We start from the raw sequence: 57,105 nt of genomic DNA, 5'->3' as shown, positions 1-57,105 counted from the left end.
TCCAACCTGGACGCCAAGCTCCGCGTCTCCATGCGGGCCTCCCTCAACACCCTGCACGAGCGCCTGGGCGTGACGACCGTCTACGTCACCCACGACCAGGTCGAGGCCATGACCCTCGGCGACCGCGTCTGCGTGCTGCGCGACGGCCTGCTCCAGCAGGTCGACACCCCGCAGAACCTCTTCGACAAGCCGGTCAACCTGTTCGTCGCGGGCTTCATGGGCTCCCCGTCGATGAACTTCGTCAACGCCGAGCTGGTGCGCGGCGAGGGCGGCGCGGCCGTCGCCTTCGCGGGCTTCAAGCTGCCGGTGCCGACCGAGACCTTCACCGAGAAGAGCGGCCTGGACCAGTACATCGGCAAGAAGATCATCCTGGGCATCCGCCCCTCCGACTTCGACGACTCGATCGCCGCCAACGGCTCGTCCTCCGGCTGGGTCCGCCTGCCGGTGCGCGCCGAGGTCACCGAGGAGCTGGGCTCCGAGATCAACGTGCTGTTCCTGATCGACGCCCCGCCGGTCCAGCACCAGGACACCGTGGCCGCCGCCGCCGACGACGGCGAGGAGGACGCGACGCTGCCGCTGGTGGGCGACAAGTCACTGTGGACCGCCCGCGTCAACTCCCGCAGCCACGTCCGTCCCGGTCAGAACATCGAGCTGATCGTCGACACCCACAACCTGCACTTCTTCGACCCGGTCTCGGGCCTGGCGATCGGCCACGAGGCCAACACCCGCGTCTGATCCGCCGGGCGGGCCGCGAGGCCCGTCCTCGACCACCACCGCAGGCCGGAAGGGCCCGCGCCACGACCCCCTCCCGTGGCGCGGGCCCTTTCCGTCGTCTCCGGCCCTCTTCCGGCCGCCTCCCTCGGGTGGCCTCCCGCCGCTTTTCCCCGGCTGTTTTCCGCCCCCGCGTTTTCGTGTTCTCCCCGCCGGGTTTCCGCCGGAGGCTTCCCCTCAGCGGCGGGCGAGGCGTCGCGAGAATTGGCCGATGAAGCGCAGGGGGAGCAGCCTGCCGACCCTGACGATGACCTTGTAGCGCAGGTCGGGAATGCTCACCCGCACGCCTCGGACCAGATCGCGCATGGCCTCGCGGACGACGTTGTCGGCCGACAGCCAGAAGAACTCGGGAATTCCCGACTTGTCCATTGCGGCGCGCTCGTGGAACTCGGTGTGCACGAACCCCGGGCACAGGGCCATGACCCGCACCCGGCTCCCGGCCATCTCCATGGCCGTGGACTCGCTGAAGCTGACCACCCACGCCTTGGACGCGCTGTAGGAGCCCCGGGTGAAGAACGCCGCCACCGACGCCACGTTGATCACCGCGCCCCGGTCGCGGTCCCTCATCCCCGGCAGCGCGGCCAGCGTCAGCCGCAGCACCGCCTCGCAGTGCAGTTTGAGCATCCGCAGCTCCTCCTCGGCGGGCACGTCGAGGAAGTGGCCCCGGTGGCCGAAACCCGCGTTGTTGACCAGCAGGTCGACTCCCTCGCGGAGCCGCCGCTCCACCGCCTCCAAGCCCTCGTCGGTCACCAGGTCGGCGGCGAGCACCTCGCTGCTCGCCCCGTAGCGCAGGCGTAGCTCCTCGGCGACGGAGACGAGACGCTTCTCGTCGCGGGCGACCAGGACGAGTGAGAATCCGTCGGCGGCCAGGCGGCGGGCGAAGGCGGCACCGATGCCGGCCGTCGCCCCCGTGATCAGTGCGGTTGGCATGCCTGCAGTCTAGGGACGACACGGCCGGGCCGGGGTCGGCGGGCGGGCCCGCGGCCGGCGACGAACGCTCCGACGACGATGACGTCGCGGCCGGCATCGGTGCCCCCGATTCCGAAACCGTCAAGCGCGGCACGGTTCGCGACCATGTCCCTGGCCGGCTCGTGCGGGTCGCATCCGAGGCGCTTCACTGATCGTCGAAGAAGAGCTCTTCGATCCTCAGGTCGAACAGCCTGGCGAGACGGAAGGCGACCGGAAGGCTCGGGTCGAACTTCCCCGTTTCGATCGCGTTGATCGCCTGCCTCGACACGCCGACACGTTGAGCCAGGTCGGCCTGTGTCCAGGCGCATTCGGCCCGAAGGTCCTTGATGCGGTTCCTCATCGGTACCTGAGCTTGCCGACGAGGATGGTGATCATGTAGACGACCCCCAGGAGCACGGGGAAGACCGCGATGTCGACGTCGTAGGCGACGAGGCCGGCGGCGTCCGCGACGACGTAGGCGAACGCGCTAACCCATCCCACGCCGAGGGCGACCGCCAGCGCATCCTGAATGATCTTCCGTTGAAACTCGTCCTGTCCTCGGAGAAAGCGCGCGAAGGCGACGATCCATCCGACGCCGACGGCAAAGTTGACGGCGACCGCGACCCAGCTCGCCGCCGGTTGCCGTGAATCCCACAGGAGTCCGGGACCGAATTTGGCCAGGGCGAGGGTCGCCGCCCAGGCGAGTGTCCAGAGTACGAGTCGAACGGCCGTCTTGATCGAGACCCGATAGGCCCCGGTCTCGTCGTGTGCTTGCACGAGTCACCCTTTCCGTGGCGAGAAGTCAAGTACACCTGACACGGTAAGAGGTACCCGCCGTGATGTCAAGTACACCTGACATCGGCCGGGCCGCCCCCGGTCCGGGCGGCACGGGACTGCCGTTGGCTCCACCTGACACCGTGCGCCCGCAACACCTCGGGCCGAAGGCTTTTTCGCGTCGTGCCCCCGCAGGCTCAGCTCTCCTGGAGTGAGGACTCGACGCTCCTGCTGGATGTCAGTACCGGCTCGCGGGCCGACACCGCACCAGATCCCGCAGGCGGATGGACGGTGCACCAGCACGGGCCGATCAAGCTGTGGGACGAAGTCGAAGATGCCATCTTGACCTGGCAGGGCGCCGGACGCCCACACCAGTCCGGGTTCGGGCTTACCGTCACGAAGGAGCGCCAGCACGTTTGGCTCGGTGACCCCGTTGGGCCGAGCTGGGACCTCCCGGCGTAGGCGATCGCGCGACGTAAAGCCTCCAGCTCCGGCTGGGGGCTTTCGCCGTCTCAAGTCATCGTGAACGTGGACGGCATCCACAAGCACCGTGATCTCGCCGGCCAGGCTCGCCACCCGGCGGACAAGCCGGGGGAGGAGACCGGAGAGAATGGGCGTACGCGGCAGGGGGCGTGCGGGAATCGCCCGGCGCGGCCGGAACCTTCGCGGCGGCGGGCGCGTACACATGATCATCCAAGCAGGCGACGAACATCTAAGCAGGCGACGAACACAGGAGGCTGAGAACCGTGCCGATCTCCCGCCGGACAGGATTGGGCCTGGCCCTGCTGAGCGCGGCGCTGGTCGCCTGCTCCTCCACCGAGACCCCCGGGTCCGCCGACTCCGGACCCGGCCCTTCCGCTCCCGCCGCCACGGCCTCGCCGGCGGAACCCACGGGAAAGGCGGGCGCGGACGCCGCCCCGAGGGTCCGCTTCACCGAGTTCGCCCAGCTCGACATGCCGGTGGCGATGGCCCTGCGCAAGGACGATCCGACGCTCTACATCGCCGAGCAGACGGGACGGCTGCGCGCCGTGACGGGCGGGAAGGTCGCCGAGGCGCCCGTCGTCGACCTCTCCCAGGAGATCAGCAGGGGCAACGAGCAGGGACTGCTCGGGGTGGCCTTCCACCCGGACGGGAACTTCCTCTATCTCAACTGGACCGACCGCGAAGGGCACACCCACGTCACCGAATGGGCCTTCTCCGGCGGCAGGGCGACCGGCCGCAGGGACGTGCTGACCCAGCGGCAGCCGTACGCCAACCACAACGGCGGGCAGCTCGCCTTCGGGCCCGACGGCCATCTCTACATCGCCCTCGGCGATGGAGGCAGCGGGGGAGACCCGCAGGGCAACGGCCAGAACCTGGGCACCTGGCTCGGCAAGATCCTCAGGATCGACCCGCGCGGCACCCCGTACAAGGTCCCCCGCGACAACCCGTTCGTCGGCAGGCAGGGCGCCAGGCCGGAGATCTGGTCGTACGGCCTGCGCAACCCCTGGCGGTTCACCTTCGACGCGAAGACCGGCGACATGTGGATCGGAGACGTCGGCCAGAACGCCTGGGAGGAGGTCGACTTCGAGCCGAAGGGCGAGGGGGGCCGCAACTACGGCTGGAACCTGAGGGAGGGGAGCCACCCCTTCAAGGGCGACGGCGGCGACGGCGGCGACGGCGGCGACACGGTGGACCCGATCATCGAGTATCCCCTGGGCGAGGGCGGCAACTGCTCGGTCATCGCCGGATACGTCTACCGGGGCAAGCGGATCCCCGGCCTGGAGGGACGGTTCGTCTACGGCGACTTCTGCGCGGGCTGGGTCAAGGCCGCGCCTCCCGGCGGGGCGGGGCGGGGCGACGACCTCGGCACGGTGGAGCAGTTGTCGTCCTTCGGTCAGGACCATGACGGTGAGTTGTACGCGCTCAGCCTGTCGGGGCCCGTCTACCGGGTCGAGGCCGCGCCGTGACCCCTTTCCTCCACGTTGGCGCAGCCGGTCGAGTCCCAATATCTGGAGAATGATTGACGATCGTTCGGTAAGGGAGGGAACGGCCTGCGGGTTATTGCGAGACGGGCGAATATAACAGGCTCTGGGGACATGTCGCTTCTGTTTCAGCGTCTTGTTCTGTGGCCTGAACCATCGCTATGGGAGCCCTAAATGGCTAGAAAATACATGATGTGTTTCCTACTCGCGGTAATGACCGGGAGCGGCCCGGTACTCGGTCTCGCGGGGGCGGCGACTGCGGAGAGCGGTCTTCCGCCGCTGAAGGCCGTCCAGGGCGCGCCCTACCCGCCGTACATCATTCTCCTCAACGCGGCGGAGGACATCGCCGACGAGGCCGACGCGATCGCCAGGCGGGCGGACGACCTCGCCGGGCAGGCGGCGGATGTCGCCGAGTTTTGCGCGGAGGCTCGGGGGGAGACCTGCATTGAGATCAACAACAGGAACGACAACCGCAACGAGCTGAGGAACATCGACAGGGACAGGATAGGCGGGGTCGTCATCGAGCCCACCTCCACCGCTCTGCGGGTCAACCCGGCCGCCGCGAGGCTTGCCCATGGTGCCGTGGCGAGCGGAGCCGTCTCCGGGAGTACCGACACGGCCGGACTCATCACCGCCGAGGCCAGGCGCATCGTCGCCGAGGCCAGGCGCATCGCCCCGGAGGCCGGGCGCATCGCCGGTGAGGCGGAGGGCATCGTCGGCCTCGCCGCGGGAGTCAACCCCAAGGCCGAGCAGGTGGCCTCCGGAGCCGTGGGGAGGGCGGAGACCGCGAAGAAGAAGGCCTCCGACGCGGGGAGGATCGCCCTCCAGGTCGCCCGGACGCCCCTCGGGAAGAATGCCCGGATGCCCCTCGGGGAGAATGCCCGGATGCCCCTTGGGGAGAATGTCGTCGAGGACGACGACTGCAGGGGCGGTGACTGCGGGAACGAGTCCGTCGGCCACGACTGCGGTGACGGGGGACGTCCGTGCGAGGCCGGCGGGGAGAGTCTCCCGTTCACGGGAGTGCCCGCGACGGCGTCCGCCGGGCTGGGAGCCGGCCTGCTGGTCGCGGGAGCCGGTGTGCTGTGGCTGGTGCGGCGCCGCCGATCCACCGGTGCGAAATAGGCGATGGGGAGGGAGAACCCGCCGTGACGCCGGGCCGTCCCTTCCGCCGGTGCGAAACGGACCATCCGGATGGAGGGCCCGCCGGATCGTCCTGTCGGCTTCGGCCGCCCTGGTGATCGCCGGAGCCTGGGAAGCCCACCTGGGCCTGCGAGTGCGTGACCATCTGGTGGCGGCCGGAGGCGCGCTGACGCGGCTGGGCTCGCTGGTGAGCGCAGGGACCCCCGCCCAGGTGGCGGAGGCGCTCGCGGACGCCCGGTCGCACGCGGTCGAGGCGCGGCGGCTAACTGAGGGACCCGGCTGGTGGGTGATCTCCCACCTCCCGTTCGCGGGCGATGCCGCGACGACCGTGCGTGGCCTCGCCTGGACCGCCGACGAGCTGACCGGCGTGCTCACCGACGTGCAGGGGGCGGCCACGCCGTTCATGATGGCCGCCTCCCCCTCCCGAGGCGCCGTGAGGGGGCGACTGGCCGCCCTTGACGCCGCGGCACCGGTCTTGGCGAGCGCGGTCACCCGCCTCGCGCGGGCGGACTCACTTCTGCGTGCCACCCCGGCCGACAGCGGGCTGGACACGCTCGACGAGGCGAGGGACACCGCGCTGGGCGAGATGACCCGGCTGCGCGACCTGCTGGGCACCGCCGCCGACGCCGCCGCGCTCCTGCCCCCGATGTTCGGCGGCGACGGTCCCCGCCGCTACTTCCTGGCCTTCCAGAACAACGCCGAGGCGAGAGGCACCGGGGGCCTCGTGGGCGCCTTCGGCATCCTGAAGGCCGACCGGGGCCGAATCGCCGTCGAGCGGCTGTCCGCCGACACTGGTCTGTTCACGAGCCCCGTCCCCGTCGCCGACCACGGCCGGGACTTCCTCAGGCGCTACGGGCCGGGGGCGACCAGAATGCTGTCCGTCTCCAACCTCTCCCCGCACTTTCCGTACGCCGCCGCCACCTGGACCCGGTTGTGGGAGAGGCGGGCCGGCACGCGGCTCGACGGCGCCGTGGCCACCGACCCGGCCGGGCTGGCCCACCTGTTGCGGCTGATCGGCCCGGTCACCCTTCCCGGCGGGGAGAAGGTGACCTCGGCGAACATCGTCGATCTCACCGAGCGGGCGGCCTACGCCCGTTACCGCGATCCGGTGGCGCGCAAGCGGTTCCTCATCGAGGTCGCCGGCGCCGTCGGGGAGGCGCTGCCCGGGTCCTTCGCCGACCCCGCCAGGCTGCTGCCCGTACTGGGCCGCATGGTCGGCGAGCGGCGGATCCAGGTCTGGAGCCGTCACGAGGCCGAGCAGCGGCTCCTGACCCGCGCCCCGATCGGCGGCGTGCTGCCCTCGCGGCCGGGACCGTTCGCGGGGCTGGTGGTCAACAACTCGGCCGGAGGCAAGCTCGACTACTACCTGGAGCGTTCCCTGGCCTACGAGCTGGGCGCCTGCCGGGATGGCCTGCGCCCCTCGACCGTGCGGATCCGGCTCGTCAACGACGTCCCGGCGGAGGCCCTGCCCTCCTACGTCACCGGCCGGCTCGACCTGCCCCGACGGTGGCACGTTCCCGGGTCCAACCTGCTGTGGGTGTCGCTGTACGGCGGGCTCGGCGGGCGGATGACCGCGGCCAGGCTGGACGGGGAGCGGGCGGCCGTCGTCAGGGGGACGGAGCGCTCCCACCCCGTCTACTCGGTCATGCTGGAACTCGCTCCCGGGCAGTCGAGGTCCCTGGAGTTCGACTTCGTCGAACCCGCCTCGGACGCGGCGCCGCTGGTCCCCGTGCAGCCACTTGTCCGGCCCCAGCGGACCCACGTCACCGAGGACCCGCGCGGTTGCGCCCCCTGATGGGAACAGATGTCTTCCGCCGCACGATCTATCGTGTGCGTCGGTATGAAAGGGCAAAGAGCGGTGTGCCGCGGGCGATGGCGTACAGGAGCCGATCTACCCTCTCGGGATGAGAGCCTCACCGGAGAACGCCGGGATCGCGCGGAGCTCCACAACCGGAGGAGACTCCGGTGTCACCGGGGACGGGGAGATCGCCCCGGCCGGGCACGAGGGCTGCGGGCGGCGCTGCTGGCGGGATGTCCAGGAGGCGTGGGAGCCGGCCGGTGCCCGCTTTCGCATCCTCTTCGTGTGCACCGGCAACGTCTGCCGCTCCCCGCTGGCCGAGCGGCTGACCCGCTCGGCCCTCGGGCCGTGCCCGGCGGTCCAGGTGGTCAGCGCGGGCACACACGCCCAGCCCGGGCTGGAGATGACCGGGCACGCCCGGCGGACGCTGGTCCGGCTTGGCGGAGACCCCACGGACTTCGGCTCCCGCCTCCTCGTCCCCGAGCTGGTGGCCGACGCGGATCTCGTGCTCACGGCCACCCGCGGGCACCGCGCGGAATCGGTGGCCATGCACCTCGCGGCGGTCACGCGGACCTTCACCATCGCCGAGTTCGGCACGCTGGTGCGGGCCGTGCCGCCGGAGGAGATCACCCGTCACCGGGATCCCGTGCGGCGGGCCCGCGCGCTGGTCGACGAGGCGCGGGCGCTGCGCGGGCTGGTCCGGGTCGACCGGTTCGACATCGCCGATCCGTACGGGCGCTCCCTGCTGGCCTACCGGGCGGCGGGACGGGGCATCGCGAGGTCGCTCGCCGTCCCGCTCCGGCTGCTCACACACTCACCGGCTTCTTGACCTCGGACTCGTAGCCGTACCCGTTGTTGTAGCCGTAGTACGTGCCGCTACCGGCCGGGACGAAGTTCAGGACGGTTCCCACCACGCGGGCGTTGATCGACGCCAGCAGTTCCGAGGCGCGGGCCATGTGCTCCCGGCGGGTCTTGCCGTACCGGGCGACGAGCAGCGCGCCGTCGCAGAGCGCGGTGACCGTCGCCGCGTCGGTGACGGGCAGCAGCGGCGGCGCGTCGATGATCACCATGTCGTACGTCCCGGTGAGCTGGGCGAGAACCTGACGCATCCCGTTCGAGCCGAGCAGCTCACTCGGGTTCGGCGGGATCTGGCCGCTCGGCAGGACGGACAGGCCGGCATCGCCCCAGACCTGGATGACCTCGTTCAGGCGCGCCCTGTCGATCAGCGCGTCCGTCAGGCCCGTCCCCCCCTCGATGCCGAGGTAGCGGGGAATGCTGGGGCGGCGCAGGTCGCCGTCCACCAGGATGACCCGCCAGCCCGCCTGGGCCAGCGTGATCGCGAGGTTGGCGGAGGTCGAGGACTTGCCCTCGCCCGGCAGGCAGCTGGTGACCACGAGCGACTTCGGCTGCCGGTCGACGCCGATGAACTGCAGGTTGGTCCGGAGCGCGCGGAACGCCTCGGATCGGGACGACCGGCCACGATTGCGCAGGATCAGGGGGTAGTGCCGCGCGTCCCGCTCGTAGCCGATGACCCCGAGGACCGAGCTGCCCGACGCCTCCCGCAGCGCCTCGGAGGAGGTGAGGGTCGTGTCCAGACGGTCACGGAGGATGATCACGGCCATGGCGGCGAGCAGCGCGATCAGCACGGCGATCACCAGGTTGACCACTGGCCTGGGGCTGACCGGTTCCCGGGGGACGTCCGCCTCGTCCACTATCGTGATCTTGACGGTGGGGCGGCTGCCCGGAGTGGGCCGCTCGATCTGGTCGATCAGCTTCGAGAAGCGGTCTCCCAGGGCGTTGGCCAGCATGGAGGCCCGCGCGGGGTCGGTGTCGGTGACCGTGGCACGCAGGAGCACGGTGCTGGGGACGGCCTCGGCGCTGATGTTCCCCTGGAGACGCGGGATGTCCTCGCCCTCGACGATCTGGCCGACCACCCGGCGGCTGGACAGCAGGTTGGCGTAGGACTGCACCCGCTGGGCCGACAGCATGCCCGCCTGGTAGGCGGTGGAGAGGCTGCCCTCCCTGTCGTGGCCCGATACCAGCATGGAGATCGTCGAGACGTATTTCGGCGGCGTGTTCGCCGTGACGGCGAGCGCCGCACCCACCGCCAGGATCAATGAGAGGAGGATGATCAGCCAGTTCCTGCGCGCCAGCCGTGCGTAGTAGAGCAGATCCACGGGATCAACGCCGCCTTTCGTGAGTTTTCTGAGGGATCTGGGGGGGCTGGGCCGGCTGGTGGGCGTTCGCGTCCCGCAGCAGGCTGACAAAAGCGACGGCGATCGCGCCCGCCACGACCATCGCGACGAGTGGTGACAGCAGGCCCAGGACCGTCGCCAGGCAGAGGGCGCCGGTGATCGCCGTGATCGCGCCCAGCGTCGTGGCGACCGTACGGGTTCCCATGCCCATACGGCGCAGCCGGTGCGACACGTGGTCGGTACCGCCCTGCAACGGTGGGCGGTTCGCCAGCATGCGGGAGAGGAGGACCACGCAGGTGTCGACGGTCGCCATGAACATCGGCAGGAACAGTCCGGCGATCGTCGCGTCCGGGGGCCGTCCCATGACCAGGACGGTCGCCGAGCAGGCCATCGTGAATCCAAGGAACAGCGACCCGGAGTCCCCCATGAACATTCTCGCGGGCGCCCAGTTGTGCGGCAGGAAGCCCAGGCACGCGCAGGTGAGCGCGCACAGGAGCACCGCGAGCGAGATGTGGCCCTGGAGCAGGGCCGTGGCCGCGAGGAGACCGGCGGCCACGGCGGTGACGGTTCCCAGCGCGCCGTCCATGTTGTCCAGCAGGTTGAAGGAGTTCGTCATCACGATGATCCACACCACGGTGAGGGTGCCGTCCAGCCACGTCCCGGTCACGGTCGCCTGGACGCCGGAGAGCACCACCCCGATCGCCACAGCGGTCTCCACGATCAACCTGGTGGCCGCCGGCAGGGGGGCGATGTCGTCGATCAGGCCGAGGACGGACACCGTGGTGGCGGCGAGGAGGATCGCGATGATCTGCAGATCGGCGAGGCCGAGCGCGACCACGGTGGGCACGACCGTGCCCACCGTGATCGCGATACCTCCGAGGTACGGGGTCGGGCGGACGTGGGCCTTATGCCCGCCGGGGCGGTCGGTGAGATCCCATCGCAGCGCCAGGCGCCTCAGCGGCACGGCGGCCGTCACGCTGAGCAGGCAGGCCGTTCCCGCGGTGAGGGCGATCGTCCCGCTCACCGGGGGAACGCCGCCGGATCGCCGGAGGCCTCCCTGATGATCTCGGTGAGGATGTTGTCGAGAGAGCGCCGCGGAGCCCAGCCGGTGAGCGCGCGGAGCTTCGCGGTGTCCGGAACCCTGCGGGTCATGTCCTCGAACCCCTGCTCGTAGGCCTGGGAGTAGGGGATGAGGTCGACCCCGGAGGTGGACCCGGTGAACTCGATGATGAGTTTCGCCAGTTCCATGATGCTCACCTCGTCGGTGGAGCCGATGTTGAAGGTCTCACCGACGGCCGCGTCCTCGTCGAGTAACCGGAGCAGCGCGTCGACGATGTCCGCGACGTGTGCGAAGCAGCGGGTCTGGGTCCCGTCGCCGAAGACCGTCAGGGGCGTGGCCGACAGGGCCTGCCGGACGAGGCTCGGGATGACCATGCCGTAGGTCGGGCTCTGCCGCGGGCCCACGGTGTTGAAGAGCCGGACGACGATCGTCGGCAGGTCGCGCTCCTTGTGGTAGGCGTTGGCGAGGATCTCGTCGACGGCCTTGGACGTGCTGTAGGCCCAGCGGACCACGGCGGGGCTGCCGAGGATGCGGTCGGCGTCCTCGCGCAGCGCGCCGGAGGAGTTCTTGCCGTAGATCTCGCTGGTGCTGGTGACCAGGATCTTCTTCCGGTACCGGTGCGCCGCCTCGATGACGATCTCCGAACCCCGGATGTTGGTCGTCAGGGACCGCAACGGCTGCTCGACGATCAGCTTGACGCCGACCGCGGCCGCCATGTGGACGACGACGTCGCACCGGTGGACCAACTCGTCGACCATGAGTTCGTCCAGGACCGAACCGTGCACGAAACGCAGGCCCGGGTGGGGGCGCAGGTTCTCCAGCCGTCCCGTCGAAAGGTTGTCCAGGGCGATGACGGAGTCACCGCGCGCGAGCAGCGCGTCGGCCAGATGCGATCCGATGAATCCGCTACCGCCCGTTATTAGATATTTAGTGCTAGATGTTGTGCTCACGGGGTTTCCTCATCACGTGCTTGAAGACAGATCTCTGGCGGGACGAAGCGGTGGATCACGTGTAGCTGCCGGCCTTCGCCTCGACGCCCGGGACCTGCGTTCTCTCGAACCAGGCCACCGTCGCGCGGAGCCCGTCCTCGAGCGGAACGGGACACACGCCGGGGAACAGTTCGCGCAGCAGATGGGGAGAGGCCTGGGATTGCCGGATGTCGCCCTGTCGTGGCGGCAGGCAGGTCTCCTCGACGGGGCGGCCGATGATCTCGGCGAGGACGCCCATCAGGTGCCGGAGGGAGACGAGGGTCCCGAACGCCAGGTTCACCGGCTTCGTGCTGGTCATCCGGCGCGCGGCCGCGTCGGCGAGGACCTGGGTCACCGAGTCCACGTAGGTGAAGTCCCGCGACTGGAGGCCGTCGCCGTGCAGCGGAACCGGCTCGCCCCGCAGCGCCGCGGAGACGAACGCCGGGATCACGGCCGCGTACGCGTGCCCGGCGCTCTGCAGAGGGCCGTAGACGTTGAAGAAGCGGAACGGCAGGACCGGCAGGCCGTAACTGTGCGCGTAGGCCAGCGCGTACGCCTCCGCGGCGAGCTTGCCGGCCCCGTACGGACTGAGCGGCCTGGTGGGCAGGTCCTCGTGCTTGTGGGGTTCGGGACGGTCGCCGTACACCGACGAGGAGGAGGCGAGGATCACGTGCGGCCGGCTCGCGCGGCACGCCTCCAGCACGTTCAGGGTGCCGGTCGCGTTGGCGGCGTGCGAGGCCAGCGGGTCGGCCAGGGAGCGGGGCACCGACGGCCGGGCGGCGAGGTGGATCACATGCGTGACACCGGCCACCAGGTCCGTCAGCAGGTCTCGGTCCAGAATGCTGCCCATCACCACCGTCGCCTCGACGCCGTCGAGGTTGGCGAGGTCCCCGCTGCTCAGGTCGTCCAGCACCGTGATGTTCCCGACGTCGGGCCTGGCCGCCAGCGTCCGGCAGGTGTGCGCGCCGATGAAGCCGGCGCCGCCTGTCACCAGCACTCTCATCGGCCGTTCCCCCGCGCGAGCAGGTGCCGGCCGCGCGTCTCGCACAGCGACCGGTAGAGGTCCTCGGTGTCCGAGACGAGACGGTCCAGGTTGAACGCGTACGTCGTCCAGTCGCGGGCCGCGCCGCCCATCCGGCGGGCGAGGCCGGGATCGGACAGCAGGCGGACGGTGTGCGCCGCCAGCTCGTCCGGGTCGGTGCCCGACAGCAGGCCGGTGTGCCCGTCCCTGACGACCTCGGAGACGCTTCCCACCAGGGTGGAGACCACCGGGGTGCCCGCCATGCCCGCCTCGACGAGCGTGAGCGGGGTGCCCTCGTTGTCCGAGGTGAGCAGGACCACGTCGGCGGCGGCGTAGACCGTCTCCACGTCCCCGCGCCAGCCGAGCAGGTGGAAGGAGTCGCGGACGGTCTCGGCGTCCCGTTCGACCTGGCGCCCGAGCTCGCCGCCGCCGCACATGACGAAGTGGCAGCCGGGGATGCGGCCGAGCACGGCGTGGGCCACGGCGACGAACCGGTCGGGCCTCTTCACCTGGGTGAGGCGACCCACGTACGCCACCACTGGCGCGTCCTGCGGCAGGCCCAGCGCCGCGCGGGCCGCGCCGCGATCGGGGACGGGTCCCGCCCGGACCCCGGGCGGGATGACGACGTACTGCTCGGGACGGCCGATCCCCGCCTGGAGTAACTCGTCCCGCACCTGAGAGCCCACCGTCACCAGCCGGTCGGACACGTGGGCGAGCAGCCGTTCGGTCCTGACGTAGAGGTGGCGTTTGGCCGGGGAGAAGTATCCGTACAGGAGGTGGCCGTGGAACACGTGTATCCGGGCCGAGCCGACGCCCGACAGGCAGGCGGCCACGCGTCCGAGCGCGCCCGCCTTGGCGGTCCTGGTGTGGACGATGTGCGGGCGGAACCCGCGCATCGCCCTGGTCAGCCCGGACAGGGCGCGGTAGTCGTCGGCCGGCTTGACCGAACGGCCGAGCCCCGGAATCCGGTGGACCTCCACCGCGGAGTTCCGGAGATGGAGATGGTCGCCCTCGCCGCCCTCGACATGGCCCGTGTAGAGGCGGTGGTCGAACTCCTCGTGGTTCAGCCTCTCGCACAGTCCCATGACCTGGGTGGCCGGTCCGCCGACATTCATGCGTGCGATGATCTCCATGACACGAATCCGACCGTCCGGCTTCATTACGGGCTCCTCGGTGATGGGCCTGTTCACTTCGGAGAAACTAACCCCCTTTTGATTGCGTTCATCGGCACCGTCACGTCGACGGCGGGATATTTTCCCTTCCCCCTACCTGAACATGATCTAAGCCGTTCGCAGCTGTGTCCCCTCCTCCTTCGGGTCTCGCGGCGAAAGCGATCATTACCGGGCGTGCGGGTCCGTCCCGCGGGCCCGCGTCGCCGGAGTCGGAGTCGGGCGGCTCGCGTCGAAGAGCGCCGACACCACGGAACGCAGGTCGGAGAGCCGTGGCAGCAACTCCCGCGCCTCGGTCGAGGTCCTCCTGGCGAACCACGCGATCTCGGCCGCGGCCATGGCCGTGTAGGCGGTGCTCGCGGCGAGGGCGGCACCGGTGGCCCCCCAGCGGGGGATGAGCAGGGCGTTCAGGGCTAGGTTCGCGGCGAGGGCGCCGGAGGCGACGGCGGTCATGGTCATCGGGCGGCCCAGCCGTACCAGGTACTGCTCGACCGGCCGGAGCAGCGACAGGGCGACGATGCCGGGGGCCAGGAGGAGTATCGGCGTCACGCTGCCGGCGAACGCGGGGCCGTAGAGCAGGGGGACGAGCACGGGTGAGGCGGCCGACAGCGCGCACACGAAGACGGACGACAGCAGCAGGTTGAGCCGCAGGACGCGGACGCTGACGGCCCTGGCGTCGCGCTCGTCCTCGACCGCCTGGCGGGGGAGCGCGACCTGCGTCACCGCGTCGGCGGGGATCCGCGAGAAGGTCAGGAACGCCGTCCCGACGGTGTACAGGCCCACCTCGGCGGGGGAGACGAGGGCGCCCAGCAGGAAGATGTCGGCGGTCAGCAGGAGATGGAACGCCGCCAGCCCGACGTGGTACCGGCACGACAGGGTGAGCTGGCGGCGGGCGAGCGCCGGCTCCACGCGCATGGAGCGCAGGCCGAGCGACTGCAGGAGCAGCCAGAAGGGCACGCTCACGGCGGCCGTCCAGCATACGATCACCGCGGTGACGGTGAGGTGCCCCGTCGCCGCGAGTGCCAGGATCGGCAGGTTCAGCACGAGCGCGGACGCGACGACCCCCCGGTTGACCAGGTCGTTGCGAGACCGCAGCTGCGCGATCCCGTTCAGGTTCACCGCCGCGACGCCGAACGGCACCGCGAGCAGGGCGATGAGGAGCAGGCCGGGCTCGGGAAGGGGGACGAACGACGGCACGACCGCCAGGGTGACCAGGGTGGACACGAGCCCGAGACCCAGCCCGAGCAGCAGGCCGTTGCCCACCAGGGCGCGGTGCCGCGCGGGGTCTCGCCACAGCGCGATCTGCGACCTCCCGATCGACAGGCTGCCCATGATGACCGCGACCCCGCCGGTGGTCGCGATCATCGCGTAGATCCCCCGCCCCTCGGGCTGGAGGGTGCGCGCTATGAGGACGCCCGTGATCGCCGCCAGCGTCAGCCGCAGCACGTGGCTGGCCATCGTCTGGACGGTCCTGGTCAGGGCCGCGCTCGCGTTCAGGGCCCTGGGCATCCGATCTCCGCCATGACGGAGGAGCCGCCGGGGACCGCGTGCGCCCGGTGCCAGAGCTCGAACTGCAGCAGCGCCCACAGCCGGTCGCCGTGGTCGGCTCCCTCGTGGTGCCGCCGGAGCAGGTCCCGCACCACCGACACCTGGAACAGGTCCCGCTCCCGGGCGGTGCCGTCGGTGAGCACGTCGTGGGCGAGGTCTCGCAGCTCCCCCCGGAGCCAGGAGGCGAGCGGCACGCCGAACCCCCGCTTGGGAAGGTGCCGCAGCCGTTCGGGCAGCCAGGGGGCGACCGCCCGCCTGAGCAGGACCTTGGTCCGCCGGTCGCGGACCTTGAGCGGGTCGGGGAGCCCCGCGGCCCACTCCATCAGCCGGTGGTCCAGGAACGGCGAGCGGGCCTCCACGGAGTTGGCCATCGTCGTGATGTCGGCCTTGACCAGCAGGTCGTACGGTAGGTAGGTGACGGTGTCGACGTCCAGGACACGGCCGAGGGTCGTCGTCGCCGAGGAGTCACCGAAGCTCTCGTCGAACAGCCCGTGACTGTCCACTCCCGCCAGCCGTTCGCGGAACGCGGGGCTGTAGAGCTCGGACTTCTGCTCGGGGGTGAAGCAGGACATCAGATCGGCGTAGCGCCGTGACGGCCGCTCCGCGGCGAAGCGCATCAGGCGGCCGACCCGGCGGGTCCGCGACCCGTACCCGCTCCGCTCGGTGAGCAGGGTGCCGGTGCGGGCGAACACCGACGCGAGGGCGCCCGGCATGGCCGGGATCCCGTCGGCCCGGTTCATCAGGGTGTAGCGCTGGTAGCCGCCGAAACACTCGTCCCCGCCGTCGCCGTTGAGCACGACGGTGACGTGCCGCCGGCTCAGCCGCGCGACGTAGAAGGCGGGGATGGCCGAGGAGTCGGCGAACGGCTCGTCGAAGTGCCAGGCGAGGCGGGGCAGGACGTCGAGGACGCCGGTCCCCACGACGAGCTCGTGGTGGTCGGTGGAGTAGCGCTCGGCGACCTGCCGCGCCTCGGAACGCTCGTCGTAGCGACCGTTGTCGAAACCGATGCAGAACGTCTTGACCCGGTCGGGGCTCTGCATCGCCATCGCCGCCACCACGGCGGACGAGTCGATCCCCCCGGAGAGGAACGCGCCGACGGGCCGCTCGCTCACCATGCGCACGCGGGTCGCCTCCAGGATCAGCTCGCGCAGGCGTTCCTCCTCCTGCCGCTCGTCCGTCACGACCCGTGGGGTGCGGTCCAGCCGCCAGTAGCGGTGCACGGTGATCCGTCCCCGCTCCCAGACCAGCACGTGGCCGGGGGGCAGCTTGTGCACGCCCTGGTAGATCGATCCCGGCGCGGGGACGTAACGGTAGGTGAGGTAGTGGTGCAGCGCCACGGGGTCGAGGTCGCGGCGCATGCCGGGATCCTGGGCGAGGGACTTCAGCTCCGAGCCGAACCGGATCGAGGTGTGGTCGGACCACCAGTACAGGGGCTTCTTCCCGACCCGGTCGCGGGCCAGGACCAGCCGTTTCCGGTCGCGGTCCCAGACGGCGAAGGCGAACATCCCCCGCAGCCGCGGGGCCAGATCGGCGCCGTACTCCTCGTAGAGGTGGACGAGACACTCCGAGTCGCCCGTGGACCGCAGGCGATGGCCCCGGCGCGCCAGGTCCTCCCGCAGCGCGGGGAAGTTGTAGATCTCACCGTTGAAGACCGCCGTGACCCGCCCGTTCTCACTGTAGACGGGCTGGTCACCGGTCGCCACATCGATGATCGCCAGCCTGCGCGCGCCGAGCGACGCGTGTTCGTCGTCGTGGAAACCGGCGCCGTCCGGCCCCCGGTGCGCGATCACGTCGCACATGCGGCGGACGAGTTCGGGGTCGGGGTGCGATGTCGACGCCATTCCGGCTATCCCGCACATCGGGTCCTCCACTGCTCGGTGACGCCGGTCGAGGTGTTCCCGGGCCTTTCGAGCCTCGGGCCCTCGCGGAGGGTCCGGCGTCCGGCTCCCCGCCGTTACTGTGATCTTGCTGAGAGTAACCGAAACGGGCCGTCCACGCCCAGACGGCGCGGAGGGTGTGTCGCGGGAAGTTCCAACCACGGGTAAGGATCACGAAGATCGTTGCTCGCCGGGCAGGTGCCGGGCGTCTTTGGCGGGCCCCGGCGTGCGAGCTTGTGAACGGACGTGGCGGCCGGCGCGACCGCGTGCTCGTCGCGGGCGGCGCCCGACGGGCGTGCCGCCCGACCGGTGGCGGGCGCGGGGATCCGGGCCGCGGCGTCGCGACCCTTCCATCCCTCTCGCTGAACGGGTAGTCGGATGACCTTTGCGGAAGACATGACGGCGGACACCGGCGCCGGGATCTCCGGGCACCCACCGCTGTGCTGCATCCGGTGCCGCGGTGAGCTCCACGACGAGGCGGAACCGCGGTGCGCCGGGTGCGGGGCGAGCTATCCCGTCGACGACGGGATCCCGCGCTTCGTTCCCCGGGACAACTACGCGGAGGGGTTCGGCTTCCAGTGGAACAGGCACCGGCTGACGCAGCTCGACTCCCATACCGGCATGCCGATCTCCCGTGAACGGCTGATGACCGGGAGCGGCTGGTCCGGCGAGGAGCTGCGGGGCAGGACCGTGCTCGAATGCGGCAGCGGAGCGGGGCGGTTCACCGAGGTGCTGTGCGAGACGGGCGCCCTGGTGACCTCGTTCGACATCTCGGACGCGGTCCACGCCAACGCGGCCTCCAACGGGAGTTTTCCCAACCTGAGACTCATCCAGGCCAACGTCTACGATCTGCCGTTGCCCGAGGAGTCCTTCGACTTCGTGCTCTGCCTCGGGGTCATCCAGCACACCCCCGACGTGGAGCGGACGTTCACCTCGCTGCTGCGCCACCTGAGACCGGAGGGCCGGTTCTGCGTCGACGTCTACGCCGCGATGGTCGCCTATCCCCATCTGCGGCAGCTGATCCGCCCGTTCACCAGGCGGATGCCTCCCGCCAGGCTCTACTCGTTCCTGGAGAGGGCGGTGCCGCGGATGCTGCCGCTGTCCATGGCGCTCAGCGCCGTACCGGGTGTCGGGCAGGGGCTCGCGCGGCTGGTGCCGGTGGCCAACCACCGGCACCTGGGCCTGCGGGACAGGCAGACGATGCTGAGCTGGTCGGTGCTAGACACCTTCGACTGGCTGTCACCCCGATACGAGAAACCCCAGTCCCGGCGGCAGATCAGGCGCTGGACGGAGAACCTGGCCCTGCGCGAGGTCTCGATCCGGCGGCGGCGCGGGATGTACGTGATCCGCGGCGTCAAGTGACCGGCCGGGCCATTGTCTAAGGTGATTTGATTGACGGAGTACTTCCTCGTCGCCTTCATGGCGGCCCTTCTCGTCCCCCTCGCCTACGCGGGGCTGGGAGCGGGGCAGGGGCACCGGGCGCTTCCGGTGCTGCTCGCCGCCTTCGCCGCCCGCCTGGCCGTGCACCTTCTGGTGATGCGGCCCGGCCTCATCGAGTACGGCGGTGACAACCGCCAATATCTGGCCAACGCCGTGCAGGTCGCCGAGTACTGGAGGCAGGGGGGCTTCCGGTTCGTCACCTCCGACCAGATCGCCGCCGTCTACTCCATGGAGGTGCCGTGCAACCTCTTCGGAGTCGTCGTCTACCTGTGCGGCGGACCGGCCGCGCTCGCCTGCACGGCGGTGCTGGCGACCCTGGCCTGCGGGCTCGCCGTCATCATGTACAGGTTCGCGCGGCTCGTCGGGGCCGGTGAGCGGGCCGCCTTCCGGCTGCTCGTCGTGGTCGCCTTCCTCCCGGCCCTGCTGCTTCACACCTCCGACACGTTCAAGGACGGCATCAACGCCTTCCTGGTCGTCACCTGTCTGTGGCTGGCGGTCTCGAACGTCCGGCGTTTCGACGTGCGCAAGCTGGTCCTGGTGGCCCCGCTGCTGTGGGCGCTCTGGCACGTGCGGCCGTACATGGTGGTCATGTGCGCGCTGCCGCTGCTGTTCGGGCTCTCCCCGGTGAAGCGGAAGCTTTCCATCCACTCCATGGTGGTCTCGACGCTGATGCTCGCCCCCCTCCTGGTGTTCCTCGCGCAGTTGGACGGCGGTGCGGCCTTCACGGTTCTCCAGGAGCAGATGGAACAGGGCCAGTCCCAGCTGGTGCGCAAGTCCAACGCCGAGGGCGGCTCCGGCGTGATGTTCGAGGACGGCGGCGAGGTGTGGGGCGCGTTCGCGCCGAAGCTGCTCTACACACTCCTGGCGCCGTTTCCCTGGATGGGGGGCAGCCTGGCGCTGCAGCTCGGGAAGCTGGACACGCTCCTGTGGTACCTCCTGCTCTACAGCGCGCTGCGCGGGGCCCGCGTCATGTGGGGCCGGGATCGGACGATGCTATTCGTCCTGGTGCTGTTCATCGTGCCGGGCACGATCGCCTACGCGACGACCATGGCGAACATCGGCCTGATCTTCCGCCAGCGAATGCCGATCATGCTGATCGTGAGCCTGCTGTCCGCGGTCGCGTGGACCAAGACCGAACGTCGCAGCAGACCCCGGCGCCCCGTACGGGGCCGAGCGCCGGAGCTCACCGCCGTCCCGGGAACCGCACGGTGAACGGCGGTCCCGGCCAGGCAGGAAGGATGCGATGAGGGATATTCGCGTGTGCGAGGTCGTCAAGACCCTCGACGTCGGAGGAGCCGAGGTGCTTCTCGTCGAGAGGCTGCGACGCGCTCCCCGGCTGAACAAGGAGTACACGGTCGTGTGCCTGCAGGCCTCGACCGGCGAGCTCGTGGAACGGCTGCGGGCCTCGGGGATCGAGGTCGTCGACCTCGGCCCGCGCCCGCGTCCGCTGGCCTACGCCCACCTGGTCGGGACGATCCGCCGGCTCGCCCCCGACGTGCTCAACGCGCACTCGCCGACACCGGCCGCCGTGCTCTGGCTGTCGGCCGGGCTCGCCTTCCGCAGGCCGGCCCTCGTCTCGACGGTCCACTACTGCCGCCGTCCGACCACCGCCAGGTTCCGCCGACTGACGGAGACGATCAGTATGCTCGTCGACCGCGTCACCCGCGGACTCGACGACCGGACGGTCGCGGTCTCCTCGCAGGTGGCCAGGTCGCCCTCCGTGCGGGGGGCGCGTCACCTGCTGACCCGGGCGCACGGCGTGGACGTCACCGAGCAGCGCTCCTGGGCGATGCGCGCCGGGGCCGTCAGACACAGGTTCGACGTGCCGGAGGAGGCGTTCCTGGTGGTCTGCGTCGCCAACTTCCGGCCGGAGAAGAACCACGCGCTACTGGTCCGGGCCGCCGACGAGGTCCTGCGGGCGCGCGAGGACGCGCTCTTCCTGCTGGCCGGGGACGGGCCGCTGCGGGAGGAGGTCGTCCGCGAGGTGCGGCGGCGCGGCCTGCTGGAGCGGGTGCGGGTGCTGGGACGGGTGAAGCAGGCGAGCAGGCTGGTGGCGGCGGCCGACCTGTTGGTCCTGAGCTCACACTACGAAGGGCTTCCCGTGGTCGTCATGGAGGCGCTCGCGGCCGGGGTGCCGGTGGTCTCCACCGAGGTGGGAGGGGTGCCGGAGCTGATCTCCTCGGGATGGAACGGGATCCTGACCGAGCCGGGGTCACCTGACGCCCTGGCCGCGGGCATCCTCAAGGCGATGGAACCGGCGATGCACCGCCGGCTGCGGTCGGGAGCCGCCTCCAGCGCGGAGGGCGTGGAGATGGCGGGTACGGCCGAATGGTTCGAACACCTCTACGAGGAACTGGCGGCGGAACGACGTACGTGACGGACCCGCGGGACGTCCCCGGACGCACGGCGGGAGCGGAGGCAGCGGGGCCGCGGGGACGGGACCAGGGGTGGGACCGGGACGGGGAGGCCCGGGGAAGGCCCGGGGACGGGGAGGCGGGGAGCGGGACCGGCCACGGCCACGGGGAGGCGGATGAGGAGGGCGTACCCGCCCCGGCTCCGGTCACGGGGATCCGCCGCCGTCCCCGGCTGTCAGACGCGGTATCCGAGGTCGGCGAGGTGGCGGGCGAGAGAACGGTCGAGCAACGCGACCTGCCCGGGGGTGAGATCCCGCCGGAAGGCCTCGGAGCGGGCGGAGGAGAACGTGCGGCGCGCGAAGCTCCGCTCGAACCCGGTGGTCCACGCAAGCCCCAGGAACTCAAGGATCGTGTCCGTCTGCTTGCGCGGGTCGGCGAGCAGGTCCTCGTAGCGCACCTGCAGCCACAGCTCCGGCGGAAGTGCCGCGCGCGCCACCTCGGTGGCGTCCATGAGCCGTTTCCAGCCGATCCCCGCGAGATGGACCTGCGAGCGGCCCGCCTCGTCCCACTCCTCGGCGTACGGCTCGGGCAGCGGGCCGAAGTGCCACCCCGGCGCCCCGAGGTGCCCGCGCCACCACGGCATCTGCAGCCACGAGTTGGCCACCGCGCGCCCGTCGCGCACGATGTGCACGAAGCGCGCCTCGGGGAACACCTCGTGCAGGAACGCCGTGCGAGGCCATCCGGTGAACTTGTGCAGGTAGTGCCCGGCCCGCTGGGTGGCGGCCCGGGTCTCGAAGAAGGTCCTCAGCCGCCGCGTCAGCCAGGGGGTGACGTCGGCGGCCGAGAGGTCCTGGAAGGAGTCGACGATCAGTGGCGAGACCTCGCGCCTCAGGGCGCGGTGGGCCTCGCAGGGCCGCAACCGCTTCCCCGGGAAACCGGCCGGCGTGCGCCGATAGATATGTCCGCTGACGCGTTTCGCCGAATCCGGGGTCCGGGGGAACCTGTCATCCAGATTGGTGACGAATCCCACCTCGGGGTGCTGGGTCAGCACCTCGTAGAGAAGCGTGGAACCGCATCGACCGCTGCCGACGATGAAACCGAGCATATGGATTCCCCGTTCCGGGTGGTCTGGAAATAAGGATCCGGTCCATTGGAGCATGGCCGGATATTCGACGGTAACGCATCTGCCTGAGTTGTTGATGGATGTCGTCTTCGCAGGTCAGATGTCGTCACGGCGGAGCCGTTTGCCTCGGCGGGAATAAACGACCGGCAAAATATTGCCGGGCGCGGGCGCACCGCTCAGGCTGGATCGCTCATGTCGTCAGACTTACCCGTATGACCAAGCATGCGCCCAATCGTGATTCCACCCTGAGTTCATTCGGAAACATCACGGACGACGAGACGGTGGAATTCACATATCAAACGGGTCATCTCTCTCAAAGTCCGAAATCATTGCTTTCCGTGTGCGGAGGTGGGCGCCCGCGGCGTTCGCGGCCGCCGTCGTCGTGGCCGCGCTCATCGCGCTCGGGATCGCCACCGCCTGCCTTTTTTTCGCGCAGTTCGTCCTGTTCGGCGGCGCGAGGCAGGCGACGACCGTCGACCCCCTCTCGCTCATGCGCAGAACCTGGGGGAGCTGACCGGCCTGGGGGAGCGCACCGAGCCGTCGCCCCCGGCTCGCACAAAAGATCGGCAAGAATCGATGGGGGCACGGTGTCTCGATCCTTCCGGTGAGTTCCAGCCGACAGGCTTGCGCTCATGAGCACAACGTCGCCCTTTCGGGGAAACAGGACGAACCCGCCCGCATCTGAGAGAGCCGTTCGATCGGACGGCCCCACGAGCGGCGGGGGAAACCTCGGCCTGGGCCGGGGACGGCCGAGCCTGTCGTTGTCGAGATGGCTTCCCGCGGCCTCCGCGGGGGTTTTCACGATCGCCGTGCTGGGTTCCCACGGTGTTTCGGGTTTGGACATGACGCTGTTCGGGGTTTACATCACGCTCGGTGTCACTCTTCCCGGGCTGCTGCTGCTCCGGTCCCTGTACCGGGACGCGTGCACGCCGGCGGAGGAGATCGCCCTCGCGACCGCGCTGGGCCTCGCCGTCGAGGTTTTCGCCTATATCGGCGCCCGTGCAGTGGGCGTGCCGCTGCTCGTGCTGGTGTGGCCGATCGGCACCTACCTGCTCTTCCTGGCCGTCCCCCGGCTGCGCCGGCACTGGAGGGCCTCGCCCCGCCGGGAGCGTGCGCCGCTGTGGTGGTCGTGGTCCGTCGCGGCGATCTTCGCGTTGCTGGTCGCCTGGAGTGCTCTGGCGTTCTTCCGAACCCAGGCCCTCGCCTGGCCGGCGCTGGCCGAGTCGAGGGTGGACATGCCGTTTCATCTGGCCCTGATCGGCGAGCTGAGGCATCACATGCCTCCCACGGTGCCCATGGTCGCCGGCGAACCGCTCTTCTACCACTGGTTCGTCTACGCGCACCTGGCCGCGGTGAGCTGGGTGACCGGGGTGGAGCCGCTGGTCCTGCTGCTCCGCCTGAGCGCGCTGCCCATGCTGGCCGCCTTCGTCGTCCTGGTGGGAATGACCGGCCGGCGCGTGACGGGCTCGTGGGCGGGCGCCCTGCTGTCCATCGGCGGTACGGTCTTCGTCGCGGCGCCGAGCCTCTACCTCGGTTCGAACGGGGCGTTTACCTGGGGAGGCATACAGGACACCGCGTGGCCGAGCCCCACCCAAACGTTCGGGGCCCTGCTGTTCGCTCCCGTCGTCCTCCTCCTCGTCGATCTTCTGGAGCGCCGTCGGCGCGATGTCGGCCGATGGCTCCTGCTGGGGATCTTTCTCATCGCCGTCATGGGGGCGAAGGCGACCTACCTGCCCATGCTTATCGCCGGGCTCGCGGCGGTGGCTGCGGTCCAGGCGGTCAGGAGACGCCAGTCGATCCGGACCACGCTGATCGCCCTGGTGATGGCCACGGCCTGCCTGCTCTATGCCCAGTTCGTACTGTTCGGCAAGGTGCGGCAGGGAACGATCGTCGACGTTCTCGGGTTCATGCGGGTGACGTGGGCGGAGCTGACCTCACGGGGAGGAGCGGAGGATCTCGCACCGGCCTCCGTGCTCGGCTTCACCGCGCTGTACCTGTTGTGCTGGGCCATCGCCTGGTGCGGAGCCCTCGGCCTGCTCTGCCGGTGGCGGTTGCTCTTGCGTCCCGCGGTGGTCCTCATGCTGGGCATAGGCGCGGCGGGCCTTGGCGCGGCACTCCTGCTCGGACACCCCGCCCTGAGCCAGCTCTACTTCCTGCGAGGGTCCTACCCCTACCCGGTGATCGTCGCGGTCCACGGGCTCCTCGTCATCCGGAGGCGGGCCCGGCTCTCGCTCAGGGCGGCCGCGTGCGCGGCCGGTGTCGGGGCGGTCGCCGCGTACCTCATCCCTCTCGCCTGCGGCGTCACGGTCCCCCTCGGCCCGGATCAAGCAGAGATCGCCCTCTACGGGCCGTACGCCGCTCTCTTGCTCATCGTGCTCCTGGTCTCCGCCGGGCTGCTCCTGGCGGGCTGGCGCAGGCTCCGCGTCCTCGCCCTGGTGACATTCATGCTGGCGGCCGTCGGCCTGCCCGCGGCGGCGCACGCGCGGGTGCTCGCGTTCCTGCACAGCGGTTCGTTCGCCTATGGTGCGGCGAAGGGCAGCCCACACCGTGCGGTGGCCGAGGTGATCCCCGAGGGAGCACTGGCCGCGGCGCGCTGGTTGCGCGCCCACTCCGGACCGGACGACCTGGTCGCCACGAATGTGCACTGCCTCTGGGGGCAGGAGAACCCGTGTGACAGCCGCCAGTTCTGGGTGTCCGCGCTAACCGAACGCCGCGTTCTTGTCGAGGGGTGGATGTACACTGCGAAGAACCTGGCCCGCTGGCGTCCGGGTGCCCCGGAACACCTCGGATTTTGGGATGAGGAGCGGCTCCAGCGGAACGACACGGCCTTCCGGGCGCCCTCCGCGGAGGTGATGCGGCTCCTGCGGGAGCGATACGGTGTGCGCTGGCTCTTCGTCGACGAGCGTCGGACGGGCCCCGGCTCCAGGATCGGCGACTTCGCGACGTTCCGGTTCCGTTCCGGTGACTACGCCCTCTATCAGGTGCCCGGCGCCTCGGCGTGATGTGCCGTCGTCGTGACGGCGAGCGTCCGCCTCGGCAAGCGACTCGCCCTCGGACGCAATGCGACGGGCTCCCTTCCCGGTCGCCGGAGGTCAGGGACGGTGTGTCCGTGCGACGAGGGAGACCCCGGGCAGGGACCTGATGGGCAGATACCTCTCGGCCACGATCACGGCGGTCAGGGCCGTGTTCACCAGGCGCGACGTCTCGGTGACGTCCGAGCCGGAGATGCGCCTCCTGCGCAGGGCGACGACCGGCCGCAGCAGGACGTTCCAGCTCCACAGGCGGTCGACGACCAGGCCCGCGCCGGTCAGCAGACCCTCCAGCCCCTCCCGCGTGTACCGGCGGACGTGACCGGAGGCCACGTCGTGCGCCGACCACAACGCCATGTCGCAGGGGACCGTGATCAGCGCCGTTCCCCCGGGCCGGAGCACGCGTACCAGCTCGCCGGCCGCCCTGTCGTCCTCCTCGATGTGCTCCAGCACGTCGAACGCCGTGACGAGGTCGAACTCCCCGTCCGGCAGGGGCAGCTCCCGCGCGTCGGCGTGGATCGCCCGCAGGCCGCGCTCCCTGGCGAGCTCCACCGCGGTCTGCGAGTAGTCCGCGACCAGGGAGTCCCATCCGTGCCCGACGAGCACGCGCGTATTGCCGCCCCCGGCCGCGCCGACGTCGAGAGCCCTGCCGGGCGGGCCGAGCCGGCGCAGCTCGCGGAGCTCGCGGGCGAGGAGGGCACGCCGCTCGCGATACCACCAGTGGCGGTCCTCCACTTCGACGGTGCGGTGAATCTCCGTGGCCTCCATGCGTCCTCCCAGACGTGTGCCTCGATGTCCGAGCGTCCTACCCCGCGAACGGGACCGTTTCCGTGGTCGGTCGGCGGGTCGTCCCGTCCGTGCGCGTCCTCGCGCGGAAGGGACGCCTCCCGTGGTCAGGGCGCGGGCCGCGCCGCCGCCCGCCACCAGCTCTCGTGGTCGCGGTACCAGCGCACGACGCGCTCCAGCCCGTCGTCGAAGCCCACCCGGGGCTCGTACCCGATCGCCCGGATCTTGCGGCTGTCCACCGAGTAGCGCCGGTCGTGCCCCAGCCTGTCCGGGACGGTCTCCACCATCTCCCAGCCCACGCCGAAGGCCGCCAGCAGCCGCTCGGTGAGTTCCCGGTTGGTCAGCTCGGTCCCGCCGCCGATGTTGTAGACCTCGCCGGGTCGGCCCTTGTCCAGCACGAGCTGGATGCCCCCGCAGTGGTCGTCGACGTGCAGCCATTCGCGGACGTGCCCGCCGTCCCCGTACAGGGGGACGCGGCGCCCGTCGATCAGGTTGGTGACGAAGAGCGGGATGATCTTCTCGGGGTGCTGGTACGGGCCGTAGTTGTTGGTGCAGCGGGTGATCCGCACGTCGAGCCCGTAGGTCTGGTGGTAGGCCCGGCACAGCAGGTCGGCCCCGGCCTTGGCCGCCGAGTAGGGCGAGTTGGGCAGCAGCGGCCACGACTCGTCCCACGAGCCCGCCGCGATGGACCCGTACACCTCGTCCGTCGACACCTGCACGACCGTGCGCACCCCGGCCTCGAGCGCCGCCTGGAGCATGCACTGCGTGCCGTGCACGTTGGTGACGACGAAGTCCCCCGGGCCGGTGATCGAGCGGTCGACGTGCGTCTCGGCGGCGAAGTTCACGACGACGTCCTGGCCGGGCATCAGGTCGGCGAGGAGCCGGGCGTCGGTGATGTCGCCCCTGACGAAGGCGTGCCGGGGATGATCGGCGACCGGGCCGAGGTTCGCGGTGTTGCCCGCGTAGGTGAGCTTGTCCAGCACCGTCACGCGGGCGTCCTCGTATCCGGGGTAGAGTCCGGACAGCAGCGACCGCACGTAGTGGGAGCCGATGAACCCGGCGCCGCCGGCGACCAGGATCCTCATGCGCGCACCTGCACCCTGCTGTGGTCGCCGATCATGAGCTGATGCGTGTTGGGCAGTCCCACGGCCCTCGTCACCTCCACGTTCCGGCCGATCAGAGAGTATGTGAGCCCCGAGACGCCCCTGATGGTGGAGTCCCCGAGGACGATGCTGTACTCCACTCCGGCCTCCTCCAGCACGCATCCCTCGCCGATCGAGGTGTAGGGGCCGATGTAGGAGCCGTCGATCCTGGTGCCGGCGCCGATGATGGCCGGGCCCCGGATCACCGACCGCTCGACGGTCGTGCCCGGCCCGATGTCGACGCGCCCGGTGATCTCGGAGTGCGTGTCCACCGTCCCCCTGACGTCCGGTTCGAGCGCCTCCAGGACCATGCGGTTGCACTCCAGCATGTCCTGCAGCCGCCCGGTGTCCCGCCAGTAGCCGGTGACGAGGTGCGAGTGCACCCGGTGGCCGTTGCCGATGAGCCAGGTGATCGCGTCGGTGATCTCCAGCTCGCCACGGGCGGAGGGCATGATCGACCGGACCGCCTCGTGGATGGCGGGGGAGAAGGTGTAGACGCCGACGATCGCGAGGTCGCTGCGCGGGTTTCGCGGCTTCTCCTCAAGCCCGGTGATCTCCCCGTCGGGTCCCAGCTCGGCGACCCCGTAGAACTGGGGCTCGGCGACCTTCGTGAGCAGGATCTGCGCGTCGTGATCGGCCTCGCGGAAGGCGTTCACCAGGTCGGCGATGCCGCCCAGCAGGAAGTTGTCGCCCAGGTACATCACGAACGGCTCGTCGGCCAGGAACTCGCGGGCGATCAGCACGCAGTGGGCCAGGCCGAGCGGGGCCTCCTGCCGTATGTAGGTGACGTCGAGACCGAATCTCGAACCGTCGCCGACGGCCGCCCGGACCTCGGGGCCCGTGTCGCCGATGACGACGCCGACACTCGTGATCCCCGCGTCCCTGATCGCCTCCAGTCCGTAGTAGAGCACCGGTTTGTTGGCGACGGGGACGAGCTGTTTCGCGGACGTGTGGGTGAGCGGGCGCAGCCTCGTCCCCTTTCCGCCCGCCAGAACAAGTGCCTTCATCGCTCTTGGATCCCTCCACGAGGAACGCGTGGCCACGGCGGCCGGTCATCCGTTGAAAGCTATGGGGATATCCGGCCGGAGGCCGTTCGCCGTCATCGCTTTTGCGGAGAAAGAGGGAAGGCGTTACCGGGCCTGGACGTTCGCGCGTTCCCGGAACGTCCAGGCCCGGTGTATCGCGTAGCTGACCGTCGGGCTGACGACCAGCAGGAGCGCCTGGGCCGCCATAACGGGGAGGTGGAACAGCTCCACCAGCACCGGGAGCCCGACGAGCGAGGTCGCGAGGAATCCGAGCCCGACCGCGTAGAAGCGCAGGTATCCGGCGAGCCACGACCAGCCGTGCGCCCGGAAGACCACCAGCCTGTACCAGGGATAGACGATCACCACGGTCGTCAGATGGGCCGCCATGGCGAGGAGAAGGTACGGGACCGCATCGTTGGCGGCGAGCAATCCCAGCCCCAGGAGAGAGCAATAGAGCAGGGCCGTCGTGGCGCTCGCTATCAGGTATGTGATGCGCTGTCCCCCAAGAGCGGGGATAAAACCTCGCCGCCGGTCATGTGGATGCTTTCCATGATTAGTCCGATTTTTAACGTGCGCCATGTCCGGCCTTTTGTGGAATGTGTCGCGCGATGATCAGCTGGATTTTATCCTGCTGCGAGAAATAACCGGAGGATCGATGTCCGTGTCGGTGGTTGTTCCGTGTTACCGCTCCGCGCGGACCCTTCCGGTGCTGGTGACCAGGCTCATGGCGGTCCTCCGCGAGCTGTCCGTCCCCCACGAGGTGATCCTCGTCGTCGACGGGAGCCCGGACGACACCTGGAGGACGGCCGCCGAGCTCGCGCGGCGCGTCGACGGCGTGCGCGCCCTGCACCTGTCCCGCAACTACGGCCAGCACAACGCGCTCGTCGCCGGGATCAGGGAGGCGGAGTTCGAGGTCGTCGTCACCATGGACGACGACCTGCAGCACCCGCCGGAGCAGATCCCCCTCCTGCTGGCCGCCCTGGAGGGCGACCGCCTCGACCTCGTGTACGGCGTCCCGCGCCGCGAGGAGCACGGTCTGGTCCGCAGCCTCGCCTCCCGGTCGGTCAAGACCGCGATGGCCAGCGGGCTGGGCATCCGCTCCGCGCGGACGATCAGCGCCTTCCGCGCCTTCCGTACGCGCCTGCGCGACGGCTTCCAGGGACTGTCCGGCCCGCACGCCTCCGTCGACGTGGCCCTGTCATGGGTGACCACCCGGGTGGGATCGGTCCGGGTGGATATGAACGAGCGCGACCACGGGCGCTCCAACTACACGCCGGTCCTGTTGCTGCGGCACGCGACGAACATGCTCCTCGGCTACAGCACGGCCCCGCTCCGCGCGGCCAGCTACCTCGGGTTCCTGATCGGTGTCGTCGGCCTCCTGCTGGGCGGCGCCGTCTTGTGGGACTTCGCCACCGGCGACACCACGGTGGCCGGGTTCACCACCATCGCGTCGATGATCGCGATCTTCTCGTCCGCCCAGCTGATGGCCGTCGGCGTGCTCGGCGAGTACGTCGGGCGCGTCCACGGCAACGGCATGGGGCGGCCGACCTACGTCGTGTGCGAGCGGGTCGGGTCCTCGGCCCCCTCGGGCGTTCCCCGGCAGCCGGGCGGCGCTACCGTCGCCGTCCACGCAGCAGCCGGCTCCGGACCAGGTGAACGGTGAGGAAGGTGAGGGCCGGTTCGAACCCGTACCTCGCCCACGCCCGCTGCACCCCGGTGTTGTGTCCCTGGGTGGAGATGACGACCTCCCTCGCGCCCCGGGCCAGGGCGCGTCCCTCCACCGCCGCCAGCAGGTGGGCGTACAGGCCGCGTCCCCAGGCCCGGGAGACCACACCGGCGAGCAGGATCTCCGTCCGCTCGTCGTCGTCCGCGAGAGTGGCCAGCGCGAGAATCCCGTCCCGGGCCGCGGCGGGGTGACGATCGCCCGCCGGGGGCGCGGCTGACGGGAGCCGTTCCGCGGGCGCGGCGGGCGGGGTCCACTCCCGCAGCGCCACGCATCGTCCCTCCGAGGCCGACCGCAGCGCCCACTCCCGGTAGCCCGCCAGCGCCTCGGCGCCGTCGAACAGCGGGTTGGCCAGGTAGTGGTTCCGGTAGGCGGCGAAGATGTCGGAGACCGACTCGCGTACCGCCGCCGGGGTGACCCGGTCCGTCGGCTGGAGGTCCCCCGGCGGTTCCGGCGCGCGCCCGCGTCCCGCGCGCAGGCGCCAGTACGTCAGCGAGTCCGCGAACACGGCGGTGCGGCCGAGCGCGGTCAGCTCGGCGAACCAGCCGACGTGCTCGGCCGGGTAGCGGAGCACGATGACGTCCGCCCGCGACCCCAGGACGGCCTCGCGGACCGCGGGAAACGGGGATCCGGAGCCCGCGGGGACGGTGAGACGCTCCACCGGACGGCCGAACCTGGCCGACTCGAGCGGGGACTCCGCGATGCGCGGGACCCCGCCGCCCATCACCTCCCGCCAGGACATCGGCTCACCTCGTGGCTCAGGACGGCGTCGATCACGCGCGTCACGCCGGTCGCGCCCAGATCGGCGAAGAGCGGCAGCCGCACCAGGCGGTCGGCGACGCTCTCGGTGACCGGGCAGCCGTCCGGGGCCACCCGGCCGTACCGCAGGCCGGCGGGGGCGGTGTGCAGGGGCTGGTAGTGGAACGTCGCCTGCACGCCCCGGTCGCCGAGGTGGGCGAGGAGGGCCCGGCGGCTCTCCAGGTCCGGGAGCAGCAGGTAGTACAGGTGCGCGGGGTGCGCGCACCCGTCGGGGACCGTCGGCAGGGAGACCCCGTTCGCGGCCGCCCACCCGGCCAGGCCCTCGTGGTAGCTCCGCCAGACGGCGAGGCGCCGGGCCTGGGTCTCGGTGAACGACTCCAGCTGGGAGGTGAGCTGCGAGGCGAGGATGTCCGACAGCAGGTAGCTGGAGCCGATGTCGACCCACCGGTACTTGTCCACCTGGCCGCGGAAGAAGCGGCTGCGATCGGTGCCCTTCTCCCTGATGACCTCGGCGCGCGCCATCAGGGCGGCGTCGTTGAGCAGCAGCGCGCCGCCCTCCCCGCACTGCACGTTCTTGGTCTCGTGGAAGCTCTGCGCGGCCAGGCTGCCGAACGCCCCCAGCGGACGCCCCCGGTAGGAGCCGCCCAGGCCGTGGGCGTTGTCCTCGATGAGGGGGAGGTCGTGGCGGTCGCAGATCTCGCCGATCTCCTCCATCGCGCACGCGACCCCGGCGTAGTGGACGACCACCACGGCCCGCGTGCGGTCGGTGATCGCGGCCTCGATCAGCCGCTCGTCCATGTTGAGGGTGTCGGGCCTGCAGTCGACGAAGACCGGTATCGCCCCGCGCAGGGCGTAGGCGTTGGCCGTCGAGACGAAGGTGAACGACGGCATGATCACCTCGTCGCCCGGCCGGAGGTCGAGCAGGATCGCCGACATCTCCAGGGCGTGCGTGCAGGAGGTGGTCAGCAGGACCTGCCTGGCCCCGGTTATCTCCTTCAGTAGCTCGGCCGCCCGCCTGGTGAACGGCCCGTCTCCGGAGGTGGACCCCCGGCGTACGGCCTCCGCGAGGTAGTCGAGCTCGTTCGCGGACAGGTGCGTCCGGTTGAAGGGGATCCTCGCCGGGGCATCCGCGGCGGTGCTGGGGGAAACCGGGGGCGGGGGTGGGGCGGGATCGCGGGGAAGGACGCGAGGACGCGCGCCGCCCGCCATCAATCGATCCTCTTTTTTGATTCAGCGTCGAGGCCGTACGTCGAATGCACGGGTGAATGTTACTGATGATTGTTACCGCTCGCGCGGACCGACATGCGGGCGATAGGGTCTCTTTCGTCGGCCGTTGGGCGGGATTTTCCGGCCGCGCCGAGCTGGGAAGATGATTTCCCAGCCAGAAAGGAGAGATATTTGGACCCTTTATTGGAAATGGTGCCGAATATCCCTTGGATGATGCCGGACTCGGCACCGTGCAGAGAGGACGGGTCGCGACACGCCCGGATTGTTGCCGAATCGGCCTGGCGATAGTACCTGCTTCTAAAGTCGAGTCGTATTCTCTTTTTCCGAGGTGGCGGAGGTCCTGCCGTGGGAGAGAAACTCGTTGTGGTCGGCCAGGGGTATGTCGGCCTGCCTCTCGCGATGCGGGCCGTCGCGGCGGGGTTCGACGTGGTGGGCGTCGACGTCGACCGCCGCAGGGTCAAGCGGCTCAACGCCGCCGAGTCCTACGTCGAGGACGTGGGTGACGAGCTGCTGTCCCTGGCCCACCGGTCCGGCCGATACCTGGCCAGCGTCGACTACGCCGCCGCCGAGGGGTTCGACGTCTGCGTGATAACCGTGCCGACGCCGTTGCGCGAGGGCGTTCCCGACCTGCGCCACATCGGCGCGGCGGGGGAGTCGCTCGCCCCACTGCTGCGGCGGGGCGTCACGGTGGTTCTGGAGTCCACCACCTATCCGGGGACCACCGAGGAGTATCTGCTGCCGCTGCTGGAGGAGGGCTCAGGGCTGCGGGCGCCGCAGGACTTCCATCTGGGCTACAGTCCCGAGCGAATCGACCCGGGCAACGCGCGCTGGCGCCTGGAGAACACGCCGAAGGTCGTCTCCGGGATCGACGGGGCGTCCCTGCAGAGGGTCGAGGCGTTCTACGCGAGGATAGTGGACGAGGTGGTCCCGGTCTCCTCGCCGCAGGTGGCCGAACTGTGCAAGCTCCTGGAGAACACCTTCAGACACGTCAACATCGCCCTGGTGAACGAGCTGTCGATCTTCGCGCAACAGCTCGGCATCGACGTCTGGGAGGCCATCGACGCCGCCTCCACCAAGCCGTTCGGCTACATGCGCTTCACCCCCGGTCCCGGCGTCGGCGGGCACTGCCTGCCGATCGACCCGTCGTACCTGTCGTGGAAGGTCAAGCGCAGCCTGGGGCACAACTTCCGGTTCGTGGAGCTGGCCAACGACATCAACGCCCACATGCCGGAGCACGTCGTGCACCGGGTCGGTCTCGCGCTGAACCGGCTGCGCAAGCCGGTCAACGGCAGCCGGGTGCTCGCGCTCGGCCTCGCGTACAAGAAGAACGCCGGAGATTGTCGCGAGTCACCCGCGATCGACGTTGTCAGGGGCCTCCGCAAGCTGGGCGCGGACGTACGGGCCGCCGACCCGCACGTCGACTGTTTCCTGCTGCCGTGGGGCGTCGAGGGCGTCGAGATCGTCGCGTTCTCGGAGCGGGAACTGGCGGCGGCGGACGCGGTGGTGGTCCTCACCGACCACGACTGCTTCGACTACGAGCTCGTCCAGAAGGCGAGCGCCCTCGTCTTCGACACCCGCGACCGCTGCCGGGGGGCCAACGTCGAGAGGCTGTGACCTCACGCCGCGGGTGGCCGGCCGGTTCCGCCGGGACGCTCCGCGCCGTGCGGCCGCGACCAGGAGACGGTCGCGGCCTCGGGAGACGGGAGGTCAGCCGGTTCCGCCGGGAGCCCCCACCGGGGGTCAGGACCTCATGACGCGGGCGATCAGCTCCTCGACCTGGCCGTTGAGCCTGGCGCCCCGGGGCCATCCGGCGTAGTGGGTGAGGAAGACGACGATCTCCCGGAGCTCGTCGGGGGTGAGGTCGCCGGTCCGCAGCGCCGCGTCCAGCTGGACGCCGACGTCCTCGTCCATGCCCTGGCCGACGAGCAGGCCGACCAGCAGCATGCGCCGGTCGCGGTTGGAGATGCCCTCCCTGGACCACACCTCGGCGAACAGGTGCTCGACGGTCGTCCCGAAGAGGTCGCCGGGCTCGTTCTCGCCCTGGTCCCAGCCGTAGACCTGTTTCATCGAACACCTCCGTGTGGAGCCCCCCGGCAGCCGTTCCCCGGCGAGAGCGGCCAGTGCGATCCCTACCCCGCCTGCTCCGCCCCTTCCGGCACCAGAGAAAGATCTTTTTTCCCTAAAGTCACGACATATAGATATATGTCGTATCAGAGATCATCCGGCGTTACACGCGCGGACCCCGATCGGCGAGGGGCGGCGAATGGCGGACGGCGGGTGGGCGGTGAGCCACGATAATCGAGACATGCGGTTCGACATCCTCGGCCCCACACGGATCCGGCTCCACGGCGGGCGCGTGGTCGTCGTGGGCGGCCAGGGGATGCGCGCGCTGCTTGTGATGCTCCTCCTCGACGCGGGCAGGGTCGTGACCGTCGAGCGGCTGATCGGCGGCCTGTACGGCGACGACCCGCCCGCGAGCGCCGCCAACGCCCTGCAGTCCCAGGTCTCGCGGTTGCGCAGGGCGCTCGGCGCCCAGGAGGCGATCGAGTTTCACCCGGCGGGATACCGGCTCGTGGCCGGTGCCGACGCCGTCGACGCCCACCGCTTCGAACGGCTCGCCGCCGAAGGCCGCCGGGCCCTGGCCTCCGGCGAGCACGGCCGGGCCGTCGAGCTGCTGGGCGAGGCGCTCTCCCTGTGGCGCGGGCCCGCCCTCGCCGACGTGGGGGAGGCGCCGTTCGCCCGGGCGCCCTCCGCCAGGCTGGACAGGCTCAGGCTCGACTGCGTGGAGGACCGCGTCCAGGCGGAGCTGGAGCTCGGCCGCCACCGCGAGCTGGTCGCCGAGTTACAGGAGCTGACCGCCGCCCACCCCTTCAGGGAGCGGCTGTACGGGCAGCTGATGCGCGCCCTGTACGGCTCGGGCAGGCAGGCCGAGGCCCTGGAGGTGTACGAGGGGGCCAGGCGGATCCTCGGTGAGGAGTTCGGCGTGGACCCGTCGGCCGAGCTGGCCGCCGTGCACCTGGCGGTGCTCAGGGCCGACCCCGCCCTCACCGGCGCCCCCGCCGGCGGTGCCGTGGGTGGTGTCGCGGGCGGTGCCGGTCCCGTCAGGTCGGGCCTGTGGGCCCCGCTGACCAGTTTCGTCGGCAGGGAGGACGAGACGTCCAGGCTCCGCGCGCTGCTCGGCGAGGCGAGACTGGTCACCCTGGTCGGTCCCGGCGGCGCGGGCAAGACCCGGCTGGCCGGAGAGGTCGCCGCGGGGGAGCGGGGCGAGGTGTGCTTCGTGGAGCTGGCCCCCGTCCTCGATGAAGGGGAGGCGGCCCAGGCCGTGCTCGGCGCGCTGGGTGTCCGCGACGCAGGCCTGCTTCCCGGCCGCCCGATGCCCACCCCCCTGGCCAGGCTGGTCGCGGTGCTGGCCGACCGTCCCGTGCTGGTCGTCCTGGACAACTGCGAGCACCTGGTCGCGGAGGTCGCCGAGCTCGCCGACCGCCTGCTCGCCGCCTGCCCCGGACTGCGCGTCCTGGCCACCAGCAGGGAGGCGCTCGGTATCACCGGGGAGGTGCTCCACCCGGTCGCGCCGCTGCCGGTGCCGAGGCCGGGCACCGCCGCGGGAGAGGCCCTGGACTACCCGGCCGTGCGGCTCTTCGCCGACAGGGCGGCGGCCGTGCGTCCCGGTTTCCGCGTCGACGACGCCAACGTCGAGCAGGTGCTGGGCATCTGCCGCGCCCTCGACGGCCTGCCGCTCGCGCTGGAACTGGCCGCGGCGCGCCTGCGCTCCCTGCCGGTGGCCGAGGTGGCCTCCCGGCTGGACGACCGGTTCCGGCTGCTGTCGCGCGGCAGCCGCACCGCGCTGCCCCGGCACCAGACGCTGCGCGCCGTGGTCGCCTGGAGCTGGGACCTGCTCGACGACGACGAGCGGTCGCTGGCCGGGCGGCTGACCGTCTTCGTGGGCGGCGCGACGCTGGAGGCGGCCGGGCGGGTGTGCGGGCTGCGGGAGGACGAGGCCGTCGACCTGCTGAGTTCCCTGACGGAGAAGTCGCTCGTCGAGCGGGTGGGCGGGCGCTACCGGATGCTGGAGACCATCCGCGCGTACTGCGCCGAACGGCTGGCCGAGACCGGCGAGACCGAGGCGCGCCGCGAGGCGCACGCCTCGTACTACGCGGACCTGGCGGCCACGGCGGACTCCCGCCTGCGCGACGGCGGGCAGCTGGAGTGGCTGCGGCGGCTGGACGAGGAGCGCGACGACCTGCACGCCGCGCTGCGCTGGGCCGTCGACACCGGCAGGACCCGGCAGGGATTGCGCCTGCTCGCCGGGCTCGCCATGTACTGGTGGCTGCGGGGTCGCCGCTCGGAGGGCGCGGCCCTGGCCGCCGACCTGCTCGTCGCGATGGGAGCGGTCCCCGCCGAGGGCGCGACCGGGGCCGTTCCGGCCGAAGGGCCGGCCGGGCCCGCGCCGGCACCGGGCGCGATCGGTCCCGCGACGGCCGGGGAGATGACGGGATCCGCTGCGGCGCGGAGCGCGGCCTCGGCCTCGGCGAAGAGCGCGAGGCAGGTCGTTCCGATCGAGGGGATGGAGGAGGAGTACGCCTTGTGCGTGCTCGTGGCCTCCTCCGGCGAGACGCGGTCGCCCTGGCATCTCGCCCTGCTGGAGACGATCGTCCCGATCATCCCGCCGATCGACCTGCCGTACCGGTGGCCGTTCCTGGGCATGCTGTGGCCGATGTTCACCGGCCCGCCCGCCTCCCTGCCCGAACCGTCGTCGGTCCTCGTCATCACCGACTCGTGGTTGCGGGCGCTGTCCTGCTACGGCTACGGCTACTTCTACCTGTACAGCGGCGGCGGGAGCGCCGAGCGCGCCTTCGAGGAGGCGCTGGAGCTGTTCCGGTCCATCGGGGAGCGCTGGGGGAGCGCGCTCACGCTGGCCGAGCTGGCCGGGCTCGCCGACCTGCGGCGGGACAGGGCCGCGTCGCGCGCGCTGGGCGGTGAGGCGCTCCGCCTGGCGGAGGAGCTCGGGTCGGACGAGGACATCGCGGAGCTCGTCTGCCGCGGCGCCGCGGGGACCGTAAGTGAAGGCGACCTCGCGACCGCGCACGCCGAGTATCTCCGCGCGGCCGAGCACGCCCGCCGGGCGGGTGCCCCCGACGTGATGGCCAAGGTCAATCACGGTCTCGCCGAGATCGCCAGGCTCCGCGGGGATCTGGACGAGGCGCTCACCCTCGCCCTCAGGGCCCTGGAGCTGTGCACGCAGGAGTGGTACAGCACCGAGGAGGTCCGGTTGCGCATCATCGTCGAGCTGGGCCGGATCACCGCGTCGCGCGGAGACGGGGCCGGAGCGAGGACCTGGTACCGCAGGGCGTTGGAACCGGCGCTGCTGCGTTCCCCGCCGGTGGCGGGCTCGGCGATCGAGGGGCTGGCGGAGGTCGCGCTGCTGGAGGGCGACGCCGTGGGCGCGGCCAGGCTGCTGGGCGCGGCCACGGCCCTCGGCGGGACGACCTCGGCGGACCCCCGCGCCGCTGTCACGGCGGCCGTCCGCGCCCGGACCGGCGACGCCGTGTACGAGGAGGAGTGGCGCGCGGGAACCCGCATGTCGCGGGGTGAGGTGCTCGCGATGCTCGACACGTGACCCCGCCCGGACTCCCCGGACTTCCCGGGCTCCCCGGACTCCCCGGGCTCCCGGGATGGTCCGTGCCGCCGGGTCGACCGGTCCCGGCGGTGGAGGTCTGGACGGCGCGCGGCCTCGTCACGGCGGCTGTGCGATAACGCGTGGCCTCGTGACGGTGGTCGTGCGGCAACGCGTGGCCTCGTGACAGTGGTCGTGCGGCAACGCGCCGCCGCGTCACGGTGGTCGTGCGACAACCTCGTCCGGCGACGCGTGGCCTCGTCACGGCGGCCGTCAGCGGGCGGTGCGCGGGCCGTCAGCGCCGCCGCTCACGATGGCGGGCATGAACGATCACTCCCCGATCACGGATCGCCGCAGATGGGCGACTCTCGCCGTCGCCTGCCTGGCGGCGCTGCTGCTGTCCGTCGACGTCACCGTCCTGCACCTCGCCCTTCCCCAGCTGGTCGCGGACCTGCGGCCCTCGTCGACCCAGATCCTGTGGATCGGCGACGCGTACGGCTTCGCGCTCGCCGGGCTGCTGATCACGATGGGCAACGTCGGCGACCGGATCGGCCGCAGGCGGCTGCTCCTCATCGGTGCCGCGGCCTTCGGCGTGGCCTCGGCGGTGACCGCCTACGCCCCCACTCCGGAGCTGCTCATCGCCGCCCGCGTGCTGCTCGGCGTGGCGGGCGCCACGATCATGCCCTCGACGCTGTCGATCATCCGCAACGTCTTCACCGACCCGAAGGAGCGGACCACGGCGGTCGGCCTGTGGAGCGGGATGGGCGCGGCCGGGTTCGCCCTGGGGCCGGTCGTCGGCGGCTTGCTGCTCGACCACTTCTGGTGGGGCTCGGTCTTCCTGATCAACCTGCCGGTGATGGCGCTCATCGTGATCGTCGGCCTCGTCGTGCTCCCGGAGTCGCGCAACCCCGCCGCCGGGCGGGTGGACCTCGTGAGCGTGCCGCTGTCCGTGGCCGGCGTGATTGGTGTGATCTACGCTGTAAAGGAGGCTGCCGTGCACGGCCTCGCCGACACCGGTGTCCTGGTGGCGGGGGCCGCCGGAATCGCCGCCCTGGCGCTGTTCGCCCGGCGGCAGACCCGGCTGGCCGAGCCGCTGATCGACGTCCGCCTCTTCGGGCGCCGGGCCTTCACCGCCTCGGTCGGCGCCAACCTCGTCGCCATCTTCGGCATGTCCGCGCTGTCGCTGATCTTCGCCTGGTACTTCCAGCTCGTCCTGGGCTGGTCGCCGCTGCGGGCCGGTCTCGCGGGACTGCCCGGAGGCGTGTCGGCGGCGGTCGGCGGGGTCCTGGCGGCGGGGCTGATCACCCGGTGGGGCAGGGCCAGGGTGGTGGCGCTCGGCCTGGCGATGGCCGCCGCGGGCTTCGCCTGCTACGGCCAGATCGCTCTCGACACCCCCTACCTCTACTTCCTTGCTCCCATGATCGTCTGCGGGGTGGGCATCGGGCTGACGTTCGCCGTCACCAACGACACCGTGCTCGCGAGCGTGCCCAGGGAGCGGGCCGGCGCCGCGGCGGCGATCTCGGAGACCTCCTTCGAGCTGGGCGGCGCGCTGGGCATCGCCGTCCTGGGTAGCGTCCTCACCGGCGTCTACCGGGGCGAGCTCCGGCTCCCGGCGGGGCTGCCCGGCGAGGCGGCCGCGCCCGTCGCCGAGTCGTTGCCCACCGCCCTGGAGGCGGCCGCGGCGCTCCCTGCCCATCTGGGTGAGGCCGTCGCCGAGGCCGCCAGGCTGGCCTTCGTCGCCGGGGTCGAGGTGACCGCGATCACCGCCGCGACGATGATCGCCGTACTCGCGGTGGTCTCGCTCGTCAGCCTGCGCGGCGTCCCCGCCGTGATTCCCGAGGAACTCCTCTCCGAGCCGCGTCGGTGACTCACGCGACGGCGTCGTGCCCTGACCGCCGGCTGTCCGGAACGATCTCGTCACGGGGGCGCCCCGTCTGCTGAGAGCGCTCTCATTCGGATGTCACTCGAAGGGTACGGATCGCAGGATCTGCCTGGTGGGAGCGGATTGCGAGCCGAGAGGGGGGCGTCCAGCCGAGAGAGCGCTCTCGCGAGAGTATTGACTCGGCTGTGTCACAGCGTCAGGATCTGCGAAGTGCGGGCTCGGGGGGCCGCCACGCCCATCGCAGTACCTCAAGAACGGATCGCCGATGATCAGACCCTTCGCCCGACCGGGCGCCCGCCGGAGCGGACTCGCGGTGCTGGCGAGTCTCACCGTCCTGTCGGCGGGTGTCGCCGGGGTTCCGAGCGCGGGCGCCGAGACCGCGGTCGGCGGCCGGCAGCCGGTGATCGGCAAGCCCGCCCTGGACTCCCGTGGCTGCGCCCGCATCGAGAAGAAACTGCCCACCCTCTCCGAGTGGCCCAAGGTCAAGAGCAGGATCGAGCGGGACCGGTCCGACGAGAAGCGGGTGGCGAAGATCCTCGCGGGCATGACGCTCGCCGAGAAGGTCGGCCAGATGACCCAGCCGGAGATCGCCGCGATCACTCCCGCCGAGGTCGGGCAGTACTTCATCGGCTCGGTGCTCAACGGCGGCGGCTCCTGGCCGGGCCGTGACAAGCACGCCACGCAGAAGGCCTGGCTCGACCTCGCCGACGCCTACTGGAACGCCTCCGTCGCCACCCGCGCGAAGATCCCCGTCATCTGGGGCATCGACGCCGTCCACGGCAACAACAACGTCTACGGCACCACGGTCTTCCCCCACAACATCGGGCTGGGCGCCGCCCAGGACCCGTGCCTCGTGCGCGACATCGGGGCGGCGACCGCCCGGCAGATGCGCGCCACCGGCCAGGAGTGGGCGTTCGCGCCCAGCGTCTCCGTCCCCCACGACGACCGGTGGGGCCGCACGTACGAGGGCTTCTCCGAGGACCCGCGGATCACCCGGGCATACGGGTACGAGGCCGTCAAGGGCCTGCAGGGCAGGCACCCGCGCGGCATCGGCCAGGACGGCGTCATCGCCACCGCCAAGCACTTCATCGGTGACGGCGGCACCCTCAAGGGTGTGGACCAGGGCGTCAACCCCTCGTCCGAGGCCGAGATGATCAACGTGCACGGCCAGGGCTACTACGGCGCCCTCGCGGCCGGGGCCCAGAGCGTGATGGTCTCGTTCAACAGCTGGAAGAACGCCGATCTCGGCATCGACGAGGGCAAACTGCACGGCAGCAAGCGCGTCGTCGACGACATCCTCAAGCGGAAGATGGGCTTCGACGGCGTCGTCGTCTCCGACTGGAACGGCATCGGCCAGGTCGCCGGGTGCACCAACGCGAGCTGCCCCCAGGCGATCAACGCGGGCATCGACGTGGTGATGGTGCCCAACGACTGGAAGGCGTTCATCACCAACACGATCGCCCAGGTCGAGAGCGGCGCGATCCCGGTGGCGCGTATCGACGACGCGGTGACGCGCATCCTGCGCGTGAAACTGCGCGCCGGGGTGCTCGACGGCCCCAGGCCCTCCAGACGCGCCTTCGCCGGGTCGGCCGACGCGATGGAGTCGAAGAGGCTCGCCAGGGAGGCCGTGCGCAGGTCGCAGGTCCTGCTCAAGAACAACGGCAGGGTGCTGCCGCTGGCCGCCGACTCCAAGGTCCTGGTGGTCGGCAAGAGCGCCGACAGCCTGCAGAACCAGACCGGCGGGTGGACCCTCACCTGGCAGGGCACCGGCAACGTCAACGCCGACTTCCCCAACGGCACGACGATCCTCGGCGGCCTGCGCGAGACGCTCGGCGAGGCCGACGTCACCTTCAGCGAGACCGGCGACGGAGTCGACCCCTCGGCGTACGACGCGGTCATCGCGGTGATCGGCGAGACGCCCTACGCCGAGGGCGTCGGCGACCTCGCGCGGCGCACGCTGGAGTCCGCCAAGATCTACCCCGCCGACCTCGCGGTGCTCGACAAGGTCACCGGCAAGGGCGCGCCCGTCGTCACCGTCTACGTCAGCGGCCGGCCGCTCTGGGTCAACAAGGAGCTCAACCGCTCCGACGCGTTCGTCGCCGCGTGGCTGCCCGGCACCGAGGGCGGCGGCGTCGCCGACCTGCTCGTCCGGGGTAAGCACCGCGACGGCTTCACCGGCAAGCTGCCGTACTCGTGGCCGAAGAGCGCCTGCCAGAGCCCGCTCAACCCGGGCGCGGAGGGCTACGACCCGCTGTTCCCGCTCGGGTACGGCCTGCGCGACGGCCAGAGCGGGCAGGTCGGGACGCTCGACGAGACCGCGCCCCCGTTCGGCTGCGGCGAGCAGGGCGGTGGCGGCGAGGCGAACGAGGAGCTGGAGATCTTCAACCGGACCGACATCGCGCCCTACAGGAGTTTCATCGGCTCCCCCGAGAACTGGGGCGGCACCGAGATCGGCCCCGACGGCCAGGCCGCGCACGCCGAGATCGGCGTGGTGCAGTCCGACGTCAACGTGCAGCAGGACGGCCTGAAGGCGACCTGGACCGGCACCGGTCCCGCCCAGATCTACATGCAGAACCCGGCGGGCGGTACGGACCTGCGGGGCTACCTCAACGCGAAGGGGGCGCTGGTCTTCGACACGATCGTGCACCAGGCCCCGGCCGCCAGGACCGTGCTCAGCGTCCACTGCGTCTACCCGTGTTTCTCCGAGGTGGTGGCGACCTCCCTCTTCCAGGGGCTGCCGGTCGGGACCAGGTCGACGGTCAAGATCCCCATCGCCTGCTTCGCCGCGGGCGGCCTCGACCTGGAGGTGGTCAACACCCCGTTCCTGGTCTACACCGAGGGGACCTTCTCCGCCTCGTTCGCCAACGTCCGCTGGGTGCCGCAGGCGGCCGACGATCCCGACGCGAAGAAGTGCGAGGACCTGACCTGACGACCTGAGGACGACGTGAAGGGCCGGAGGGGGCTCGCCTCCTTTGGCCCTTCACGTTTCCGGTCCCTCGCGCGTCCGGCCGGTCGGCGGGGGCTCCCGCGGCGGGTGTCAGTCGGTGGGCAGGAGGGTTCCGAGCGGCCCAAGGTCGAGGTTGAGATCGGACGGCGAGAGCCCGAAGTGCTCGCACAGCTCGGTCATGGCCTCCTCGAGGCGCATCAGCGTCATGCCCAGCACCTCCACCTGCTCGTCCGACAGGTCTCCCTGGTCCATCCGGCGCACGCACTGGCGTTCCACCAGCTGCCGTATCAGCTCGACGAGGGTGAGCACGAGGCGGGTCAGGTCCCGTTCGACGGCCTCCGGGTCGGTGTTCACCCGCCACCGGACGCCCCGCGCCGGTCCTCGCGCGTTCCCGGCCGTGCCCGCGGGCATGGTCCGCGTGACCTTGAACCTCCTCGCGGCGGGACGGAGCCGCTCCCGGGTGACACGAGGGTCCTCCGTGCCGCGGGAGTCTTGCGCGCGAAGGTCGCCGGGGAGGCGGTTCACGGCGGGCTCCCCTCCTCGGAGGTCCGGAGGAGCGTGACCGCGCCGGGCGGGTGGGCGGACGGGATCGGGTCGGAGGCCCGTACGGAGGTGATCAGGGCGCGCAGGGAGATGCGGACGAGGTCGATGTCGGCGATGGACAGCACGAGGTCCCCGGTCACGACCACCCCGCCGGTCAGCAGCCGGTCGAGCAGGTCCACGAGTGCCACGCGCTCGGGGGGAATGCGCCCCTGGGCGGCGAGCTCGGCGCCTCGCGGGTGGTGGTCACGGGTCATCGAGTGCCTCCGCGCGGGTCGGGCCGAGGTCTATCGAGGTGAAGGAGTACGGCGCCCAGGGGCCGGTGAGCTGCATCTCGATGCCCTGGCCGCGCAGCGAGTCGACGGCCGCGGTGAACTCCTCGCGGCGGTCCTCGTCGACGAGGTAGGCGCCGTTGAGCAGCATCACCTCCTCGCGGCCCGACAGTTGCGGGTCCTGCGGCCGATGGCGGTGGCCGGCGACCGAGACGGACACCAGGGCGGCGTGGATGTCCTCGGCACGCCGCGCCGCCAGGCGCCAGGCGTCCTCCCGGCTGCGCAGGCTCGCCCGGCGGCGCTTCAGGTACGCCGTTCCCGGGCTGTCGGTCTCCGCGGGGGCCTCCTCGGCGGGAGGAGCGCCCGTGCCCGGTTCGGCGTACGCCTTCACACCCCACTCCCTGCATCCGCTGACGTGGGCGAGCACCTCGGTGAAGTCGTCATGTCTGCGCCGGAGCAGGTCGCGGACCTGGTCCTCGGTGCTGTAGACCGTCACCAGCCGGACCGGGGCCGTGGGAGCCTCCTCCGCCACGGCCTCCACGACACGGTTGTGGGCGCGGGCCGTCCCGCCGACCCAGTCCAGGTCCTCCAGGGAACGCCGCAGCGGCTCCTCGCCGAACTCCTCCAGGGGCACCGGGCTCACGTACGCGACCAGGTTCTCGTGCGTGATCGCGCGCACCGGCGCCCCGGCCACGCCCACCATCTGATCCGGGAGTGCGCGGCCCACGTTCTGGGCGATCGCGTAGAGGTACGTGCCCGCCTCAGCCATCGCGTTCCTCCCTGAACCTCGCGGCCCTTCCCGGCTCCCGGACGTCGTCGGACGAACGGGTGCGCTCGCCCCTGCCGAGGGAACGGCGCCGGGTGCCCTCGCCTTCCATGACGGCCAGCCGGTCGCGGAGGACGCGGTTCTCTTCGACCAGGTCGCGGTCCCCGGAGGTGAGCCACGGATCGTGTTCCCACCAGTCGATCCCCAGCTCCCGCGCCGTGTCGACCGAGGCGATGAGCAGGCGCAGCTTGATGGTGAGCAGCTCGATGTCCAGCAGGTTCACCCGGATGTCGCCCACGATCACCACACCCCTGTCGAGCACCCGCTCCAGGATGTCGGCGAGGTTGGCGGACTCCCGCCCGCCGGGCGTCCCCCCGCCGTAGGACCGGGGGAAGGCCCCGCCGGGTCGCGTCACGTCGGCCACGTCAGCCCGCCTCGCCGCCGTCCGTCCGGCCGCGCCTGTAGCGCTTTGCCCTGCGGTACGACAACAGGTCGCCGGCGGAGTCCATCTCGATCTGGTAGAGCGACAGCATGTCGCCCGACGAGGGGATGTGACGGTCCTCGACGACCTCGACCTCGACCAGCCAGCCGTCCTCGGTCCGTCGCACCAGCGTCACCCCCTCCGTGTCCTTCGAGGTCAGGCCGGTGATGTGCCGCAACCCGGCCGCTCCGGCGGTCGTCGCCGACAGGGCGGGGGAACGCCGCCCCGGCCGTCGCGGCTCCTTCGCGGGCTCGTCCTCGTCCAGGTCCTCCTCGTCGAGGTCCTCGTAGGGCTCCTCCTCGTCCTCGTTCTCGTCGAAGGCCTCGTCGCCGGCGGTCCGGTAGGAATCGTCGGCGGGGCGTTCCTCACGGGTTCTGCGCCTGACAGGCACGAGATCACTCCCCTCGTCGTCTCCACACTGGCGCGGCCGTACCGGCTAATCGATCATGTCTGCGAGAATCCGCTCCGCCGCCGCGGCCTCCTCCTCCTCGGAGATCTCGCCGGAGGCCCTGGCCTCCGCCAGTTCCTCCAGGCGGCGCCTGACCGCCGCGGGACCCCGCAGTTCCTGCTCGGCCTGTTCCTGAAGCAGCTCCGCGAGCCGGATCAGCCCGCGCAGCGGCGCGAGCGGCAGGCCGAGGATCAGCCCCAGCGGTTCCACGACCGATCACCTCCCCCTACGTCCATCTACGTCCATCTACGTCTCTCTACGTTCTCTACGTCATGACGAAGTCGTACGGTGCCAGCGGACCGAGCAGGCGCAGCTCGACACGGCCGGCCCACCGGGTCCTGAACTCGTCCAGGACCTCCTCGATCTCCGGTTGCCGGTCGGTGTCCGCGAGCAGGGCCACGTGGGCGGCGTCCTGCTCGTGGGTGGGCTCGCGCACGACGATGGAGACGCAGAGCGGGTCGAAGGCGTCGACCAGCGCGCCGGTGTCGGCCTCGCGCTTGGCCGCGATCGACGTGTTGACCAGTTCTCCGAGCCGCATCCTGGCATCCCACGTCGCCTCCTCGGGGCGTCCGCGGATCGCGTCGCGCAGCCGCGCGATCTCCGGGGCCTCGTCGAGCACCTCCCGCAGGACGGTCTGTTCGACGTAGCGTCCCTTCGCGACGTACTCCGCACGTCCCTCCAGCTCGTTCAGCGTGGCGAGGAACTCGTCGTGGTGGGGGGCGAGCAGTTCGTCGACGACCGCCCGGGTGTCCGTCACCACCGCCCCGAAACGCAGGGGAAGGACGGGCACCTCCGCGGCGGTGGCGTCCAGCAGCCGCTCGTGGGCCACGAGGTCGTCCGGCCTGCCGAGGGGGCGGTTGGTGGAGACGTCGCTCACCAGGGCGGCGATCTCTCCCTGGCGCACCAGCTCGACCGCGTTCGGTGGATCTCCCACCCCCCGGGTGCCCGGGGTCAGCTCGACGTCGGCCGGAATGATCCCGTACACGTAGGTGCCGGTCACGCGCCCGGAGGCGCCGGGTTCTCCGGATCGGGCCGCGGCCCGATCGGCGCGACCGGTGTCGTGCCGTCCGGCCGTCCTGGGGGCGTCGGCCCTGGGGCGTCTGCCGGACTGGACCGTCCCGCGCTTTTCGCTGGAACCGCGCATCTCACTCCTCCCTGCGCCGTCTGCGGCGGGGCGCCCGCTCGCGCTCCTCGCCGATCTCCGCGAACTCGTCCTCGACGGCCTCGCCGGTCGTCAGGCCGCGGATCTTCTCCTCCGCCGCGTCCAGCAGTCCGTGCGTCGCACCCTTGACCTTCGCTTTGCCGCCGCTCTCCGTCATGCCCTCCATCAGCTCCGGCAGCCCCTTCTGGGTGCCGGTCTGGGTGAGGTCGAGGCGGTTGACGGCCTCGGCGAAGCGCAGGTAGGTGTCGACACTGGCCACCACGACGCGCGCGTCGACCGTAAGCACCTCGATCCCGACCAGGGAGACCCTGACGTAGGCGTCGATCACGAGTCCCTTGTCGAGGATCGTGTCGATGACGTCGGCCAGCCCCGATGAGGACCCGTGGCCGCTCACCCCGCCACCCGAAGGTTGAACGATGGTCATGGCTTCTCCTCCCTGGTGTCCCCATGACCTCTCCGGTCACGTACGACTGGCCGCCCTGCGGCGGGCGGGGCGCCTGGGCGGCTCCTCCGCACTCTCGGGGGCGGCGGACTCGCGACGCTGCGATGGGCGCCTGAGCGGCTTCTCCTCCTCGGGCTCTTCCTCTTCTTCTTCTTTCTCCTCCTCCTCCTCGTCGGCTGCGCGTTCCTCCTCGGGCTCCTCCTCTTCTTCTTCCTCTTCCTCCTCCTCGGGTTCCTCTTCCTCTTCGAGCTCCCCTTCTTCCTCCTCGGGTTCCTCGGGCTCCGCGGCCTCGCCGGTCTCGGCCCTCTCCTCCTCGGGGCCCTTCTCGGCCTTTTCCCTTTCCTCCTCCTCGCGGAGTGCCGTCTCGTGGTCCTTGACGACCTCGCTGTCGCGGATCTCGCCGCGCCACCCCTCCAGATCCTCGGGATGCAGGAGCACCCGGCTCATGACGTGCCGCCGGAAGTGCTTGAGTTCGAGGCGCGCGCGCCTGCCCTGGGCACGCCATATATTGCCGGTGCGCTCAAAGAGGCCCCGCGGGTAGTACTCCAGGACGAGCAGGACCCGTGTGAGGTCGGGAGCGATCTCGTGGAAGGTCACGGCGCCGTCGACGTGGCCCTTCTGTCCCTTCGAGCGCCAGATGATCCGCCGGTCCGGCAGCTGTTCGAGGATCGTCGACTCCCAGGTCCGGTGAGACAGGAAGATCTGCGCCTTCCACTCGAGTTTCTCGTCGGACGTCTGGTCGACGCCCTCGACCTTCTTCATGAAGCTCGGGAAGTCGCCGAACTGGGTCCACTGGTCGTAGACGACACGTACGGGGGCGCCGATGTCGATCGTCTCGATGATGTTGATCATCTTCAGCTTGCCGCTCTGGCCGCCTTTGCCGCCTCCCGTGAACTTCTTGGCCAGGCCGCTGAGCGCCATCTTGCCCAGCCCCTTCACCATGCCTCCGGCGATCGCCGCCTTGGGATGCTTGGAGCCGGTCAGCGCGCTGATCAGACCGGACCCGCCGCCTCCGGCGTAGTCGGTCAGCCGGCTGGTCACGCCTTCGACCTTTCCGCTCACCGACGACAGGGCCCGCTCCCCGAGGGCCCCCATGAGGTTGTGGAACTCCTGGTTGAGCCGGTTGGTGGGCGGCTCCTTGCCGCTCTCACGGTCGGGATGCTTCTTCGAGGTCTCGGCCATCGAGGTCACCCCCGTGCCCTAACGGGCGTCGGCTTGGTGCGAGAAGAGGTCGACCCGCTCCGGGAGGGGGGCCGGCGCTTGGACCTGACCCGCGGCTCCTCTTCCTCGTCCTCTTCTTCCTCTTCCTCGTCCTCCTCGTCTCCGGAGTCTTGCGGCGCCCTCCGGGCGGGCTTGGCCTCCGGGCCACGGCGCTTGGCGGAGGCGGGACGCCTGCGGACGGGCGGGGCCTCCTCTTCCTCTTCTTCCTCGTCCTCCTGCTCCTCCTCGTCCGTCTCCGGTTCGTACTCGTCCTCCTCTTCCCGTCGCTTGGCCTTCCTGCGGGACAGGAGGCCCTTCATGCGCCCGCGGCGTCCCTTGGGCTTCTCGCCCTCCTCGCCCTCCTCGGGCTCCTCTCCCAGGTCCTCCAGCGGGTTGCGCAGAGACTCCGCCCGGTCGTGAAGCCTGGTGCTCATCGAGTCGATCTGCTTGCTCACCGCGGCCTTGGCGGCGGCCTTGCTCGCGTCCACGAGATCGCTTCGGACACTTTCCGTGATCTTCGCCAGTTCCGGGGAGGAACTGAGCACCTTCAGCCCCTGCTGGAGAAGGTCGCCCTGACCGGAGCTCAACCGGCCGGTCGCTCCGGCGGCGGCCAGCGCCATCGCCAGTCGCAGCTTCTGGCGTCGCCCCAGGAGGTAGCCGCCGGCTACGGCGAGGGCTATCCGTACTTCGTTGTTCACGATCATCACTCCTTGTCGGCCGCCTCGTCGTGCGCTTCACCTCCCTGTGGGGTTTTCACCGGCACATCGCTGAGGAAGGCGGCAGTGATGGTGTTTTAATGCCTTTTATTGTAAAAGCATAAAAACATCACGTTTTGTGAATTATATACCCCTATACCCCGAAAATGCCGAACGAAGGTATATGTAGGTAAAAAAGCAACAAAAGGGGCATTGCTCTGGTTGGGGGCGTTCCGCGAGCTCTTTCGCGTCCTCCACCGCAGTGGGTGCGTCCGCGCGGGGTGGAGGGAATGATCGCCCGAACCTGGCGGCCCGATCACCGGGGCCGCCCCCAGGGGGGCGGTGATCACCGGCGGCCGCGGCCTCGACCGATGGCGACGGCTCCCGATTGGTTCGCGAGACTTTGCCGCCGAAAATAATCCGTTGTTATCGTTAATGTCGCATCGAATGGGTGCGCATGCCATTCATCGATTCATGTCGCGGCGGGGAGGGCCCTCCGCGCCCGTGCCTTCAGGAGATGCCGCCGGCTCTCACCGGTCCTGGTCGCGGGCCTTCTCCGCCCCGCTCGGGCCCCGGATCATCCCCCTCCGGCCTCGGCTTCGGATCCCTTTCCGCCCCGGCCCGGCCGGGGACGGTCGTGGCCTCGGCCGGAGCCCGGCTCGGGGCCGATCGAGAATGCCGCGAGGGTGTGACCGGCACGTCTCGTGCCGGTGCCGGCCCGCTTCGCGACACGGTTCGGCGCACGGTGCGGTTCGGGGATCGTCCGGCCCGGAGAAAAAGGCGGAGAAGGCCCGCCAACCCCTGTTCCGAGACGGAGGTTGAGGGTTCAATGATGGCGGGAATCCAACAGCGGCATTGTGTAACAAGTGAAGCCCGGTTCCCGGAAAGATTTGGTCAAGTTTTTCGAGATAGGCGAGCCAGGACAGGAGAGAGTCGCGTGAAAAACGGGCACAACCACCTCGTCAACCCGTAAAGCGGAGGTATAGCCCTGGTGAAAAGATCAAGGGCCGGGTTCGCCGTGGTGGCTGGGGCGGTCGTCTTCGCCATGGTCGGCGGGCTCACGGGATGCGCACGTGCCGAGTTCACCTACGTCCGCCACGACGACGGGCAGACGTACTTCAAGGTTCCGGCGACCTGGCAGAAGGTCGACCAGGTGGCGCTGGACAAGGCGACCATCGGGGCCGATCCCGAATCGGCCACCGCGCGGCTGCGCAAGCAGCTCATCTGGTCGGCCGCCTACGACGCCCACACCGAACCGTCTCCCGACCACCTTCTCGGCTACGGCACCGGGGACGAGCCGTTCGTCTTCGCCCGGATCGCCAAGCTCCTCCCCGAGGAGCAGGACTCGTTGTCCCTGAACACCATGCGCAACTCCGTCCTGCCCGTCACCGAGACGGTGCGCAAGGAGTACGCGGAGATCCCCGGTTACCCGTTGCGGGACTTCGAGCTGCTCGCCGACGAGGTGCTCCAGCCGGGAGACGGCCTGCGCGGGGTGCACGTGCGGTTCAACTACGCGATTCAGGGAGCCGGGATCGAGACCTTCGACCTCACCTCCTACCTGGCCCAGGACGGCAAGCGGATCTCCACCCTGCTGATCCGCTGCTCGGCCGCCTGCTACCGGAAGCGCGCCGGGGAATTCGAGAAGATCGCGCAATCCTTCAAGGTCAAGCGACTCACCGGGTGAGGAGAAGCCCGTCCATGAAGTCACCTCCACCGCCTCCCAACTTCGAAGGACTTCGAGCTCCCGGCTCCGGCCCGACGGATCCGCATCCCGACAAGCGCAAGAAGATGCCGTTCTGGGACCGGATTAAATTCCTCCTCATTCTTACGATCATCTATTTCATCCTGGTGTGGAGTGAGATGGCCTCGTACGAGGGCATCATCACGTTCCAGGATGCGATGATCATCACCGCGATCGCGGCGCCGTGGATCTTCTGGCTCGGGGGGGCCGAGTTCCTGCGGCAGCTCCACTTCTTCGTCAGCGAGCGTTCCGCCGGATACAACCGCTTCTGGACGCGTGGCGTGTTCGGCGGTTTCGAGCGCTGGACCCACCGCCGCTTCTCCGACTGGAACCGCTTCAGGATGGCGCGCGCCATCAAGTGGGTGTTCTGGATCGCGGTGCTCGCCCTCATCCTCGGCGAGGTGCTGGACACCTCCCCGGCGCTCGCGCTGTTCCAGGCGCCCGCGCTGCTCTGGCAGGCCCTGCCGTACGTGGCGCAGCTCGCCTTCGCGTTCTTCTTCATCGCCTTCCAGTTCATCGGCCTGTTCTGGCTGCTGTCGCGGGGCGGGGTGGAGACGTACTTCCCCGACGACATCAAGACCCGCTTCACCGACGTCTGGGGCCAGGACCACGTCGTCGAGCGGGTCAAGGAGAACATCGTCTTCCTGGAGAGACCGGACGCCATCGAGGAGCGCGGCGGTTACGTGCCCAGCGGCCTGCTGCTGTGGGGCCCGCCGGGCACCGGCAAGACCCTGATGGCCGAGGCCGTGGCCGGGGAGACCGGCAAGCCGTACGTGTTCGTCGACCCCGGCGCGTTCGTCAACATGTTCATGGGCATCGGCATCCTGAAGGTGAAGTCGCTGTTCAGAAAGCTCCGCAAGCTCTCGCTGCGGTACGGCGGCGTGATCGTCTTCTTCGACGAGGCCGACTCCCTGGGCAAGCGCGGCTCGCTGGCGCAGCAGGGGCCCAGGGGCGGTCCCGGTTTCTCCCCGCACACCGCCGGATGCCACGGCTTCGGCTACCTCAGCGAGGACACCCGGTGGCTGCTGACCCGCCAGGGCGCGGCCGAGCAGAAGGAACCCGACACCGGCCGCAGCCGCTTCATGATGGGCGGCATGGGCGGGGGCGGCGGTGACCCGGGCACGCTGCAGGCGCTGCTCACCGAACTGTCCGGCCTGAAGAAGCCGAGGGGCATCGTCAACCGGCACGTGCGAAGGCTCTTCGGCATGCGGCCCAAGCCGCCGCCGAAGTACCGGATCCTGGTCATGATGGCCACCAACATGCCCAACTCGCTGGACGAGGCGTTGCTGCGGCCGGGCCGCATCGACCGCATCTACAAGGTGGGCTACCCGTCGAAGGCGGGCCGGGTCCGCACCTACCGCGGCTACTTCGACAAGGTCGTCCACGAGCTGACCGACGCGCAGCTGGACAAGCTGGCGACGATCACGCCCTACGCCACCGGTGCCACGATCAAGGACCTGGTCAACGAGTCGCTGATCACCGCGATCCGCGACGGCCGGGAGGTCATCACCTGGTCGGACGTGACCCGCGCCAAGCGGCTCAAGCAGCTCGGGCCGCCCGAGGACGTGGAGTACATCGAGCGCGAGCGGCACGCGGTGGCCGTGCACGAGGCCTGCCACGCCGTGGCGGCGTACCGTACCCGCTACCACCTCGAGATCGACATCGCCACGATCGAGAAGGGCGCCGACTATCTCGGCATGGTCGCGAGCATCAAGCCCGAGGACCAGTTCACCCGCTGGAAGTCCGAGCACGAGGCCGACATCATGGTCTCGCTCGCCTCCCTGGCGGGGGAGCGGATGTTCTTCGGCGAGGACAACTCCTCCGGTGTCTCCGGCGACCTGTTCTCCGCGACGTACCTCACCGCGCTGATGGAGGCGCACTGGGGCATGGGCCGCGGGGTGACCTCGGTGCCCGCGCTGCAGGAGCTGGAGATCATGGGCGGCAAGTCGATGCCCAAGCCCGGCGGCGGGGGCATCGGCTTCACCAAGGCGCCGGGCGGCAGCCAGCCGCTGGCCCCCGACGTGCTGGGCGAGCGCATCGAGTTCAACCTGGTGCGCCTGCTCGACCGGACCGAGGAGCTGCTGCGCGAGTACCGGCGGGACATCCTGTGCCTGGCGCACGCGCTGGAGGCGCACAAGACGCTCAACGGCGACGACGTGGTCGCGATCCTGGAACGCAGGCGGGGACCGTTGATCGACGGCTCCATCTACATCTCGGACGACTTCTACGCCGAGATCGAGGAGTATCACCTGGAGGCGGCGCGGGCGCACCGCGAGCACAGCCACGTGGCGCGCGCCCTGCCGATTCCGCCGGCCGTGCCCCGGCTCGAACCCGCCGCCGCGGTCATCCACGGTGCGGTGCTCACCGGCAACGGCCACGGCTCCACGGTGCCGAGCACGGTGCCGAGCACGGTGTCGACCGCGGTGACCCCCGCGGCCGTCGCCGAACCCGACTTCGTGCCCTGGGGCGACGACACCCCGGTGCGTCGCCCGTCACCGCCGCCGCCCGCGTCGCCCCCACCACCCGTCGCCCCCACCCCGCGTGGCGGGAGGTCGCGGATGGTGTTCGTGATCGCGGCCAGCCTGGCCGCGCTGGCGGCCTTCACCGCGCTGGGCACCTACGTGCTCAACGGCGGGACGGCCGCGATGGGCCGGTCGGGCTCGCCGGATCCCGGCACGCTCGCGGTGGTGTTCGTCGCCGTACTGGCGGCGATCGTGGGGGCGGCCATCGTGGCCGCGGTCACCCGGGGGTCGCAGGCGGCCAGGGCCAGGGCCGAGGCCCAGCGGGACAGCGCCGTGGAACGGGCCCAGTTGCTCGCCGCGGCGATGGACCCCGAGGTCGCCATGCGGATCCTCGGCTACAACGGCACCGACGAGCGGCCCCCGCGCTGAGGGATTCGGGGGTCTCGGGATTTCCAACGAACAACGGACAGCGAGAAACGGACAGCGAGCAACGGTAACGGACAACGAGCGGCGCGAGACGCCGGTGGGAACGGCGGCGAGCGGTGAGTGACGCGTGACGGGTGACGAGCACAGCCCGCCGGGCCGAGGCCGCGGGCGGGCTGTGGTCGCGGGCTCCGGGGGAACCGTGAGGCTGGTTCCCCCGGAGGTCCGTCAGTCGAACTCGCCGTCCTTCACGCCGCCGACGAAGGCGTCCCACTCGCTCCGGGTGAACGCCAGCGCCGGGCCGCCCGGATCCTTGGAGTCGCGGACGAGATACAGCTGGTCGGCGTCCGCCTTGTGCCTGGCGACCGCTGGGGCACCGGGGACGACCGCCACCTCCACGCAGTTGCCTCCGTTGGTGCTGCGACCGCTCTTACGCCACTGGGCGCCGGACAGATCCATCGTGGACCCTCGCACTTTTTCTTCCTTCTACAGCTAGGGAGAGGAAAACCTTCTCGCCATCTGGGCGATGAAGGCTGCCGACGCCTCCTGACTGAGAGCCATGGCGCAGAGGCTCTCGAACATGGAGGCGTATCGGCGGACTTGTTCAGGGTCGTCCGGCAGGAGCCCGCTCGCGGCCTGCTCCAGGTAGAGCAGGTCGGGATCCTCCGGTTCGGGGAAGCTGAGCAGGCAGAACTGGCCGTCCATCGCGGGGTGGGCCCCCGCGGAGAACGGGACGACCCGGATCTCCACGTTGGGCAGCCCGCTGAGATGGACGAGATGCTCCAACTGCTCCGACATGATGTCGCGACCGCCGATCCGACGCCGGATCACCGCTTCGTCGAGCACGGCGACGAGGTGGATCGGGTCGCCGGGTCCGTGCAGCAACCGCTGGCGCGAGATGCGCACGGAGACCGTCTCCTCGACCTTGGAGGGGGTCAGAACAACTGAGGTCGCCTCGATCACCGCGCGTGCGTACGGTTCGGTCTGCATCAGGCCGGGGACGACGAGCGGCTCGTACGAGCGCACGAGCGACGCCTCCGCCTCAAGCCCGATGTAGGAGTCGAAGCCAGGTTTGAGAGCCTGACGGTGGGGGTGCCACCAGCCCCGTCTTCTGGCTTCCACGGCCATCTGGATCAGGGAGTCTCTGGCCTCCCCGGTCACGCCGTACACATCGGTGAGGGCGGACACGTCCGAGGGGCGAGGGCGGGACAGGCCCGTCTCGTACCTCCAGACGGTGGTGTCGGTGGAGCCGATCCGCTCGGCCACCTCCACCCGTGTCAGCCCGCTGTCCTTTCGCAGACGGCTCAGCTCAGCCATCAGACGGCGATGACGGGCCGTGGGGCTGCGTCGAGAAGCCACGCATCCACCTCCCTCCGTCCTTTGATAGCAAATCTGTGGAATCCCAACATGAGGTATTGCAGTCCTTGATAGAACAGTTCACCGTGAGTGAGTGTGCCATCTCAGAGGGCGATGTGCATGGGATATGCGTGTCGGGGAGTGAGGTCAACCATGACGACCGGACGGCGGGCCGTCTCACCTCGATCAACGGTGACCCTCAAAGGGGTCCCGGAGTCGGTGTCGGTGGCGCGGAGCCGGGTCAGGGAGCTGCTCGGTGAGGGGCACCCCGCGTCCGACGACGTCGTCCTCCTGGTGAGCGAGGTGGTGACGAACTCGGTGATCCACTCCGGTTCCGGAGGGGGTGGCGAGGTCGCGATGACCGTGGCGGTGGGATCGGCCGCGGTGGTGGTCGAGGTCTGCGACGCGGGGTCCGGGTCGTCGGCGCCGCACGTGCGCAACGACCCGGAGGCGGAGGGCGGGCGAGGCATGTTCCTGGTGGACCTGCTCGCCGACAACTGGGGCATCCAGGACGACGCCCCCGAGGGCTCCAGGACACTCTGGTTCGAGGTCGTCTTCTGAACTTGGTCCAGGTCTCGCCCCGGCCCCGTCCGGCCGCGCGCCCGAGTTCCCGCTGCGCCAAAAATTTGGGCCTTTGCTAATCAACGCCGCTGCTTGACTCTCGGTGGAGGCGCGCGACAAAACCCTAGAGTGCGTGCCTGAGGAGGACGCAGGTGAGACGCCGTCTGATCGTGGTGTTCGCCGCCCTGGCGCTGTTATGTCTCGGTGTCACCGGGGCGGGAGCCTCGGCCGAGCCGCAACCGAACAGCCAGTACAAGGTCCAGGGGCCGAGCACCGCCCAGCAGCGAAGCGCGGTGGCCGCCACCGGTGCCGCGATCGACCAGGTTGACCCCGACTCGGTCGTGATCACCGCCAGCGAGGCGGAGGTCGCCGAGATCAAGAAACTCGGCTACACCGTCACGAGGATCCCCAGGTCGTTATACCCGACCGGGCCAGAACAGCGCTCCGACTTCCCGTCGGCCGACTCCGGCTACCACAACTACGCCGAGATGACCGCCGCGGTGAACCAGATTGTCGCCGACCACCCGACGATCGCCCGCAAGATCAGCTACGGCACCTCGTACGAGGGACGCGACCTGATCGCCGTCAAGATCAGCGACAACGTCAACACGGACGAGAACGAACCCGAGGTGCTGTTCACCCACCACCAGCACGCCCGCGAGCACCTGACCGTCGAGATGGCGATCTACCTGCTCAACCTGTTCACCGACGGGTACGCCACCGACAGCCGCGTCGCCAACCTGGTCAACGGCCGCGAGATCTGGATCATGCCGGACCTCAACCCCGACGGCGGCGAGTACGACATCGCCACGGGCTCCTACCGCTCCTGGCGCAAGAACCGCCAGCCCAACTCCGGCTCCTCGGCCGTGGGCACCGACATGAACCGCAACTGGGGCCACAACTGGGGCTGCTGCGGCGGCTCCTCCGGCTCCGCCTCCAGTGACACCTACCGGGGCTCGGCGGCCGAGTCGGCGCCCGAGGTCAGGGCGGTGGCCAACTGGGTGCGCAGCCGGGTCGTCGGCGGCGTGCAGCAGATCAAGTCGCACATCGACTGGCACACCTACAGCGAGCTGATCCTGTGGCCGTACGGCTACACCTTCGACGACACCGGCCCGGGCCTGACCCAGGACGACCGTGACGCCCACGCGACCCTGGGCCAGAACATGGCCTCCACCAACGGCTACACCCCCCAGCAGGCCAGTGACCTCTACATCACCGACGGCACGATCGACGACTGGCTGTGGGGCGTCTACAAGATCTTCAGCTACACCTTCGAGATGTATCCGGTCGGCTCCTCGCCGGGCTTCTACCCCCCCGACGAGCAGATCGTCCCGCAGACCACCCGCAACCGGGAGGCCACGCTGCGCTTCCTGGAATACTCCGACTGCGTCTACCGGATCATCGGTAAGGAGTCGCAGTACTGCGGCACCGGCACCCCGCCGGTGACCGTCTACTCCGACGAGTTCGAGACGGCGACCGGCTGGACGGCCAACCCCTCGGGCACCGACACCGCCACGCTCGGCCTGTGGGAGCGCGGCGACCCCGAGGCCACCACCTCCAGCGGAGCCAAGCAGCTCGGCACCACCGTCAGCGGCAGCAACGACCTGGTCACCGGCAGGCTCGCGGGAGCCGCGGCGGGTGACCACGACATCGACGGAGGAATCACCAGCATCCGGTCACCGGCCATCACCCTGCCGTCGACCGGGACGCTGAACCTGTCGCTGTCGTGGTATCTGGCGCACGGTTCCAACGCCTCCAGCGCCGACTTCCTGCGCGTGAAGGTCGTCGGATCCACCACCACCCAGGTGTTCCAGCAACTCGGCGCGGCCTCCAACCGCAACGGCGCCTGGGCCGTCGCCACCGCCAACCTCTCCGCCTTCGCGGGGCAGACGGTCCGCATCCTGATCGAGGCCGGTGACGCCTCTGGCGCCTCCCTGGTCGAGGCCGGAATCGACAACGTCAAGATCACCCAGCAACCCTGAGCCGCCCTCGGGGCGCCTCCACCCGAGGCGCCCCGAGCCTTTCCCTCTCACCTGTTCACCCGGTCGCCCGGGAACTCCGGGTCGCTCAAAGACCCCGGGTGTTCGGGAACCCGGAGTCGTTCGGGAACCCCGGGCCACGCGGGAGCCCGGAGGGAGATCGGGGCGGCGAGCCCGCGAGGTCCCGAGGCTCACCCGAAGGTCAGACGCGGCAGACCAGCTCGCCGTGGAGCAGCGACAGCCAGCCGTCCGGCTCCCCGGCCCAGGCCCGCCAGCCCTCCGAGACGCGGCGC

The 57,105-nt window shown here is 70.4% G+C and carries 50 protein-coding genes (2 of these 50 cut by a window edge); 19 read left to right on the top strand and 31 right to left on the bottom strand.

Translation table 11 applies throughout. The features are described 5' to 3' along the window. Positions 1-735: the 3' portion of an ABC transporter ATP-binding protein gene (locus ACSDR0_RS19375; RefSeq protein ID WP_435290236.1), read on the top strand. 486 nt of this gene lie to the left of the window's left edge; 735 of the gene's 1,221 nt are visible here — the last part of the coding sequence; its start codon lies beyond the left edge, outside the window; the stop codon is at positions 733-735. A gap of 213 nt (positions 736-948) precedes the next feature. Here ACSDR0_RS19375 and ACSDR0_RS19370 read toward each other — a convergent pair whose 3' ends face one another. The 3 genes from ACSDR0_RS19370 to ACSDR0_RS19360 all read right to left on the bottom strand — a co-directional run bounded on the left by ACSDR0_RS19370 (position 949) and on the right by ACSDR0_RS19360 (position 2,496). Next, a complete protein-coding gene (locus tag ACSDR0_RS19370; RefSeq protein ID WP_435290235.1) occupies positions 949-1,701 on the bottom strand; it encodes an SDR family NAD(P)-dependent oxidoreductase in 753 nt (250 codons plus the stop codon). Between the two features lie 184 nt (positions 1,702-1,885). Beyond that, positions 1,886-2,080: a helix-turn-helix transcriptional regulator gene (locus ACSDR0_RS19365; RefSeq protein WP_435290234.1), complete on the bottom strand. Its 195-nt coding sequence runs from the start codon at positions 2,078-2,080 to the stop codon at positions 1,886-1,888. Further along, positions 2,077-2,496 carry a hypothetical protein gene (locus ACSDR0_RS19360; RefSeq protein WP_435290233.1) on the bottom strand — a complete coding sequence of 140 codons (420 nt, stop codon included), beginning with the start codon at positions 2,494-2,496 and terminating at the stop codon, positions 2,077-2,079. Before ACSDR0_RS19360 ends, ACSDR0_RS19365 begins: the two co-directional genes overlap by 4 nt. Positions 2,497-3,239: 743 nt before the next feature. On the opposite strand from ACSDR0_RS19360, the gene ACSDR0_RS19355 reads away from it, so the two are divergent. The 4 genes from ACSDR0_RS19355 (at position 3,240) to ACSDR0_RS19340 (ending at position 8,224) form a co-directional block, all read left to right on the top strand. Next, positions 3,240-4,442, top strand: a complete 1,203-nt coding sequence (locus tag ACSDR0_RS19355) for a PQQ-dependent sugar dehydrogenase (protein WP_435290232.1) — start codon at positions 3,240-3,242, stop codon at positions 4,440-4,442. A 228-nt stretch (positions 4,443-4,670) separates the two neighbouring features. Further along, the gene (locus ACSDR0_RS19350) at positions 4,671-5,579 is read left to right on the top strand and encodes a hypothetical protein (RefSeq protein WP_435290231.1); all 909 of its coding nucleotides are present in this window, start codon (positions 4,671-4,673) and stop codon (positions 5,577-5,579) included. Between the two features lie 49 nt (positions 5,580-5,628). Continuing rightward, positions 5,629-7,392: a DUF4012 domain-containing protein gene (locus tag ACSDR0_RS19345; RefSeq protein ID WP_435290230.1), complete on the top strand. Its 1,764-nt coding sequence runs from the start codon at positions 5,629-5,631 to the stop codon at positions 7,390-7,392. A 109-nt stretch (positions 7,393-7,501) separates the two neighbouring features. Then, a complete protein-coding gene (locus tag ACSDR0_RS19340; RefSeq protein WP_435290229.1) occupies positions 7,502-8,224 on the top strand; it encodes a hypothetical protein in 723 nt (240 codons plus the stop codon). On the opposite strand, the gene ACSDR0_RS19335 is transcribed toward ACSDR0_RS19340, so the two are convergent. The 7 genes from ACSDR0_RS19335 to asnB all read right to left on the bottom strand — a co-directional run bounded on the left by ACSDR0_RS19335 (position 8,202) and on the right by asnB (position 17,215). After that, positions 8,202-9,572: a polysaccharide biosynthesis tyrosine autokinase gene (locus ACSDR0_RS19335; protein ID WP_435290228.1), complete on the bottom strand. Its 1,371-nt coding sequence runs from the start codon at positions 9,570-9,572 to the stop codon at positions 8,202-8,204. The genes ACSDR0_RS19340 and ACSDR0_RS19335 overlap by 23 nt on opposite strands. 4 nt (positions 9,573-9,576) lie before the next feature. Continuing rightward, positions 9,577-10,614, bottom strand: a complete 1,038-nt coding sequence (locus tag ACSDR0_RS19330; protein WP_435290227.1) for a glycosyltransferase family 4 protein — start codon at positions 10,612-10,614, stop codon at positions 9,577-9,579. Continuing rightward, positions 10,611-11,600: an NAD-dependent epimerase/dehydratase family protein gene (locus ACSDR0_RS19325; protein WP_435290226.1), complete on the bottom strand. Its 990-nt coding sequence runs from the start codon at positions 11,598-11,600 to the stop codon at positions 10,611-10,613. The genes ACSDR0_RS19330 and ACSDR0_RS19325 overlap by 4 nt, the downstream gene beginning before the upstream one ends. A 55-nt stretch (positions 11,601-11,655) precedes the next feature. Next, entirely contained in the window at positions 11,656-12,621 is a 966-nt protein-coding gene (locus tag ACSDR0_RS19320) for an NAD-dependent epimerase/dehydratase family protein (RefSeq protein ID WP_435290225.1), read from the bottom strand. Next, the gene (locus ACSDR0_RS19315) at positions 12,618-13,772 is read right to left on the bottom strand and encodes a glycosyltransferase family 4 protein (protein ID WP_435290224.1); all 1,155 of its coding nucleotides are present in this window, start codon (positions 13,770-13,772) and stop codon (positions 12,618-12,620) included. Before ACSDR0_RS19315 ends, ACSDR0_RS19320 begins: the two co-directional genes overlap by 4 nt. A 204-nt stretch (positions 13,773-13,976) precedes the next feature. Next, complete coding sequence (locus ACSDR0_RS19310) at positions 13,977-15,317, bottom strand: lipopolysaccharide biosynthesis protein (protein WP_435290223.1); 1,341 nt, start codon at positions 15,315-15,317, stop codon at positions 13,977-13,979. After that, the gene (gene asnB, locus ACSDR0_RS19305; protein ID WP_435290222.1) at positions 15,302-17,215 is read right to left on the bottom strand and encodes an asparagine synthase (glutamine-hydrolyzing); all 1,914 of its coding nucleotides are present in this window, start codon (positions 17,213-17,215) and stop codon (positions 15,302-15,304) included. The genes ACSDR0_RS19310 and asnB overlap by 16 nt, the downstream gene beginning before the upstream one ends. A gap of 396 nt (positions 17,216-17,611) precedes the next feature. Here asnB and ACSDR0_RS19300 point away from each other — a divergent pair, with 396 nt between their 5' ends. Genes ACSDR0_RS19300 through ACSDR0_RS19290 form a run of 3 tightly spaced genes read left to right on the top strand, consistent with a single transcriptional unit; the run spans position 17,612 to position 21,050 of the window. Further along, positions 17,612-18,595 (top strand): methyltransferase domain-containing protein, encoded by a 984-nt coding sequence (locus ACSDR0_RS19300; RefSeq protein ID WP_435290221.1) that lies wholly within the window; start codon positions 17,612-17,614, stop codon positions 18,593-18,595. A 30-nt stretch (positions 18,596-18,625) separates the two neighbouring features. Further along, positions 18,626-19,885 carry a hypothetical protein gene (locus ACSDR0_RS19295; protein ID WP_435290220.1) on the top strand — a complete coding sequence of 420 codons (1,260 nt, stop codon included), beginning with the start codon at positions 18,626-18,628 and terminating at the stop codon, positions 19,883-19,885. A 31-nt stretch (positions 19,886-19,916) separates the two neighbouring features. Further along, the gene (locus ACSDR0_RS19290; protein WP_435290219.1) at positions 19,917-21,050 is read left to right on the top strand and encodes a glycosyltransferase; all 1,134 of its coding nucleotides are present in this window, start codon (positions 19,917-19,919) and stop codon (positions 21,048-21,050) included. A gap of 212 nt (positions 21,051-21,262) precedes the next feature. Here the strand turns inward: ACSDR0_RS19290 and ACSDR0_RS19285 are convergent, their stop codons facing one another. After that, on the bottom strand, positions 21,263-22,132 hold the full coding sequence (locus ACSDR0_RS19285; protein WP_435290218.1) for a sulfotransferase family protein: 870 nt from the start codon (positions 22,130-22,132) through the stop codon (positions 21,263-21,265). A 358-nt stretch (positions 22,133-22,490) separates the two neighbouring features. Here ACSDR0_RS19285 and ACSDR0_RS19280 point away from each other — a divergent pair, with 358 nt between their 5' ends. Together ACSDR0_RS19280 and ACSDR0_RS19275 are read left to right on the top strand one after the other, a co-directional pair. After that, a complete protein-coding gene (locus ACSDR0_RS19280; RefSeq protein ID WP_435290217.1) occupies positions 22,491-22,664 on the top strand; it encodes a hypothetical protein in 174 nt (57 codons plus the stop codon). A 328-nt stretch (positions 22,665-22,992) separates the two neighbouring features. After that, a complete protein-coding gene (locus ACSDR0_RS19275) occupies positions 22,993-25,152 on the top strand; it encodes a hypothetical protein (protein WP_435290216.1) in 2,160 nt (719 codons plus the stop codon). A 90-nt stretch (positions 25,153-25,242) separates the two neighbouring features. Here ACSDR0_RS19275 and ACSDR0_RS19270 read toward each other — a convergent pair whose 3' ends face one another. The 4 genes from ACSDR0_RS19270 to ACSDR0_RS19255 all read right to left on the bottom strand — a co-directional run bounded on the left by ACSDR0_RS19270 (position 25,243) and on the right by ACSDR0_RS19255 (position 28,711). Next, entirely contained in the window at positions 25,243-25,947 is a 705-nt protein-coding gene (locus ACSDR0_RS19270) for a class I SAM-dependent methyltransferase (protein WP_435290215.1), read from the bottom strand. A gap of 125 nt (positions 25,948-26,072) precedes the next feature. Further along, positions 26,073-27,050: a dTDP-glucose 4,6-dehydratase gene (gene rfbB / locus ACSDR0_RS19265; protein ID WP_435290214.1), complete on the bottom strand. Its 978-nt coding sequence runs from the start codon at positions 27,048-27,050 to the stop codon at positions 26,073-26,075. After that, entirely contained in the window at positions 27,047-28,114 is a 1,068-nt protein-coding gene (locus tag ACSDR0_RS19260) for a glucose-1-phosphate thymidylyltransferase (RefSeq protein ID WP_435290213.1), read from the bottom strand. Before ACSDR0_RS19260 ends, rfbB begins: the two co-directional genes overlap by 4 nt. A 123-nt stretch (positions 28,115-28,237) precedes the next feature. Beyond that, on the bottom strand, positions 28,238-28,711 hold the full coding sequence (locus ACSDR0_RS19255) for a GtrA family protein (protein WP_435290212.1): 474 nt from the start codon (positions 28,709-28,711) through the stop codon (positions 28,238-28,240). A 76-nt stretch (positions 28,712-28,787) separates the two neighbouring features. On the opposite strand from ACSDR0_RS19255, the gene ACSDR0_RS19250 reads away from it, so the two are divergent. Next, the gene (locus tag ACSDR0_RS19250; protein ID WP_435290211.1) at positions 28,788-29,795 is read left to right on the top strand and encodes a glycosyltransferase family 2 protein; all 1,008 of its coding nucleotides are present in this window, start codon (positions 28,788-28,790) and stop codon (positions 29,793-29,795) included. Here the strand turns inward: ACSDR0_RS19250 and ACSDR0_RS19245 are convergent. Beyond that, the gene (locus ACSDR0_RS19245) at positions 29,746-30,597 is read right to left on the bottom strand and encodes a GNAT family N-acetyltransferase (RefSeq protein ID WP_435290210.1); all 852 of its coding nucleotides are present in this window, start codon (positions 30,595-30,597) and stop codon (positions 29,746-29,748) included. The genes ACSDR0_RS19250 and ACSDR0_RS19245 overlap by 50 nt on opposite strands. Next, complete coding sequence (gene rffA, locus ACSDR0_RS19240) at positions 30,579-31,823, bottom strand: dTDP-4-amino-4,6-dideoxygalactose transaminase (RefSeq protein WP_435290209.1); 1,245 nt, start codon at positions 31,821-31,823, stop codon at positions 30,579-30,581. The genes ACSDR0_RS19245 and rffA overlap by 19 nt, the downstream gene beginning before the upstream one ends. Before the next feature lie 363 nt (positions 31,824-32,186). Between rffA and ACSDR0_RS19235 the strand changes: the two genes are divergently transcribed. Beyond that, positions 32,187-33,455 carry a nucleotide sugar dehydrogenase gene (locus tag ACSDR0_RS19235; RefSeq protein WP_435290208.1) on the top strand — a complete coding sequence of 423 codons (1,269 nt, stop codon included), beginning with the start codon at positions 32,187-32,189 and terminating at the stop codon, positions 33,453-33,455. 126 nt (positions 33,456-33,581) lie between these two features. Here the strand turns inward: ACSDR0_RS19235 and ACSDR0_RS19230 are convergent, their stop codons facing one another. Then, positions 33,582-33,908: a carboxymuconolactone decarboxylase family protein gene (locus tag ACSDR0_RS19230; RefSeq protein WP_435290207.1), complete on the bottom strand. Its 327-nt coding sequence runs from the start codon at positions 33,906-33,908 to the stop codon at positions 33,582-33,584. Positions 33,909-34,146: 238 nt separating this feature from the next. Here ACSDR0_RS19230 and ACSDR0_RS19225 point away from each other — a divergent pair, with 238 nt between their 5' ends. From ACSDR0_RS19225 to ACSDR0_RS19215, 3 genes are all read left to right on the top strand, one after another. Beyond that, on the top strand, positions 34,147-37,458 hold the full coding sequence (locus tag ACSDR0_RS19225; RefSeq protein WP_435290206.1) for a BTAD domain-containing putative transcriptional regulator: 3,312 nt from the start codon (positions 34,147-34,149) through the stop codon (positions 37,456-37,458). 319 nt (positions 37,459-37,777) lie between these two features. Then, the gene (locus ACSDR0_RS19220; RefSeq protein ID WP_435290205.1) at positions 37,778-39,322 is read left to right on the top strand and encodes an MFS transporter; all 1,545 of its coding nucleotides are present in this window, start codon (positions 37,778-37,780) and stop codon (positions 39,320-39,322) included. Positions 39,323-39,602: 280 nt separating this feature from the next. Beyond that, the gene (locus tag ACSDR0_RS19215; protein WP_435290204.1) at positions 39,603-42,266 is read left to right on the top strand and encodes a glycoside hydrolase family 3 N-terminal domain-containing protein; all 2,664 of its coding nucleotides are present in this window, start codon (positions 39,603-39,605) and stop codon (positions 42,264-42,266) included. 108 nt (positions 42,267-42,374) lie between these two features. On the opposite strand, the gene ACSDR0_RS19210 is transcribed toward ACSDR0_RS19215, so the two are convergent. From ACSDR0_RS19210 to ACSDR0_RS19165, 10 genes are read right to left on the bottom strand one after another with little or no spacing between them, the layout of a single operon-like run. Beyond that, the gene (locus ACSDR0_RS19210; RefSeq protein WP_435290203.1) at positions 42,375-42,809 is read right to left on the bottom strand and encodes a gas vesicle protein K; all 435 of its coding nucleotides are present in this window, start codon (positions 42,807-42,809) and stop codon (positions 42,375-42,377) included. Continuing rightward, positions 42,806-43,081: a gas vesicle protein gene (locus ACSDR0_RS19205; RefSeq protein WP_435290202.1), complete on the bottom strand. Its 276-nt coding sequence runs from the start codon at positions 43,079-43,081 to the stop codon at positions 42,806-42,808. Before ACSDR0_RS19205 ends, ACSDR0_RS19210 begins: the two co-directional genes overlap by 4 nt. Beyond that, entirely contained in the window at positions 43,071-43,865 is a 795-nt protein-coding gene (locus ACSDR0_RS19200; protein WP_435290201.1) for a GvpL/GvpF family gas vesicle protein, read from the bottom strand. Before ACSDR0_RS19200 ends, ACSDR0_RS19205 begins: the two co-directional genes overlap by 11 nt. Further along, positions 43,858-44,286 carry a gas vesicle protein gene (locus ACSDR0_RS19195; protein ID WP_435290200.1) on the bottom strand — a complete coding sequence of 143 codons (429 nt, stop codon included), beginning with the start codon at positions 44,284-44,286 and terminating at the stop codon, positions 43,858-43,860. Before ACSDR0_RS19195 ends, ACSDR0_RS19200 begins: the two co-directional genes overlap by 8 nt. Position 44,287: 1 nt before the next feature. Beyond that, positions 44,288-44,734, bottom strand: coding sequence for a gas vesicle protein GvpO (gvpO, locus tag ACSDR0_RS19190; protein ID WP_435290199.1), 447 nt, complete (start codon positions 44,732-44,734; stop codon positions 44,288-44,290). A 45-nt stretch (positions 44,735-44,779) separates the two neighbouring features. Next, positions 44,780-45,001 (bottom strand): gas vesicle protein GvpG, encoded by a 222-nt coding sequence (locus ACSDR0_RS19185; protein WP_435290198.1) that lies wholly within the window; start codon positions 44,999-45,001, stop codon positions 44,780-44,782. Positions 45,002-45,056: 55 nt separating this feature from the next. Beyond that, a complete protein-coding gene (locus ACSDR0_RS19180; RefSeq protein ID WP_435290197.1) occupies positions 45,057-45,935 on the bottom strand; it encodes a GvpL/GvpF family gas vesicle protein in 879 nt (292 codons plus the stop codon). Between the two features lies 1 nt (position 45,936). Next, positions 45,937-46,377, bottom strand: coding sequence for a gas vesicle protein GvpJ (gene gvpJ / locus ACSDR0_RS19175; protein ID WP_435290196.1), 441 nt, complete (start codon positions 46,375-46,377; stop codon positions 45,937-45,939). Positions 46,378-46,413: 36 nt separating this feature from the next. Next, positions 46,414-47,577 carry an SRPBCC family protein gene (locus tag ACSDR0_RS19170; RefSeq protein ID WP_435290195.1) on the bottom strand — a complete coding sequence of 388 codons (1,164 nt, stop codon included), beginning with the start codon at positions 47,575-47,577 and terminating at the stop codon, positions 46,414-46,416. A 5-nt stretch (positions 47,578-47,582) separates the two neighbouring features. Then, entirely contained in the window at positions 47,583-48,293 is a 711-nt protein-coding gene (locus tag ACSDR0_RS19165) for a hypothetical protein (RefSeq protein WP_435290194.1), read from the bottom strand. 988 nt (positions 48,294-49,281) lie between these two features. On the opposite strand from ACSDR0_RS19165, the gene ACSDR0_RS19160 reads away from it, so the two are divergent. Then, on the top strand, positions 49,282-49,974 hold the full coding sequence (locus ACSDR0_RS19160; RefSeq protein ID WP_435290193.1) for a hypothetical protein: 693 nt from the start codon (positions 49,282-49,284) through the stop codon (positions 49,972-49,974). 14 nt (positions 49,975-49,988) lie between these two features. Next, positions 49,989-52,922 (top strand): AAA family ATPase, encoded by a 2,934-nt coding sequence (locus ACSDR0_RS19155; RefSeq protein WP_435290192.1) that lies wholly within the window; start codon positions 49,989-49,991, stop codon positions 52,920-52,922. Positions 52,923-53,144: 222 nt separating this feature from the next. On the opposite strand, the gene ACSDR0_RS19150 is transcribed toward ACSDR0_RS19155, so the two are convergent. Then, positions 53,145-53,375, bottom strand: coding sequence for a DUF397 domain-containing protein (locus ACSDR0_RS19150; protein WP_435290270.1), 231 nt, complete (start codon positions 53,373-53,375; stop codon positions 53,145-53,147). A gap of 33 nt (positions 53,376-53,408) precedes the next feature. Then, the gene (locus tag ACSDR0_RS19145) at positions 53,409-54,233 is read right to left on the bottom strand and encodes a helix-turn-helix domain-containing protein (protein WP_435290191.1); all 825 of its coding nucleotides are present in this window, start codon (positions 54,231-54,233) and stop codon (positions 53,409-53,411) included. Positions 54,234-54,425: 192 nt separating this feature from the next. On the opposite strand from ACSDR0_RS19145, the gene ACSDR0_RS19140 reads away from it, so the two are divergent. Next, positions 54,426-54,833 (top strand): ATP-binding protein, encoded by a 408-nt coding sequence (locus tag ACSDR0_RS19140; RefSeq protein WP_435290190.1) that lies wholly within the window; start codon positions 54,426-54,428, stop codon positions 54,831-54,833. A 152-nt stretch (positions 54,834-54,985) separates the two neighbouring features. Then, positions 54,986-56,815 carry a M14 family zinc carboxypeptidase gene (locus ACSDR0_RS19135; protein WP_435290189.1) on the top strand — a complete coding sequence of 610 codons (1,830 nt, stop codon included), beginning with the start codon at positions 54,986-54,988 and terminating at the stop codon, positions 56,813-56,815. A 199-nt stretch (positions 56,816-57,014) separates the two neighbouring features. On the opposite strand, the gene ACSDR0_RS19130 is transcribed toward ACSDR0_RS19135, so the two are convergent. Continuing rightward, positions 57,015-57,105 carry the 3' end of a class I SAM-dependent methyltransferase gene (locus ACSDR0_RS19130; protein WP_435290188.1) on the bottom strand. It continues 719 nt past the right edge of the window, so only the last 91 of its 810 coding nucleotides appear in the window; its start codon lies beyond the right edge, outside the window; the stop codon is at positions 57,015-57,017.

Source organism: Streptosporangium sp. G11, assembly GCF_051192615.1.
GTDB lineage: Bacteria > Actinomycetota > Actinomycetes > Streptosporangiales > Streptosporangiaceae > Streptosporangium.
Note: the sequence above shows the minus strand (reverse complement) of the source record. Positions and strands in the feature narration are given on the sequence as shown.

Bases quoted from the DNA above. Each gene is read 5' to 3' on its own strand.
- gvpJ (WP_435290196.1), bottom strand. From the start codon at position 46,377: ATGACCATCGTTCAACCTTCGGGTGGCGGGGTGAGCGGCCACGGGTCC.
- ACSDR0_RS19220 (WP_435290205.1), top strand. From the start codon at position 37,778: ATGAACGATCACTCCCCGATCACGGATCGCCGCAGATGGGCGACTCTC.
- ACSDR0_RS19215 (WP_435290204.1), top strand. From the start codon at position 39,603: ATGATCAGACCCTTCGCCCGACCGGGCGCCCGCCGGAGCGGACTCGCG.
- ACSDR0_RS19245 (WP_435290210.1), bottom strand. From the start codon at position 30,597: ATGTCCTGGCGGGAGGTGATGGGCGGCGGGGTCCCGCGCATCGCGGAG.
- rfbB (WP_435290214.1), bottom strand. From the start codon at position 27,050: ATGAGGATCCTGGTCGCCGGCGGCGCCGGGTTCATCGGCTCCCACTAC.
- ACSDR0_RS19315 (WP_435290224.1), bottom strand. From the start codon at position 13,772: ATGGAGATCATCGCACGCATGAATGTCGGCGGACCGGCCACCCAGGTC.
- ACSDR0_RS19155 (WP_435290192.1), top strand. From the start codon at position 49,989: ATGAAGTCACCTCCACCGCCTCCCAACTTCGAAGGACTTCGAGCTCCC.
- asnB (WP_435290222.1), bottom strand. From the start codon at position 17,215: ATGTGCGGGATAGCCGGAATGGCGTCGACATCGCACCCCGACCCCGAA.
- ACSDR0_RS19365 (WP_435290234.1), bottom strand. From the start codon at position 2,080: ATGAGGAACCGCATCAAGGACCTTCGGGCCGAATGCGCCTGGACACAG.
- ACSDR0_RS19145 (WP_435290191.1), bottom strand. From the start codon at position 54,233: ATGGCTGAGCTGAGCCGTCTGCGAAAGGACAGCGGGCTGACACGGGTG.
- ACSDR0_RS19340 (WP_435290229.1), top strand. From the start codon at position 7,502: ATGAGAGCCTCACCGGAGAACGCCGGGATCGCGCGGAGCTCCACAACC.
- ACSDR0_RS19260 (WP_435290213.1), bottom strand. From the start codon at position 28,114: ATGAAGGCACTTGTTCTGGCGGGCGGAAAGGGGACGAGGCTGCGCCCG.
- ACSDR0_RS19370 (WP_435290235.1), bottom strand. From the start codon at position 1,701: ATGCCAACCGCACTGATCACGGGGGCGACGGCCGGCATCGGTGCCGCC.
- ACSDR0_RS19270 (WP_435290215.1), bottom strand. From the start codon at position 25,947: ATGGAGGCCACGGAGATTCACCGCACCGTCGAAGTGGAGGACCGCCAC.
- ACSDR0_RS19230 (WP_435290207.1), bottom strand. From the start codon at position 33,908: ATGAAACAGGTCTACGGCTGGGACCAGGGCGAGAACGAGCCCGGCGAC.
- ACSDR0_RS19310 (WP_435290223.1), bottom strand. From the start codon at position 15,317: ATGCCCAGGGCCCTGAACGCGAGCGCGGCCCTGACCAGGACCGTCCAG.
- ACSDR0_RS19140 (WP_435290190.1), top strand. From the start codon at position 54,426: ATGACGACCGGACGGCGGGCCGTCTCACCTCGATCAACGGTGACCCTC.
- ACSDR0_RS19255 (WP_435290212.1), bottom strand. From the start codon at position 28,711: ATGGCGCACGTTAAAAATCGGACTAATCATGGAAAGCATCCACATGAC.
- ACSDR0_RS19350 (WP_435290231.1), top strand. From the start codon at position 4,671: ATGACCGGGAGCGGCCCGGTACTCGGTCTCGCGGGGGCGGCGACTGCG.
- rffA (WP_435290209.1), bottom strand. From the start codon at position 31,823: ATGGCGGGCGGCGCGCGTCCTCGCGTCCTTCCCCGCGATCCCGCCCCA.
- ACSDR0_RS19290 (WP_435290219.1), top strand. From the start codon at position 19,917: ATGAGGGATATTCGCGTGTGCGAGGTCGTCAAGACCCTCGACGTCGGA.
- ACSDR0_RS19250 (WP_435290211.1), top strand. From the start codon at position 28,788: ATGTCCGTGTCGGTGGTTGTTCCGTGTTACCGCTCCGCGCGGACCCTT.
- ACSDR0_RS19300 (WP_435290221.1), top strand. From the start codon at position 17,612: ATGACCTTTGCGGAAGACATGACGGCGGACACCGGCGCCGGGATCTCC.
- ACSDR0_RS19275 (WP_435290216.1), top strand. From the start codon at position 22,993: ATGACGCTGTTCGGGGTTTACATCACGCTCGGTGTCACTCTTCCCGGG.
- ACSDR0_RS19200 (WP_435290201.1), bottom strand. From the start codon at position 43,865: ATGGCTGAGGCGGGCACGTACCTCTACGCGATCGCCCAGAACGTGGGC.
- ACSDR0_RS19180 (WP_435290197.1), bottom strand. From the start codon at position 45,935: ATGCGCGGTTCCAGCGAAAAGCGCGGGACGGTCCAGTCCGGCAGACGC.
- ACSDR0_RS19320 (WP_435290225.1), bottom strand. From the start codon at position 12,621: ATGAGAGTGCTGGTGACAGGCGGCGCCGGCTTCATCGGCGCGCACACC.
- ACSDR0_RS19150 (WP_435290270.1), bottom strand. From the start codon at position 53,375: ATGGATCTGTCCGGCGCCCAGTGGCGTAAGAGCGGTCGCAGCACCAAC.
- ACSDR0_RS19225 (WP_435290206.1), top strand. From the start codon at position 34,147: ATGCGGTTCGACATCCTCGGCCCCACACGGATCCGGCTCCACGGCGGG.
- ACSDR0_RS19170 (WP_435290195.1), bottom strand. From the start codon at position 47,577: ATGGCCGAGACCTCGAAGAAGCATCCCGACCGTGAGAGCGGCAAGGAG.
- ACSDR0_RS19285 (WP_435290218.1), bottom strand. From the start codon at position 22,132: ATGCTCGGTTTCATCGTCGGCAGCGGTCGATGCGGTTCCACGCTTCTC.
- ACSDR0_RS19205 (WP_435290202.1), bottom strand. From the start codon at position 43,081: ATGACCCGTGACCACCACCCGCGAGGCGCCGAGCTCGCCGCCCAGGGG.